The following is a 55,832-nucleotide window of genomic DNA, read 5'->3' on the forward strand; positions in this document are numbered from 1 at the left end:
TGCCCTGGCCGCCCGCTATGCCCGCACCGCCCTGGCCGCCGCCTGCACCGCCCTGGCCGCCGCCCGCACCGGGCATGCTGCCCTGGCCGTGGTTGGCGCCGTTCGCGCCGGAAGTCCCACCCGGGCCACCGTTGGCAACGGTCGTGCCGGAATCGCTGCCGAGGCCGCCACCCGCACCGCCCAGGCCCACGTGCTGACCCGTGATGCCGCCCGAACCATCGGTTCCCGCGGCCGCACCGGCACCACCGATCTCGCTGGTCGTGGTGGCCGTGCCACCGGCCAATCCCGCCGAACCACCGAAGCCCCGGCCGCCGCCCGGCCCGTCGAGGTCGTCAACGGCCGGGCTGCTCTGCCCGACGCTCGGGTCCGTGAAGCCCCGCCCGGCGCTCATAGCGCCGCCGGGAAGTGCCGGCTCCGGCCACCCCTCGTCGTCCTCCGGGGGAGCCTCGACCACCTGCGTCGCCACGGCCGTGGCGAGCCCACCGGGACGGGCGGGTTCCGGCCACTCGTCGCCGGCGTCGCTCTCGACGACCGCCGACGAACGCGGCGCGGCCTCTCGCTGGCGTGCCGGGGCACCGCTGCTGCTCGGCGCGGTGCGGGACGCGTCCTGGCGGGGCGGACCCTCCTGCGGACGCTGCGGTGATCCACCCTGCGGGACGTCCTGGGCCTGCGGGGAACGTTGCGCGGGCCCCGACGGCCCACCACGCGGGCTCCGCGGTGCCGAACCGCCCGAGCCCGGCGACGGCCCGCTCTCCCCCGCTACGTCGCAGCGGATCTGCCAGCGTCCGCCGAGCGCCTCGTAGAGCGCGTCGGAGATCAGCGCCGGCTCGGCCGCGACCATTTTGGCGTGTGCCGGGAAGCGGAACGTGAGCACCACGGTCTGGCCCTCAAGGTCCCGCACGGTGGCGCCCTGGGCGAGCGCGGCGATCTTCTTGCTCTTGCGGCTGACCGCGGTCATGATCTCGGGCCAGACCTCCCGGATCGCCGCGGCGGACAGCTGACCGGGCGCCTCAGCCGCCGCGGCGAAGCCGGGCTCCTCAGGCGCGTCGGGCATGAGCCCGGCAGGCTCCGACCGGCCGACCGCCGACACGGGAGCCACCGAGCTGGCTGCAACCGGACCAGGCGCAACCGAGCCAGGACCGGCCGAGGCGGGACCGCCCGGGCGAGGAGCAGCCGAGCCGGCTCCGGCCGAGCCAGGAGCAGCCGAGGTGGGACCATCCGGGCGAGGAGCAGCCGAGCCGGGACCGGCCGCGCCAGGACCGGCCGCGCCAGGGGACGGTGAGTCGGGAACCCCCGAGACGGGAGACGGCGAGCCAGGAGCCGCTGAGACCGGAACCCGAGAAGCCGGCGCAGCGGAAACAGGACCGCCCGAAACCGGCACCGGCCCGCCGGCGTGTGGCGCCGAAGACGCGGCAGCCGGCACAGGTGAGGTGTCCCACGGCGGTCCCTCGTCACCAGCGGCAGGAGACCCCGGCGCCGCCGAGACCGGAGAGGCCGAGCCAGGCATCGCAGAAACCGGCGCGGCCGCACCGGAAGCCCCGTCAGCCGACACCGAACCCGCCCCGGAGACCGGCGACGCAACCGCGGGCGCACGCCGCCCCGCAGCCGCCGCAGCGGCGCGAGCAGCGGAGATCCCGCCGCCCCCGGGAGCCGCCTGACCAGCGGCTTCGGGCTGTGGGCGTACCTCATCGGCGGAGAGCGTGAGTCGCCGCTCCATCCGCTCCAGGCGCTGGAGCAGCGAGTTGGTCGCGTCGTCCGCGGCCGGCAGCAGCATGCGGGCCGTGATCAGCTCCAGGAGCAGCCGCGGCGCGGTCGTGCCGCGCATTTCCACCAGGCCGTTGTGCACGATGTCCGCGCAGCGGGACAGCGTGCCCGGGCCGAGCCGGGTCGCCTGCGCGCCCATCTGCTCGAGCTGGTCGGCCGGGCCGTCGATCAGGCCCTTCGCGACGGCGTCCGGGACCTGCTGCAGCACGATCAGGTCGCGGAAGCGTTCGAGCAGGTCGGAAGCGAAGCGCCGGGGGTCGTGGCCGGCCTCGGCCACGCGGTCGATGGTCTGGTACGCCGCCGCGCCGTCACCCGCCGCGACCGCGTCACACATCTCGTCGATGAGCGCCGCATCCGTGACACCGAGCAGCGACACCGCCCGCGGGTAGCTGACCCCCTCGGGCCCGGCGCCGGAGATGAGCTGGTCGAGCACCGACAGGCTGTCCCGGGCGCTGCCGCCGCCGGCCCGCACGACCAGCGGGAGCACCGCCGGGTCGACGTGCACCCCCTCGGCCTCGGTGAGCTGCTGCAGGTACGGCCGGAGCACCGCCGGCGGGATCAGCCGGAACGGGTAGTGATGGGTGCGCGACCGGATCGTGCCGAGGACCTTCTCCGGCTCGGTCGTGGCAAAGATGAACTTGACGTAATCCGGCGGCTCCTCGACGAGCTTGAGCAGCGCGTTGAAGCCGGCCGACGAGACCATGTGCGCCTCATCGATGACGTAGATCTTGTAGCGGCTGCTGGCGGGCGCGAAGAACGCTTTTTCCCGCAGGTCACGGGCGTCGTCGACACCACCGTGGCTGGCCGCGTCGATCTCGATGACGTCGATGGACCCGGCGCCGTCGTTGGCCAGCGACTTGCACGACGCGCAGACCCCGCACGGCTCCGGGGTGGGGCCCTGCTCACAGTTGAGCGAGCGGGCCAGGATGCGCGCGCTGGAGGTCTTGCCGCAGCCACGCGGCCCGGAGAACAGATAGGCATGGTGCAACCGGCCGCTGCGCAGTGCCTGCGACAACGGCTCGGTGACGTGCTCCTGCCCGATGACCTCGGCGAAGGTCCGGGGCCGGTACTTGCGGTAGAGGGCGAGAGCCACTCCTGCCACCTCCTCCGACGACCGCGCCATTCTCCGTCGGGGGTGTGACAACAACAAACCCCGGGCACGAAAGGACCCCCCGTGCACCCGTCAGAGCTCGCTTATCCTTGCTGCCTTCCGGCCCTGGGGAGGTTCACAAGATGACGCCGCACGAGGGGCTGCGGATAGAGTACCTGGCGCGGACGAGGAGCCGTGCAGCCCTCCCGCTCCAGGACGCCCCGGTGGGTCTTGTAAGCTGGCGCACGGAGGATTCGCCTAGTGGCCTAGGGCGCACGCTTGGAAAGCGTGTTGGGGGAAACCCCTCACGAGTTCGAATCTCGTATCCTCCGCACCGCTCATCAGGGCAAACGTGGAAGGGCCGGACCTGTTGGTCCGGCCCTTCGTCTACCTCCGCCTCAGTTCACGTCTGACTACCGACCGGCTAGTACGGCAGCCGCCGTTCGTGAGGTGACCTCGGATCCCGCGGGAACGAGGACGGCCACCGCATGATCGTCTGTGCGTTGTGGACACAACATCAGACCTTGCGGTGGCCGAGAGCCACAGCGTAGAGCCTGCCCGATGGCGACGAACCATCGACCTGGTGATCGATTCGTTCGCGGGCCGGTTCGCCCGGGTCGAGCCCCGCCGGGCGGCGGCCGGGTTCGTCACGGGCCTGCTTGCCGACCTGCAGATCAAGACGTGCTGGCAGCTGGCGGAACAGGCGGGACATGCTCGGCCGGACGCGATGCAACGGTTGCTGCACCGGGCGAAGTGGGACGCCGACGCGGTCCGCGACGACGTGCGGCAGGTTGTCGTGGACCGGCTCGGCGACCCGGACGGGGTCCTGGTGGTCGACGAGACGGGCGATCTGAAGAAGGGCGTGCACACCGTCGGTGTCCAGCGCCAATACACCGGAACCGCGGGACGGATCGAGAACGCCCAGGTCGGGGTGTTCCTGGCCTATGCGAGCAGGCACGGCCACACCCTGATCGACCGGCGGGTCTACCTGCCGAAGTCCTGGACTGACGACCGCCGGCGGTGTGAACAGGCCGGCATCCCGGACGACGTCGCGTTCGCCACCCGATCCGAACTGGCCGACCATATGATCACCGCCGCGGTGAAGGCCCTGGTCCCGGCCCGGTGGGTCGCCGCGGACGAGGCCTACGGCAACAACACCCGGCTCCGGGGTGAGCTGCGCAAACTCCGCCTCGGCTATGTCCTGGCGGTCTCCTGCGATCACCTCGTGCCGATCGACGGCGCCAAGATCCGCTGCCGCGCCGACCGGTTGGCCGCCGATCTACCGGCCACGGCGTGGACCCGCCGCAGCGCCGGCGACGGATCGAAAGGGCCACGGTTCTACGACTGGGCCTGGCTCGCCGACGTCGGCGCTGACGGCGACCCCGACGACGACGGCCGGCACAGTCTGCTGATCCGCCGCAACCATGCGACCGGTGAGCTGGCCTTCTACCGCTGTTGGACACCGGGCCCGGTCACTCTCGCCCAACTCGTGCGGGTAGCGGGAGTTCGCTGGATCGTGGAGGAGAGTTTCCAGGCCGGAAAGGGGCAGGTCGGTCTGGACCAGCACCAGGTCCGTCGGTGGACGTCCTGGCACCGGTTCACCACCCTCGCCCTGGCAGCCCTCGCCGTCCTCGCGATCTGCGCCGCTGATGCGCGCACCCCAGATCGCCGCAGTCAGCCGGACATGATCGACCTGACCGTCAACGAGATCCGCCGCCTGATCAACGTCCTACTGATCCGGCCGACACGCAGCATCGCCTACCGTTACGCTGGTCACAATGGCGACGCCGGCACCAGGCACGAGCCAGACGAGCCCACTACACCCGCCGTCTCAACCTCGAACTCCAGCCATGATCACGAATGGCGGCTGCCGTACTAGGCCCTCCCACCGGCGGCTCCGCCTCGGTCGTTGGTGCCTCAGCAGCGGTCCAGATCAGGCCGCCTACGCGCTTGGCGATGTCGGCCCGTAGAGGGTCGGTCACGTGCTGGTAGCGCGCGGCCATGCCGGTCGTCGCCCAGCCCATGACGTCCATCGCGGCCCGCTCCTGCACCGAGCAGCATGAGCACGGTGGCCGCTGTGTGCCGCGCATCGTGCAGCCGGGCGTCACGAACGCCCGCATCTTTGAGCAGCTTTTCCACTCGTGATAGTCGGCGTTCGGATTGAGTGGCACTCCGGTCGGCGAGGTAAATACCCAACCGCCTTCCTGCCAGAGTTGCGCGGCGTTTCGCCGTTCCCGGCTCTGTACATGGTCACCGGAGCTGAGAATCGGAGTCCGGCGTGACGCTTCGGCTCGACAGCGCGCAACGGAAGCCTTTCGTCTGCACAAACTGAGGAGTCCGGGGACTTTACCGTCCATGCAGACTATCGCTTTTGAACCGCATCCACGAAACCGCAGGCAATTAGGCGGTCGATCGCTCGATCGATTTGCCTGGTCTTGAACAGGTCAGCTTTCCGGGGCGTCCAAGAGGCCACGAAGTTGTAGATCTCATGCCTCGATGGCTTGCCGACGCTATGTGTCAACGCCCAATGCGTCGTTGCGAGCAACTCCAGGCTGTAGGGCGATTCCCAATCTGCCACGAGCTGCGACACTCGCTCTAGGCGCGCCAGCGTCTCAGGATGTCCAACGAGGAAGCTTTGAGCCTCCGCAGGAGCGTCACGGAGCAGCCTTATACGCGGTTCCTCACTTCGATCGCCGAAGCCGCTGGTGAAGTGACCATCCAACGTGCGCAAGACGTGATTAAGGTTCTCGGCATATGGCCCATACTTCGCCTTGACGTAATTTAGACGAAGTGGCTGCCCCGCAACCTGGAGGAAGTAGGCGAGTTTCTGCACTTCCAACGCCGTCAGTCTAAATTCGTCAGCATCCCGATATTGCTTTAAGAGCATCAACAGCGTCGCTCTGCCCAGAGTCATCGATGGCCTTCGGGTGCGAATGGGCATCTCATCAGGTGCCGGTGCACCAGTAGGTGCGAACAACACCACGTCGACCGACGTAAGAGGCTCCATGTACTGCAGTATGAGTGGACGGACATCCTCCCAGATCAGTCCACCGTTGCCACAACCCAAGGGAGGTACAGCGATCGAGGAAATCCCGTACTCGCCGATCACACGGACTAGGTCCTGCAGGCCGGCCTCGATGTCCTCAATCCGGCTTGCACCACGCCAGTGCCGCTTCGTTGGGAAGTTGACGATGTAGTGCGGAGGCTGTATCTGGCCGGTGGAGGTTACGAACATCCTTCCAGGCTCGACCTCGCCCCGCTTCGATGCGCGTTCGTACAGCTTGTAATTATTCGGGAATGCCTGCCGGAACTGGAGGGCGATGCCCTTGCCAGCAACCCCAACAGTATTGACCGTATTGACCAATGCATCAACTTGCGCCAGAAGGAGATTTCCTGAACCGGGCTTAATTGCCATAACTCTCGCCTCCCGCTCTAACTAATAGTACCAGCCTGGACGACTTCTGCAGGGCAGATCGACATCATTGCTCTCTAGAATGCCGAGAACCTTGCGACACTTTTCCTCATTCATGGTGACGATGCCTCGCATGTACTCAAGAGGCATTTTTTCCCAAACCAAGAACTCGGCCTGTCGGCGACGCTTGCGGTCCGGATAATCATCATAATCAAACCAATCCCTCTCCTTCATCAATGGAAGGTCAACCTCCCTGAGGTCGACTAGGTCGTTGAAGAAAAGGCGCGGCTCGACGATCGGATGCCCATCCGTGAACGCGAACGGCAGTCCAGCGGCAGCGATGTCCTGCGCTGCCGTCACAAAATACAGCAGCTCACTCAGATCTTCCCTTTTACCTGTGACGTTGCCACTCTTGTACGTCAACATCATCGGCGACTTGGGACCGAAATAGAAGGGAACATATTGGTCCAAGGTCCCGCCAGGGGGCACCTCGACTACCGTCCGGGCCCTTTGCGCTTTGATGCTTGTATAGGCGATGTTGCGGCGGTTCAGCCCCGATTTCTGGCACGCTCGATCGCACAGGAGACCACCTTGATCCAAGATCCGTTCAAGGTTGTCCTCATGCGTGAAGTGCATCACAAGCGTCGTCGGGCTCGGCATCGAGGCTCCTAGGGGGTGAACTCGCGTCGACGCTGACGGTATCGGCAGGGTACGACATTCTTGACCTTGCGACAGTCCATCAGTAGCGAGACCCCCGACCCACGAGTCTGCCGTCTCACTTACCGTCTCGTTCAGCACCGATCGGGGCTGCCCGTGAGCGTCCCTCGATCGAGGTCTCTAGCAGGTCACGGCCCTAGGCGATCGGTACCGGACGAGGCGCCGCAAACTTGGAAAGCGTGTTGGGGGAAACCCCTCACGAGTTCGAATCTCGTATCCTCCGCCAGCACGACGCCAGGGCCGACCCCCACGGGGATCGGCCCTTCTGCGTGTCCGGCAGCCGATAGCGGGACGGCCCCCGGGAGTGATCAAGAGGCCGCCTCCCGGCGCTGCTCAAGATCGTGATTGCCGCCGGGTGGGCCTTCTCCCGCCGCGCTGAGCGCCCTCGGCCGCCTCTAGGCTGGGCGCCGTGACCGACACCGACATGCACGCCGTGACCGACACCGACATCAAGACCGAGGAAGAGCCGGCGCCCGAGCTGATCGCCACGCACTACCTCACCAGCGTTGACGAGTTGGTCGAGCATCTGCGCGCCGCCGCCCAGCTTGATCTCGGCGTCCGGGTCAGTTCCTATCTGGTGGCCGATGAGGACGGTGGGTTCACCGCGCGCTGGGAGTTGGACCTGCTCACGTCCTCCCCCATCCACCAGGAGGACGACGCCGAGTAGGTCGGCCGGGTCAGGCGTCCAGGCTGGGCGGTCAGCCAACCGGCCCGGGCGCTACACCTGCGCCGCCTCGATCGCCTCCTCGACGTCCGGGAAGATCGCGAAGTAGCGGCTCAGCCCCACGGTCTCCAGCAGCGAGACCAGGAACCGGTTCGCGCCGGCGAAGCTCAGCCAGCCGCCGCGCGCGACGATCACCTGTTTTGCCGTAATGAAGGCGCTGAGCCCCACCGAGTCGCAGAACTTGAGGTCCGAGAGGTCCACGACGATCCGGGGTACCGGCCGCTCCAGCAGCTCCGCGAGCAGTTCATGCAGCCTGGTGGTGGTGTCGGCGTCGAGTTCGCCACTCAGGCGCAACACGGCGACGTCAGAACGGGTGTCAGTCACAGTGACCTGCATGGCATCACTTTCGTCCGGGTTGAGCGGGTTCTCAGCCTAGATCCACCCGAACGGTCGATGGCGGACAATACGTCCGCGTTTCACTTTTCCGCAGCCGGATGCCGCTGAACGCCAGCGTGCTCGCGGCGATCTGGCCCATCAGCGGCCACAGGCCGGACGCACGGTGTTGTCAGCAGAATCGGGCCGGACCCCGCAGGGGGTCCGACCCGATCGACATGTCTTGGCTGGCCGAGAGACTCAAGCGTGCGGCACAGCCCGGCTCCTGGCGCTCAGAGCTTGCGCCACTGCCAGCGTGGTCCGCGCCACGCGTCGGCCAGGATCAGCGCGGAGGCCTTTCCTGGACACTGCTGCACCTTGGATTTGCCCTGGGGGCCACCCATCTGGGCTTCGACCTCCCAGACCTCGCCGTCGGTGCGGACGTAGACATCCCGGCGCGCGAGCCGGTTGTCACCATTCCACCAGTGCTGCTCAACTCTCACCTGACCAACCTTAGGGCAGACATAGACACCTTTGCGCGAGGCCGTCCTGTGAAACTTTTTCGCCGCCAGGTTAGGACGGGTTGTCCGATCCGGTGGATTTCGGCACTACGCCTTGCAAAGACGCGACATATTAGGGCGGCATGTTAACTGTCACTATGGGTAATCTTCGCAGGTAACAACGCCGGTCCGCCAGGGACGAAACGGTACCGACACGCACCTGTCACCTGATCAGCGAATTTGATCATGGTGAGGCGGCGGCGGGAGGGTGCCGAGACCCGGTGTCGTCTCCGGCCAGACCAGCAAAATCTGGCACGGTGCGTGATCGACCACGAAGCGGGTGTGGTGCCCCAGACTGCGCGGACCGAGCCGGCTGCGGTCGCCGTCGCGGGCCAGCACAAGAAGATCCACATTGGCGCACGCGGCCACCACCTCGCGCTCCGGACGGCCCTGCCGCACCTCGGTTCCGGCCTCGCGGCCGAGCCGCGCCGCCGCCGCCTCCAGCAGCTCCCGCTCGGCCCGGGCCAGCAGAAACTCGGCCTCGTCGGCACTGCCGGAGCGGCCCAGCAGCCCCACCGGAGCGCTCAATGCGGCAGCGGTCGCATCGTCCACCACGTGCAACAGGGTGACCTCCCCCGCGAGGGGTCGCACCGCATCGACACAGGCGGGCCAGGTGCCCTCCGTGACCCACACCAGGATCCTCACAACCCCGACACTCGCAGACTCACCCACAGTGACGCCACCCCGACGATCAGACAGGCCGGCACGGTGAGTGCACCCAGCCGGAGAAATTCACCCGTCACGGGCGGGTGACCACTCTTGTGCAGGATCTGGCGCCACAAAAGGGTGGCGAGGGAACCGACATACGTCAGATTCGGCCCGATGTTCGCGCCCAGCAGCACCGCCAGCACCAGCCCGGGCGAGTGCGCCGCGAACGGCAACAGCATCAGCGTCGCCGGCAGGTTGTTGAGCACGTTCGCCAGCACCGCGGCGAGGAACGCCATGATCAGCAGGCCGAGCAGGTCCGCGCGGTGCGGCGCGACCCGGTCGACCAGCGCGCCGAAACCGCCCCGGCTCACCCCGAGCACGACCACGCCGAGGGCGAAGACAAAAAGACAGAACCCCGGATTCGCCTTCCGCAGCAGGGTGGGCACGCCCACCTTCAGCCGTACGGCGAGAGCGAGGGCGCCCGCCAGCGCGACCCAGGCGGGGTGGACGCCCAGCGGGGACGCCAGGGCGAAGCCGACCAGGGTCACGCCCAGCACGGTCAGCGCGAACCGTGGTGGCCGTACCGGCTCGACCGGGGGGCGGTGCGCCGGCGTGGCCAGATCGTCGGCGAAGAAGCGGCGCAGGATCACGTACTCGACGCCGATCACGGCAAGCCAGGGCAGCGCCATCAGTCCGGCGAAGCTCAGGAACGACAGGCCGGCCGCGGACATCGCGAGCAGGTTCGTGAGATTCGACACCGGCAGCAGCAACGAGGCGGAATTGGCGAGGTGGTTGCAGGCGTACACGTGGGGTTTGGGCCGGACGGCCAGCGCGGAGGCCGTGGCGAAGACCACGGGCGTGAGCAGCACGACGGTGGCGTCCAGGCTCAGCGCCGCGGTGACCGCGGCGGCGATGACAAAAACGAGCCCGAGCAGCCGCCGCGGCGAACCGCCGCTCCACCGGGCGGCGACCGCGCCGGCGAACCGGAAGACCCCGGCCCGGTCGGCCAGGTACGCCAGCAGCAGCACCGCGGCGAGGAAGCCCACCGTGGGCCCGAGCGAGGCCAGCTCATGCACCGCGTCGCGCCACGGCACCAGCCCGGCGACCACGGTGAGCGCGGCGGCCGGCACCGCACCGACCGCCTCGGGCAACCCGGCGGGCCGCACCACGGCGAAGCCCAGCACCGCGATGAGCAGCACCAACGAGATCGCGGTAGACACGATTGCGCACCCTACGGCCAGTCGCGGCACCCCGCATCGCTCGCGTACCGTCCGCATCATGCTTCGTCGATGGGGTCCGCCCGGCCTGCTCCTGATCCTCGGCGCCGTGGCGGTGATCGCCGGTCGCCCGGTGTGGTATCTCGTCCCCGGCGTCCTGCTGGCGTTGCTGGTGTCCCCGCTGGTGTTCCCCCGGTCGATGCCGGCGGCGGAGGCCCAGCGGCGCAGCGCGCAGGACGGCAGGGCCATCGTCTACTGGCGGCCGGGCTGCCCGTTCTGCCTGCGGCTGCGGGCGACGCTGGGCGGCACGGCCCGCCGGGCCTACTGGGTCGACATCTGGCAGGACCCGGAGGGTGCGGCGGCGGTCCGCGCGGTGGCGGACGGCAACGAGACGGTCCCCACGGTCATCCTGGCGGGAAGCCCGCATGTGAACCCTGATCCACGGTGGCTGCGGAGCCGGCTGCGCGCCGCATAGCGAAGTAGGCCAACCTTTTTGCTGCCGTCTGGCAACCGTTCCCACCTCATCGCGCCCGGAGTTAGTCCGACTCGAAAGGGGACCGAAGGCGACACCGCCTAGTTGCGAGCAGAGGACGACGACCGCGTGATGCGTAAAGCCTGGAAAGCCCATGTCACCGCCCTCACTGCCACCGCACTGACGGCCACCGGCCTGTTCTGCCCGGCGGTCACCTCACCCGCCGCGGCCGCCGTCCTGCCGGTGCCGAACCCCTCATTCGAGGGAGGCTGGACCAGCGGCAAGCTGACCTGCTGGAACATCGGCACCACGGGCGCGGCCAAACTGACGGTGACGCAAGGCGCACACAGCGGCGCCTGGGCGGCCTCTGCGACGGGCCTGACCGCGTCGACCGCCCCGGTGGAACTCACCACCGACCGCACCGACGCGTGCCAGCTGCCGGTGACCGCGGGACGGACGTACTCGCTCGGCTTCTGGGCCCGCTCGACGGGCGGCCTGAAGGCGGTCGTGTCGGCGTACTCGCCCACCACCGGGTGGACGCGCTGGTACACCGGCCCGACCGCCGCGGCCACCACCGACCTGCGCGGCTACACGCTGAACCTGCCGGTCACGCCGGCCGGGGTGACCCGGCTCAGCCTCGGCTGGTCGTTCCCCGGCAACAAGGCCCTGGTGGCCGACGACGTCAGCCTCACCGAGCTGGCCACCACCACCGAACCGGCCACCACTACCGAGCCGGCCACCACCACCGCCACCGGTCTGGGATTCCCGCAGCCGGGCCTCGTGACGAACGAGTACGCCTACTGGAACCCCACCGACGCCAAGCGGGTCGAGTCGCCGAGCTGGGAGATGACCAGCGGATCGCTCTTCGCCCGGGGCGGCAACGGCTACACGGGCACGGTCGACGCCACCCCGCCGGACAGCACCTCGAGCACCGGCACGGACTCGGCGGTGTTCCGGCTGAACACCCGCGACTTCTCGTTCCGGGACGTGCAGGTGTCGATGAACCTCAACATCGCCAAGCTCACCACCACGTCCCGTACGCCCGCCACGGACTGGGACGGGGTGCACATCTTCCTGCACTACCAGAGCCAGTACGAGCTCTACTACGCGAGCGTGGCGCGGCGGGACGGGCACATCGTGATCAAGAAGAAGTGCCTGGGCGGGGTCAGCAACGGCGGCGCCTACTACGCCCTCAGCACCAGCGAGCGCAGCGGCCACGCCTTCCCGCTCGCGACCTGGCGCCAGGTCGGCGCCTCGGTCCGCACCAACGCCGACGGCTCGGTGACGATCGTGCTCTTCCGCGACGGGAAGCCGGTCACCTCGGCCACCGACACCGGAACGGGCTGCGCCCCCATCGCCAAGGCCGGCGCCACCGGGATCCGCGGCGACAACGCCGAGTTCGACTTCAACAACTTCACGATCGCACCCCTGGCCTGATCGCCGGGACGACGGCGAACGGCGGAGGGCACCGGTGCCCTCCGCCGTTCGCCGTTTTGCCGTACCGGTCCCGCTACAGCCGGTGCACGTTGCCCGCGCGGGGGAACCGGTTCCGGGTGTCCAGGATCAGGCCCGCGTTGCGCGCGATGTCCTCGTACGGCAGGTTGTCGTGGTCCGTGACCAGGATCGTCAGATCCGCCCGGGCCGCGCCGGTGGCGACGTCACCCAGCTGCTCGATCTTCACGTCGGACCACTGGTCGCGGAGGCCGTCCGGCGCCGGGAACGCGTACGGGTCACAGATCGACACGGCGGCGCCGAGCTCCCGCAGCCGTTCGACGATCCGGTGCGCGGGTGTCTCCCGCATGTCGCCGGTGTTCGCCTTGTAGGAGATGCCGAGCACGAGCACCGACGCCCCGTTGACCGATTGCTTCCGGCCGTTGAGCAGGTGCATGGCCCGGTCGACGACGTAGTCCGGCTGTTCGTCGTTGACCCGCATGGCCAGGTCGACGAAGTCGAAGCGGCGGCCGACCTCGCTCTCGACCCGGTCGGCCAGATAGACCGGGTCGACCGGCAGGCAGTGCCCCCCGACCCCCGGACCGGGATAAAAGGCCTGGAAGCCGTACGGCTTGGTGGCCGCCGCCTCGACCACGTCCCAGATCGGGATGCCCAGCAGGTGCGCGTGCCGGCTCATCTCGTTCACCAGCGCGATGTTGACGTGCCGGTAGGTGTTCTCCAGGAGCTTCGCCATCTCGGCGACGTCCGGTGAACTGCACGGGACCACAACCTCGCAGACCGTCCGGTAGAAGGCGGCGACCGCCGCGCAGCCGGCCTCCGTGGTGCCCGACACGAGCTTGGGTGTGCTGCCGAAACGCCACCGCGTGTTCCCCGGGTCGATCCGTTCGGGTGAGAAGCCGAGGTGATAGTCCCCGGCCGCGGCGGAGAGCGAGCCGGCGCCCTGCGCGATCTCCCGGGCGAAAGCCCCGGCGGTGGTTCCCGGCGCGACGGTCGACTCGAGCACCACCGTGCACCCGGCGGTGACGTGCGGCGCGATCAGGCGGGCCGCGGACAGCACGGCGGAGAGGTCGGGCCGCCCGTCCGCCAGCGGCGTGGGAACGGTGACCAGCGCGATGTCGAAGCCGCGCAGGTCCGCGCCCTCGGTCACCGCGCGGTATCTGCCGGAGGCCAGCATGGCGGCCAGCCCGGCGTCGTCGACGTCCTCGATGGGCGAGCTGCCGGCATTGATGCGGGCAACCTTGTCGGTGTCGATGTCGTATCCGACGACCTGATGACCGGCGGCCACGGCCGCCTCGGCCACGGGCAGACCGACATAACCCTGACCGATCACGACGACCGTCAGGTGGGCATTCTTGATCACCAGGAAACCTTTCGGTTGCAGCGGTTGAATCGGCGCCACCAAAGGCATGCACTGGCACCGGACACCGGCGCTTCACCGATCGCCTCGGCCGCCGAAGACCCTTTGAGATAACCACAGACCCCCTTTTGTAGCCGGGTCGGCCCGCTGCCCGGAAACAGACACCCGAATACCCGTCACCGGCCACTGCACCGCAGGTGAAGGCATGTTCGCTCGGCACACTGACGATCTGAGGCCGACCACATTTCACGCGAACGGATTAGTCCGACAGCCCGCCGAAAAGTGGGCGCTCAGCCGGGTTCCGCAATCAGCGAATACCATTCCTGCTTAACGTTGCGGGCTGATTGTGTCGGCTACGTCTCGTCCGGATGAGGTTCACGTGAGACGAAATTTGTGGCCTGATAGGAATGGTCTGCACTGCCGCCGGGGTTCAGCATCCGCCGCAGTGGGACTTTCGCTCATCTGCATCGACACTCCGGAGAATCCCTGTGCTCTACAGCCCGTCAATCCGCTCGCGTGAACATCCGGACACGGTGGACACCGTGCCCGTCGTGTGGCCCTCCGGGAATTCCGGCGCTGTCCGCGACGACGGGCCGGCACGGCGGCCGGCGGAGACGATCGATGCGGCGGACGAAAGCAGCCGCGGACTGCTGAAGTTCCTGAGCCTGCTGGGCATCGCCGGGATCTGCGCCCTGATCGCCTGGCACGTGGGCGTGAAGATCCTCTTCCTGCGCGGCAACTTCGTGCTGGCCGGCTACACGATCCTGATCAGCACCTACGTGCTCAGCCGGTTCGGCCTGGCGGCGTTCTACCGGCCGCCGAAGGGCCGCGCCATCGAGCCGACAGTCGCGATCATCGTGCCCGCGTACAACGAGAGCGAGGCGGTGGGCCGGACCATCCATTCCTGCCTGGCGCTGGACTACCCGGGCGAGAAGCTCGAGATCGTGGTGATCAACGACGGGTCGACCGACGACACCTGGGAGCGCATGCAGGAGGCGGCAGCCCGCTACCCGGCCGGCGCCGTACGGTGCATCGACCTCGGCCGCAACATGGGCAAGCGGGCCGCGATGGCCGCCGGCATCCGGGCCACCCACTCCGAGATCCTCGTCTTCGTCGACTCCGACTCGATGCCCGCGCCGGACGCGATCCGCAAGCTGGTGCAGGGATTCACCGACGAGAAGGTGGGCGCGATCTCCGGGCTGACCTACGTCCGGAACGCCGGCACCAACACCCTCACCAGGATGCAGGCGACCCGCTACTACGTGTCGTTCCAGCTGCTGAAGAGCGCCGAGTCGGTGCTGGGCGCGGTCACCTGCTGCTCGGGCTGTTTCGCGGCGTACCGCCGGTCGGCGGTCGTCGACCTGCTCGACGACTGGGAGCACCAGCGGTTCCTCGGCGTCGACTGCACCTACGGCGACGACCGGGCGCTGACCAACCGGGTGATCAAGGCCGGCTGGACCACCCGCTACGACTCGCGGGCCGAGGCGTGGACCGACGCGCCGGACGAATACCTCAAGTTCTTCCGGCAACAGCTGCGCTGGAAGAAGTCCTGGAGCCGGGAAGGCCCGCTGCTGCTGGCGCACATCTGGCGCTCGCGGCTGCGCGCCCTGCCGTCCGTGGCCGTGCAGACCTGCGCCGGGCTGATGAGTCCGCTCGTGATCCTCTACAGCCTCGCCCAGCCGCTGACCCACGGCAGGTTCCCCACCGTCTACTTCGTCGGTCTCTTCCTGGTCTCGTCGGCGTACGCGCTGGTCTACCGGCTGCTCCGCAACGACGGGATGTGGTTCTACGCGTTCCTGGGCACGTTCTTCTACATCGCGTTCTCGCCCCAGCTGCTGTGGGCCCTGGCCCGGATCCGGGACGGCAAGTGGGGGACCCGGGACGACGCCGGCGGGCCCCCGCCGGCGCCGGTGCGCACGCCCGAGCGGACGTTGGTGTTCGGCAATGTCTAGCACCACCGACCTGCGACAGCCGAGACACCGCGCGTCGGCCGCCGGGGTGCTCGCCGCCCTGCTGCGCAAGGCGACGACGCTGCTGGCGGTCTGCGCGCTGGGCGTCGCGGTCCTGGCCTGGATCGACCTCAGCAGGCCGTTCGACCCGCCGCAGCTCGAGCCGGTGCAGGTGCCCGCCGCCGGGATCGCGGCCGGGGTGCCGTCCTATCCGGGTGCGGTCACGGTGCTGGCGTACCACACCGTTTCGGACAAGGACCCGTCGACGAAGACGGTCACCCGTCGCACCTTCGCCGAGCACATGGCCACGCTGTCAGCGCTCGGCTACCAGACCGTGTCGCTGGCGACCGTGCGCGACCTGGTCCGGCACAAGCCGGTCCAGTTGCCGGAACGGCCGCTGCTGCTGACCTTCGACGACGGGTCGCTGACCACGTGGACCACCATCGACCCGGTGCTCGCGCAGCACCGCTTCTCCGCCGTGGCGTTCCTGGCCACCGACCTGGTCGTCGAGCCCGGCACACCGTCGTACTTCCTCTCCACCCGCCAGGTCCGTCAGCTCCAGGAGACGGGCCGCTGGGAGTTCGGTTCGCACACCGCGGCGATGGACCGGCTGGTGCCGGTCCCCGGTGACGTCCGGGCGCCGCTGACCAACCGCATCCTCACCAGCCGCGGCGCTGAGGACATCGCCCAGTGGCGCTCCCGGGTGGCCGGCGACCTCACCCGCAGCCAGCAGAGCCTGCGGGAGATGACCGGCGGTTCGGCCATCGCGTTCAGCTATCCGTTCGGCGACGCCGGACACGGCAGCAACGTGCCCCCGGTCGCCACCGAACTTCCCACGCTGATCGCGAGGGCGGGCTTCGACATGGCGTTCGTGGGCGAGAACGTGCCGACCGGGCACGTCGACGCGGTGACGGAATCCTCGCCGCGGATGGTGCTCCCGCGGATCGGCATCCGCCGCACCACGTCCGTCACACAGCTGCTGAAGATGATCAGAGAGTCGATGCCGACGCGGATGCCGGCCCGGCTCGCCGACCTGCGCTGGACCGGCGACGCGGCCGCGTGCACCACCACCGCGGCGACCGTCACGGTGCGGGCCGGGTCCCGGCGTTACGGGACGTGCTCCGTGCACGACGTCAACACCAGCCGCTGGATCAACTATTCGCTGAGCACGAGCATCAAGGGCATCTCGCCCCGGTCCACCGCCGTGATCGGGCTCCGGGACGGCGCGGGCGCGGGCCACTACGGACGGGTCGAGGTGACGTTCGGGATGACCCGGATGGTGATCCGGCAGCGAGTCGGCTCCGCTCCCCTCGAGGAGCTCCGCACCGTCGCGCTCCCGAGCCGGGCCAAGACGGCCGTGACGATCGACGTCCGCGGGGACTCGGTCACGGTGCGCGTCACCGGCCGCCCGCCCGCCACCGCCACCTTCGACCGGCGGCTGCACGAGGGTGGCATCACCCTGGCGCAGATCGGCACCGGCACCGTGACCTTCCAGAACGCGACGCTGACCAACCACTCCAGTCCCTGACCCTTGAGCCCGATCCGGAGAACCGTCGTGCGCATACCGAAATCTCGCTCCCACCGCAGATCAGCAATCCTGGCCGGGCTGCTGGTGCCGGGTCTGTTCCTAGCCACGGCGGCGTCGGCCTACACCCGGAACGCCCAGGTGGCCGTCACGAGCGAGACCCTGGTCTCGCTCACCTTCGACGACGGCATCCAGGACCAGTACGACAACGCCCGGCCGCTGCTCAACGACCGCGGCATGAAGGGCACCTTCTACATCAACAGCAGTCGGATCGGCACCGGCAACTACATGAGCGGGCAGGCCATCACCCAGCTCGCGGCGGACGGCCACGAGATCGGCGGCCACACGATCGACCACGCCGACCTGCCGACCCTTGCCCCCGACGACCAGAAGCGCACCATCTGCAACGACCGGGTGGCGCTTCTGAACCTCGGATTCGCGGTACGCAACTTCGCCTATCCGTTCGGCAACACCGACGCCTCCGCCCGGCAGGCCGTCGCCGACTGCGGATACAACAGCGCCCGCACGGTCGGCGGCGTGGTGTCGCCGGGCTCCTGCTCGGGATGCCCGTACGCGGAGACCGTGCCGCCGGTCGACGCCTTCCGGACCGCCACCCCCGACTCGGTCAAGACCACCACCACGCTGAACACGCTCAAGGCGTCCGTGACCAATGCCGAGCAGAACGGCGGCGGCTGGGTGGCCCTCGTGCTGCATCACGTCTGCGACGGGTGCGGCGACGAGTACGCGGTCTCCCCCGCGCTCCTCGGGTCGTTCCTCGACTGGCTGGCCGATCGCCGCTCCGCCGGAACCCGGGTGGTGACGGTCGACGAGGTCATCGGCGGCACCACCCAGCCGGGCGTCGCCGGACCCGTGCAGCCCCCCGCGCCGGACGGCAACCTCGTGCGGAACTACTCGCTCGAGTCGGCGACGAGCAACAAGACGCCCGTCTGCTTCCAGCTCGGCGGTTTCGGCACCAACACGTTCAGCTGGGCGCGGGTCACCGACGCGCACACCGGAACGTACGCCCAGCAGGTGACGGTCACCGCCCACACCAGCGGCGACCGGAAGCTCGTCACCAAACAGGACACCGGAGACGTCTGTTCCGTGCCGGCCGCGGCCGGGCGCACCTACAAGATCTCTTCCTGGTACCGGGGCAGCTGGCCCGCCGCCAGCCAGGTCAGGATCACGCTCTACCACCGCAACGCGGCGGGCGCCTGGATCTACTGGACCAGCGCGCCGGTGCTGCCCGCGGCCGGCGGCTGGGCCAAGACGCCGGTCTACACCACGCCGGCGCTCCCGGCGGGCAGCACCGCCCTCAGCTTCGGTGTGGCCATCGCCGGCGTCGGCACCCTGGTCGTCGACGACTACAGCGTCCAGGACACGGCGGCGTGAGCATGCGCAGAGCTACCCACGCCGGCCGGCGCCGCTCGTCGCTGTCCCGTACCTCGCTGGAGTTCCTGGCGGCGATCGCCGCGCTCACGGCGATCCTGCTGGCCCTGCTGGCCATTCCGCACTTCGGCAGCCGGCCGGAACCGGTGGCCGCGAAGGTGGAGCTCGACCCGGCCCTGCTGCGCTCGGCGACCAAGACCAACCCCTGTACGGCGGGCAAGGTCGCCCTCACCTTCGACGACGGCCCCGACGTCCACACGGAACCGATGCTGGAGCTGCTGCGTGCGTACGGGGTCAAGGCCACCTTCTTCGTGCTCGGCGCCAAGGTGAGCCAGCGCCCGCAGACCGTCCGCACGGCGATCGGCGACGGACACCTGGTGGAGAACCACAGCTGGGACCATCCGCACCTCGCCGACCTGACGGCCCCGGAGATCAACGCGCAGATCACCCGTACCCAGCAGGCAGTGCGCACGGCCGGCGCCCCGGCGCCGACCATGCTCCGGGCACCGTTCAACAGCTTGGACGACCGGGTACGCCAGGCGGCCACGGCGCACGGGCTCAAGCTCACCCAGTGGGACATCGACACCAACGACTGGCGTGGCCGCCGGCCCGAGGACATCACGAACTCGGTCGTCTCCCAGCTCCGTCCCGGGGCGGTGGTGCTGCTGCACGACGGGATCCAGGACTCCGGCGCCACCCTGAACGCCCTGCCGGCAATCATCGAGGGGATCCGAAGCCGTGGCTACTGCACCGCGACCCTGACATGAGGTGGGGCAGACGTTCCTGGGTGTCAGCCATGCTGACGGTCGGGGTGCTCCTCGGCGTCCAGTCCGCACCCACGGCGGACAGCCTCGCCTACCGCCCCACCCTGGGCGGGCAGGACCGGCTGCTCACCAACGAATACGCGCACTCCAACCCGGCCGACCACCGGGCGGTCCGGTCGGACGACTGGGACGTCACCAGCGGGTCGCTCTTCCTCCGGGACGGAACGGGCTGGACGGGCTCACCCGACGCGGCGAGCCCGGACGCCGGCTCGGCGAACGGCACCGGTTCGAGTGTCTTCCGGGCGACGACGAAGCGCAGCGATTTCGGCGACGCGCTGGTCAGCTTCCGGGTGAAGAACGAGGGCCTGACGTCACGCGGGCGGATGCGCCCGGCCGCCACCGACGGCATCCACGTCTTCCTGCGCTGGCACAGCCCGGAGGACCTGTACGTCGTCTCGGTCAACCGCCGGGACAACCGGATCCTCGTCAAGCGGAAGAGCCCCGGAGGTGAGGTCAACGGCGGCACCTACGCGACGCTCGGCCAGGCGCCGTACACCGTGCCGTACGGCCGCTGGCAGACCTTCCGGATCCTGATCGAGAACACCGCCGGGCACACCGCGACGATCTCGGTGGACATCGGCGGGCGGACCCTGCTCAAAGTCGTCGATCAGGGAACGGCTGCCCCGGTCAACCTGACCGCGGGCTCGGTGGGCCTCCGCGGCGACAACTGCGCCTTTCACTTCGACAGCTTCCGCGTCCTCCCGCTCTCCGCCGGCTGATCCACCGGCAGGCGCCCGGCGGCTGCCGGGCGCCTGCCGTGTCGGTAGAGCAGATGCCCGAGGACGAGCGGCACCACACCGACCGGGTACCAGGCCACATCCACCCAGTCGAACTGCATCCCGAGCACGAGCCGGGCCAGCAGGCTGCCCGCGGACAGCGCCGCGGGAACGCCGGTGAGCTGGAAGAACTCCACTGCCCAGCAGAAGCCGACGGCAAGAAGCCCGGCCCGGACAGGCGAGGCCGCCGGCCACAGCACAAAAACCCCGGCGTAGCTCATCGAGGCGTAGAGCGCGGTGCCGGAGAACTGCTCGAGCGGGCCGTCGCTGCCGGCCCGGATCCCGAACGCGAGCCCCAGCACCAGCGCCACCACGACCACTGCCGCCAACCGTCCGCGCATCATGGCGGCGAGCTTAGGGAGTCTTGTCATACCGCGATGGCAGGCTGCCCGCATGCCAGCTGAGGTGCTCCTTGATCAAGCCGTGTCGGTCGCCTACGGGCAGATCTACCTGGAGAGCGCAACCGCGCACATGGAAGGGGAGATGGAGGAATCATTCCGAGGCCAGTCCAACGGCCTCTGCGGCGCCGCGATCCCCGGCCTGCTGTTCCTGATGACCGGCACCCACACCGGCGACGTCGCCTTCCGGGTCGAACGGCACGACGCCGAGCCACCCCGCGACGAGCAGTGGGCGGAGTCCGTCGAGGCGTCCCTGGTCGCGGTCACGGGTGACGTCGTCCTGGCCGAGTGGGGCGGCGGCGACGAGCACCCGCTCCCGATGCCGGCCGGCGACTACCGGGTCCGCTACTACGCCCAGGGCATGGACCAGGCCGACGAGGACGAGCCGGTCGACCGCTACCTGCTCCAGCTGTGGCCGGCGGCCCCGGCGCCCGACAGCATCCTGCAAGTGACGTCGGCCGCGGCCGCGTACTGGCACGAGTGGGCGCAGGCCCTCCCACCCCCACCGGTTCACCTTGGGGCCGGAAAGAGAGGCGCCCGGTGACTCGCGGGGAGTCACCGGGCGCCTGCCCTGCTTGCTGGCTGTGGTGGTGGGATTTGAACCCTTGGAGGACTTGCACCCTCACACGCTTTCGAGGTCTGTGATCAACAGTTCGCGCAGGGTCGGCACCATGCGTGAGCTGGGCGAGAGGGCTCCTCCGGCCGCTCGCGATCATGCGCGAACACTCACGAACGAGACCAGAACTGAGACCAAGGACCCTGCGTCCCGAATTAGGATCATGATCCGCCGGCATCCCGCGCTCTTCCCAAAAAGGCCAGGTCGCAGTGTTGGTGTGCGTCGGGATGATCAAGCCTGCGGGGTCTTGTATCTCAAGATTCACTCCCCGATCACTCCCAGGACGGCGCCGGCGGCTGGCCTCGGACGGCATCGACGGCACCTCCGGCACGAGTTATCCCCCGAGGCTGGTACGCCTCCTTCTGGCAAGCAGGTGGCGCGAAGGCAGGTAAGAGGTACCTTCGCGCCGTCGACCGGACGTGTTGCGACCGAGGTCGGCGGGTCGCCCCACGGATGAGCGGTGAAGGCGTGACGATGCGCGCTCGCGATGAGGCCCAGGAAGATAATGCCCTTGGCGAACCTTGGACGTCCAGGCCATCATTGCTGACGAACCTGATTAGATCCGGGAAGGATGCGGCCGACGTGGCGGAGCAGGCACTACTTCGACACTATCGCAATGCAGTCGGCCAGAGCGCCGCAAGCCTTGAGGACGACATCTCTGCATTCCAACACCCCACGCAAGAAAGCCCTTTTCTGAAGGACATGGAATTGACCAAGCGGCTGCCGGCTCATAAGCAGAGGCGCCCTCGGATAAAGCTGCTTACGCTGAACATGGGGCAGTCGTACCATAAAATTGAGAATGTTCGCGACCACCTGCGCGCAATGAAGGCAATGTATGCGGTGGACCCACCTCTTACGTTCGCACCTTCTTCCGCAACGAGGGTAATTGTGGAAGCGGTGGCCGGCGTTGGGGCACTGCTCGATCCGGGGGTTGGTACCGAGGAACGCATCCTCCGGGCATCGGGCGACTTGTTAGAGAGCTACCAGCAGAACGTCAATGCAACCCGTCAGCTTCCGGTGAGCACCTTTCCAGATGCGGCGATCGAAGCGGAGAGGCGGCTCGATGGGCTTGTGGTTCTGATAGAACGCGCGGGGTGCGAGGTCGTTCGCCAGAGCAACGGAAAGCCCAAGCAGATTCGATTGATGGGGGGCAGCCGCTATCGCGGCGTTCCAACCGAGAGGATATCTTCCCGCGTTGAGGCGACGTTCTCGGCCTATCCCGCGCTATATCAGATGGGATCTGGCATAGCACACAGTATGGAGTGGATGCTGGGAGATCATGCTCGTATCCCGATCGCCGGCGAGTCGCGTCTCATCTACAAGAGCGACCCTTACGTCAACGGCGCCGCTGCAACTACCGCGATCGCCGCAATTGAATTCCTGGTCACGCAGTACGGCCGATATATGGGGCACGATCCGGAGGACAAGGTCGTGCCGCATCGGCGTCGACGTGAGGCGGTGGACAGGTACATGAATGAGTACGCCGCCGCGAAGATGCAGGCGACTGGCCGCCTCTAATCGAAGATCCACCACCAGGCTCTCTATGGCGCCGATGTCACCCGTTATGATGATTTCCAGTCCACAAACGAAGGATAGTATCGGCGGAATGCAAGCACTCGATTCGACGGGAGAGTTTTGGCTTCCCGGACCGCACGGTGTCAAGCAGTATGGCCGCCTCGTTTTTGACCCGGTTGACGGTACGACTCTAACCCTCGCGGACCCCCTGGTGGAACGCACGCCCAACGGGGAGGAGCACGAGAAGTCAGGCGGCATGCGCCGCCGCATACTTGGCCACATCGACTACGGGAATTACCGCCAACAAGTCACGCTGGTCGACAGTGTTCGCACGAATCGTAAGTTGTATAGGCCCAACGCCATCCTCATCGGAGGGCACTTTGATAGCGACGAAGAGACTGCCTTTGAGTCTGTCATCGTTCGTCTGCGAGATGCGGCACCGTGGGTTAACAGAGAAGCGATAGCGATTGATGACGACTCTCCGGTGGACGGCGTTGATCGGCGTGTTCTTGTATGCCGGCTAGATGTCCCTGGAGGGAGTCAGGCCAGATTCTCGCGTGGCGAAATTGCCTTGGACTTCCGCTGGTCCCGAGAAGACGTTGAGCTCGAGAGCTTCGCTGTCAGGCATTGGCCGGAGTTTGCGATCGAGTACGACAAACAGACTTCCTTGAGCGAGATTATTGAAGACGCGGGAAGCCTGCAAAGTCTGTCGTCTCTGTGTGTAGACCGCTCAGACGCGTTTATAAGCCTGCGCGTCTACCGCTCGGATCACCCGGAGACAAACATCAACGGGGTGCCATTCGACAGCACTCGTCGCCCAATCGAGCTCAAAGCGCGCATGCATGAACCAGGGCAGCAGCTCAAGGCTAAGCGGCTAGAAGCCCATAGGGTTGTCATTCCCCTGGACGACTTCGGTGGGATTAAGGCGATTGCGACTTGGCTCGATCGCGTGCCTGGCATTGCGCCGATCGTTGGCTCAGTGCTGACCATGCGGGCGCAAAGTATTTACTCGGAAAATAGATTTCTCAATGTAGCTTCGGCGGCAGAAGGGCTGCACCGAGCCTTCGCTGGTCGAGGCAGATACATGCCGCAAGCCACCTTCGACAAACTCAGGCGGGCAATACGCGAGCAGATGGTGCCGCCGGAGCATCACGAGTGGTTCACGAACGTGATGGCGCATGCGAACGACCTTGACCTTGACCGTCGGCTGAACGACCTCGTGGCAGAACTTGGCGATCTTGCCCATCTTCTTGTCGGCGAGGATGTCATGCTGTGGATTAAGGCCGTCAAGAAGGCTAGGAATAATCTCACCCACCTTGACGAAGATCGTCAGCATTTCGACGGATCAGACTTGTACTGGCTGGCAGAAAGCCTGTTCCAAGTAACCAGGCTTTGCCTGCTCACGCGTGCCGGCCTGAGTGCGGACCGGCTTCCGAAGATCGTGAGGCACATATACGGCTGGAGCGATATCGGGCCGCTAGAACGGGCGGTCCAACGCATCACAGGGCAATCGGCCACGACCTGACGATCGGCGAGGTGGGCCAGGGCTCTACGGCTTGTCTTCCTCGTCGAGTTCTGGCCTGTTGGCCTTGATCCACGCCTCTACATCTTCGGCGAGCCACACCTTGCCCATCGCGAGTGCGGCCTGAGGGTCGGGGAACCCCTTGCGTCCGATGATCACGTAGGTCCGTTGCTTCGACAGGCGCAAGCGCCGGCCGATCTCGGCGGCGCCCATGAGTCCAATGTCGGCACGTGGCATAGACCGGACGTTAAGCGCTGTTGACCTTGACCGTAGTTAAACCTACAGGACAGTGCCCTCAGGGGGTTTACCAGCGGTAAAGTGCTGAGATGACGAAGAGCAAGTGGAAGTTGACCCCGGAAGGCGACGTTGACGAGTGGGGCGAAGAACCACTCCGGCTGGACAGGCGGAACGCGAGCCCTCTCGAACTCCTAGCCGAAGATCCACAGAATGGACTCGTTGAGCTTCGTCCTGGTATCTACCTCGGCCCCAAGGCGCCGTAGTGATCGACCACGCCCCCTACCGGCCATCGTGGGACTGCCGTGCGTGCGGGGAGCCCTGGCCCTGCACTCCCGCACGACGACATCTCAGAGACACCCTCAGCCCCGCCAGGCTTGCCATGTACATGTGGTCAAACTTGGAGGAAGCGGCGGGTCAAGATCGCTTCAGTTCGAAGGATTGCGCGGCTCTGTTTGATCGCTTCATTCGCTGGACGCGCGATCCCGGCCCGCCCGAATGAGGGTCGCCACGCCTGCTGTCTGAGCGCGGGCGGGCGGAGGTCAGGCGGCCGGCTCTTGCGGCCCTGTCCACATGGCCACGGAAGCGTCGTCGTGTCGCTTCGTGCGTGGGTATCGGACGCCCTCGGGGTCGTTGCGCTCGATGCTCCGGACCTGCGCGATGAGACCGGCCGGACCGACCTTGTCTAGCAGGTCGAGGTACTCGGGCCATCCATGAATCGCCATCTGGTCAACTGGGCGCGTGGCGCCGTCGGAAAAGGCGCTGGCCCGACGTGTGCTACTGCGTGGATAGCTCGCGGTACGCGCGTACTGCGCCGCGTTCGGATCGGCTGCGGCCACCCACCAGCCGTCGGCCCGGTTGCGGGTCGCTGTCTGGCGTTGCACGAGCGCGGTGAGAGCGGCGGCGTGTTCTGGAGTGCCGAACCGCATGCCGGCCACTGCGTCAGGCTCGGTGCCGCTGATCTCTTCGATGGACAGGTCGCACGTGACTTCTGGCCCGGTGTCCAAGTCGACGACGATCGACACGTCCGACAGGGCGAGTGCGTCGACGCTCGCGGGGCCGATGCGCAGGATGCCAACGGCTGCGCACGGGGTTCCAGGGCTGGTCAGGTCACACGTGTCGCGGTGGAGATCGGCGACGGCCGCGATACCGGCGGCAAGACCCTCGGTCAGTGGCCGTTCCGGGGTGCCGATGAGAGCGACTAGTGTTTGTACGCCGAGCTGCTGGGCGTACCAGGCGACGCCGTGGTGGCATCCGCCGAACGGGATGCCGGCGCCGTCGACGACGACGGCGAGGTCGGTGGAGGCGACGGCGAAGTCTTCGTTGGGACGGCCGGGTGCGGCATCAGTGGCGAGGGCGAACAACGGCGAGACCTCCGTCACGCGGTGGTGGCGAGCAGGGCATCGAAGTGTGCGACGGCGGGGCGACTCGCCCATGGGCGGAGTTGCCCCGAGAGATGCCGCAGGTCGTTGATGGTACGAGACGACCCGGTCGCTACCGCAATGGCAAGCGATTCCTCGGCATGTGAGCAGGCCACGTCGGGTTCCTTGGCGAGCACGTACGCCTGGGCGAGGCGGGAGAGGTACTGGCCGCGGTCCCGGTGGTAGTCCGGTGGGAGCGTCTTCAGCACAGTGGTGAACGCGGATACAGCCTCCTCGGCGCGGCCCAGCTCGAGGTGCACCTTGGCGCGGGAGATGTTCAGGTAAAGCCCCATGTCGCAGTAACGCCCGGTGGAGGGATCGCCATCCTCCGGGACGTCAGCGCCGCCCTCGGAGAGCAGCGACTCAGCGATGCCGAGTGCGCGGTCTGCCTCAGACGCTTCGCGGTGGACGGCATGTCCAACAGCTTCCGTCTGCGCAGCGATGGTGCGGACGCGCGCCGTCTCGGGTGAGTCACTGCGCAGCGAGACGCGTGCCAGTCGTGCGGCAAGGGCGCCGTTCCTCGATCCAATGGCCTGGACCGCACGCCGCGTCATCACGAACGCGGCCATGCGGTCATCCTGGCCGGCCTCGGCCCACTCCAGCGCTCGCCGGTACCAAGCTATGGCCCCCGCAGGATCGCCGGAATCTTGGCTCAGCCAGCCGGCGAACTCCGCGTAGCCGGCGCCGACGGTGAGCAGGTCGTCTAGCGTTTTGCCGCCTGCATGCTGGGCGAGTCGCTCGATCGAGTCTGCGTGCGCCGTGATGACCGGAAGAAGCGCTCGGGGTCCCAGCAGGTTGTCGGACGTGTAGTGGTGACGGAGCCCTGCGCGAAGCGAATCCAGCAGTTCTGGAGTGGCCTGTTGGGGGCCGTCGAACGTCGGTGGGTGCGTGCGCGGGACAACGGTCAGAGACGGTTGCCCGCTGGCTGCTTCCGGCTGGCCGGCCAACTCTTCCATCTTGAGTGCGAAGCGTGCGCGCACTTCGTCGTTCGCCCGGGTCAGGGCAACGTCGAGAAGGTCCTGTGTGCGCAGCGCCAGTTCGCCCGTGGGCTGGGCCTCCCACTTGGCGACACCGCGAGTGGAGACGCCCAGGTGTGCCGCGAAGTCATCGCAGGACATGCGGAGTGCGAGCCGAAGCGATGCCGCACAGCGCCCGTTCCAGGTCGAAACGACGAGCATCGCATCCCCTCCTGAGTAGTTGACTCTGTCCGGAGTGTAACGACAGCCCCCTATGTCCACGAAGACCGAGTGCAGGCGCGGTGCCGGTTGAGTTCCGGAGCAGTTCATGGCTCATCCGGCGCGCCTGGCGTTGACTGTGAACAGGAACAACACGGGTCAACGACCAGGGCGGGGGCGGTACAGGTGAGGCACCTTTCAGGACCGTTTCGGCCCGGGAGCAGCCGGCGGGATTCCATCCTCGCGGGCTATCCGGCGGATGTAGGCCCCAGTGAACGGCGAAAGTCGCTCCACCTCAACCGGGGTGACGCCGTCCCGAAGTGCTGCCAGCACTGCGGCGATGGTCTCGTCTCTCGCCTTCTCGTGATCACTGGCCGTCTTCCGGTACCGCCTGGTCGCAGCTTCTAGATCTTTCCGAGGGTCGCTCACCCGACGAGGGTAGCGCAACTCTGTTGCGCTCCTACCTGAGTTGCGATAGCTTGTTGCGCAACACGGTTTCACTTTTTGGTCCTGAGAGAGCGGCAAAGCGGCTGGTCAAGCTGCGATGCGCGCCCTCGATCGGCCGATGCACGTTCGTTGATGAATTCCACAGAGACATGAAGACGGCGCGGCGAAAGCCCTGCCCTCAGTCCGCATTGAGCCGCATGGCGGCCGACCCTCGCGATTGGGCCGAGGCGAGCGGATGGAGGGTCGAAAGGGCGAGTACCCGCGTTGTCGACGACCCCCGAGGGGTCGTTCTAGCTGACGTTCTGAGGGCTTGTCGCAGCTTGACCACGCGCTGCGTCTCGCCTCCCAACCCCGTTCCGTGTTGCCGATCTGGAGGTTTCCGTGAGGAAGCGTTTCGCCCCTAGCAACGAGCCGACCAACGCTGACCTGGACGCGATCGACGCCGAATGGCCGTTGATCGACGCCGAACTGTCCCTGCTCGACGCCGAGATTGCTCTGATCAACGCCACCGACCACGGCGGTCCGTCGCCCCTGGACTGGCGTCGACTCCGCCGGGCTGAGGCCCGGGTTACCCGTGTCGCCGCCGAACTGGCCGATCGCCGCGCCGCCTGCCGAATCACTTCGGAGGTCGCGGCATGACCGCCGTCCAGTACCGGCCGTCCGGCCGCCGGCCGCAGGTCACTCCGTACACCACCGAACGCCGGATCGTCGGCACCCCGGCGGAGGTCGCCAGCACGGTTGACCGGGTTCGCCGGTCCGGCCGCCTGGTCGCCATGACCTACCCCCGGCCGATGGCCGAGGGCGACGGCCGCGTCTTCGTCAAGGTGCGATTCCTGGCTACGCCGGTCCGCTCGACGCGGCAGGTCACCACTGACCGCCGCCGCGCGGTCTTGCGGGCCGCCGGACGCGCCGCCGCCGTGGTGGTCCCGGCGACCGGACTTGCGGTCGCCGTGGTCTACGCCGTGTCGCGGCTGGTCGCTGCACTGCTCCACCTGCTGCCGCTCCTCGGTGTCGCCCTGGTCGTCACCGTTATCGCCTGGTCGCTGCTCGGCCGCGCGGGTGTCTGTCCCGGTCTGCACTGCCCCGGCTGCTCGCACGGAGGTCACCGATGAACCTGCGCAAGCTCGCCGGTTTCGCCCTGGTCGCGTTCGCCGTGTTCTACGCGATCACCAACCCCAGCGATGCCGCTGACTTCGTCCACACCATCGCGTCGGGCATCGGCTCGTTCGCAACCGCTCTCGCAGGAGGTACCCAATGACCGCCGCAACGATGGCCCCCAGCGCCTACCCGGCCGCTGTGGAAGCCCTCATCCCGCAGGCCCGCGAGCTTGCCGACCAGCTCGGCGAGGTCCCCTCGCGAAACCGGCTGATGAAGGAATTCAAGGTGGGCGCACCCAAGGCCATCGCCCTGCGCGAAGCCCTCACCCAGACCGACCCCGTACCGCCCGTGCTGGTCCCGATCCTCACCGTGGCCGACGAGGGGGCGGCGCTGTTCGGCACCACCGAAACCGCCGATCCGACCCCGGACACGAGCGACGACACCGACCGGATCGAGCCCGTACCGGTCGCCGTGGTCGCGGAGGAAACGCCGCAGGGTGACCCGGTCGGACACCCGGACGCGGAGATCGCCACCCCGGCACCCGTTGAGATGCCCCCGCCGCCGGTCAAGGCGGCGCGTCGGCCGGTGGCGTGGCCGGTGCTGCTGCTGGCCCTGCCCGCGTTCGTAGCGATCTGGTCCGGGTGGGTCTCGCTCGGCGAGCTGTCCGGGTTCGGCATCGTGCACCCGCTGCCCGGCATCGCCGACAACCTGACCATCAACACCGCGATCACCCTGCCCATCGGGGTCGAGACCTACGCCGCGTACGCCCTGTGGGTCTGGCTGTCCGGCCGCGCCCCGCTGGTCGCCCGCAAGTTCGCCAAGTGGTCCGCGATCGGCTCACTCGTGTTCGGCGCGGCCGGACAGATCGCCTACCACCTGATGGCCGCCGCTGGGATGACCTCGGCCCCGTGGCTGATCACCGCCGCCGTCGCCTGTCTCCCCGTCGCCGTGCTCGGCATGGGCGCGGCCCTGGCACACCTGCTGCACAGCACCGATCAGTAGCTCCGCCCGGCGGCACGGCCCTACGGCCTGGAAACCAGTGCCGTGCCGCCGGTCCTCATCCCGCACAGCCGCTCACGACCCCGCAGGAGAGAACCCTCATGGTCCCGCAAAACCCCACCCCTGACGACTTCGACTGGCAGGCCCGCGAGGCGGAAGTCCTCGACCTCAACGACGCCCGTACCCGCCGCACCACCCCGCCTCCGGCCGCCGGGGGCGGGGGCACCTCGGAACCGACCTCAGACACCCACTTCGAGATCGCTCTCGACGACGCCCCGCAGGCCGGCGGTACCCCGGTCGATCCGCCGGTGGCGCGGCCGGACGGCCGGCGGGACATCGTCCCGTCGAACTGGTCGAACTGGGCCAACATCAAGACCAGCCTCAAAGACGCTGCCGCGCTCTACGGCTACCGCGCCGGGTTCCACGGCGTCCGCATCCCCTGGTACTGCCTACAGGGCCTGTTCTGGGCAGTCGTCGGAGTGTTCCGGCTGATCGGCAAACACATCACCTGGTGGTGGGTGTCGGAACAGTACGGGCTCCGACAAGCCGCCGCCGACAGCAACGACCCGCAGATGTGGCTCAAGCTGCACCGCGAGGTCAAAGCCACCCGGATGTGGCGCGGCCTGGTCCTGGCCGGCGAGCTGCTCGCTGCCGCGATCGGCGCACCGATCCTGTACGCGATGGCACCGACGTGGGCGCTCGCCGTCACCCTGGTTGCCGTGATCGGACTGCTCGCCCGGATCGGCCGCCCCGTCGACCGGCGAATCATCACGCCAGCCACGGTCGCCGGACGGTTCCGCAGGGTCAACCCGGACATCATCCTGCGGGCGTACTACGCCGCCGGCCTCGGCCGGCCGGACAAGGACACCCAACACGTGACGTTCGGCTCGACGATGGCCCGGGACACCTCCGGTACCGGCTCGCAGGTGTCGATCGACCTGCCCTACGGCAAGACGTTCGACGACGCAGTCAAAGCCCGCGGTGCCATCGCTTCCGGTTTGGACGTGGCCGTGTCGCAGGTGTTCATCACCCGCGACCCGTCCAGCCACCGCCGCCACACGCTGTGGGTCGCTGACCGTGACCCGCTCGCCCAGGGCGCCGGACGGACGCCGCTGCTGCGCTGCAAGCCGACCGACATTTGGCAGCCGGCCCCGTTCGGGCTCGACGAACGCGGCAACAAGGTCACCGTCGACATGATGTGGAGCTCCATGCTGATCGGCGCGCAACCGAGGCAGGGCAAGACGTTTGCCGCCCGCACCCTGGCGCTGTACGGGGCACTCGACCCGTACGTGAAGCTCACCGTGCTCGACGGTGGCGGTAAGCCCGACTGGCGCAAGTTCGCCCTGGTCGCTGACCGGTGCTCGTTCGGGCTGGCGATGACCCGCGATGGTGACCCCGCCGAGATCGTCTTGGAGACGTTGCGGGAGATCAAAGCCGACGTGCAGGACCGTTACGAGCGGCTGTCCGCCCTGCCGGTCGATGTCTGCCCGGAAGGCAAGCTGACCAGGGAAATTGCCCGGAACCCGAAGTACAACATGCCCGTGCGGCTGGTCATCCTGGACGAGTTTCAGGAGTACTTCGACCTCGGCGACGTCTCCAAGGAGATCGCGTCGCTGTTGGTCTACCTGGTCAAGGTCGCCCCGGCCGCCGGTGTCATCTTCGTCGACGCCACCCAGCGCCCGTCGGGTGTCGGTACCGGGCAGGTCGCGCAGCAGTTCATCTCCTACCGCGACAACCACCAGGTGCGGTTCGCGTTGCGTACCGGCTCGTGGCAGGTCAGTGACCTGGTCATGGGCTCCGGCGCCTACAGCGAGGGTCACGACTCCTCGACCCTGCTGCCCACCTACAAGGGTGTCGGCATCCTGCGCGGCGCGTCCGACCACACGCCGACCGTGCGGACGTACCTAGCCGACCAGGAAGACGCCGAGAAGATCCTCATCGCGGCCCGCAAGCTGCGCGAGGCAGCGGGCACCCTGACCGGTATGGCCGCCGGAGAGCAGGCCATCCGCGAGGTGCGGGACGTGCTCGCGGACGCCCGCGCGGTGATCCACGCCGGGGAGAACGGCATGACCTGGGCGCGGCTGGCCGCACGGCTGGCGGAGCAGATGCCGGAGCACTACGCCGACATGACCGCCGAGACGATCTCTGCTCAGCTCCGCGCGCTGAATGTACGCAGCGTGAACGTCAAGGACAACGGTCAGGTCCTCAAGGGTGCCAAGACCGCCGACATCGACGCCGCAATTCAGCGCCGCAAAGCGGCCTGACCGGTAGCCGACCAGCCGCTACAGGTAGCACCGCCGCCACGCCACCCGCCACCACCCCTACCAGGACACATAAACCCTGGTGGCGGGTGGCGCGGCGAGCCCTTCACACCCAAAAACCGCCCCTGGAGGCATTTCGTGGCCACCCTCGCCGCTACCGCCACCCACACCATCAACGCCGCTGGGTTCCTGTTCGTCGCCCTCACCCTGGTCACCGTCGGTTACGGACTGTCGTGCTGGTTGTGGCCGTTCGGGACCTGCCGACGCTGCAAAGGCTCCGGCAAACGCCGCAGCCCGTTCGGCCGCTCGTTCGCTCTGTGCCGCCGCTGCGACGGTGACGGCCGCTGCCTGCGGGTCGGCCGCCGGATCATCAACGCCCTGCGCGAGATCCACGACAAGAGCAGCTGATGACCGCCGCAGGGTTCCTTGACTGGCGCGGCCACCGCGTCGGCCCGCCGCTGCCCTGCCGGATCTGCGCGAATCCCGCGATGTGCCGCGACCACCTCGGCCGCCCCTGCCACAAGACCTGCGCCGAGCAGGCTCCAGCCGCCGCAACCGCCGACCCCGTCGCCCTGGTCGTCGACCTCGACGCCTACCGCACCACCCGTACCACCACCCGTCGCCGCACTGCCTGACCACCCCTGGAAAGGACACCCCCCCCGTGAGCCACGCCGACCAGCTCCGCGCCGACGCCTTGCGCTGGCTACTCGCCATCGCCGACAACCACCACCTGCCCGTACCCGCCAGCATCACGACCTACCGGGTCAGCACCGGATGGCACCTGCACCTGCACCTCGACGACGAGCAGGGCGAGGACGTACGCCGCTGGGCGGAAGCCCTCCACCTGCCGATGCAGGCCGACCTGCGTGTCAACGGCTCCTGCGAAAGCTGGACATCCGTCAGCGCTAGCGGGACCGCGCCCGAGATCGTGTTCGCGGGCTGGAACACGATGCGGATCGATTCGTACTGCGACCACGCCGCCGCCGTCGTCGTCCCGGTGGCGGTTGCGGCCTGATGGACACCCGCCTACGCGCCGCTCTGGCGCTGGCCGAGCAGGGACGTCACGTGTTCCTGCTCGGCCGCACCAAACGCCCCATGGCCAACTGCCCACCCTGCCGGACGGCCGGACCGCGGCACGACCGGGAATCCTGCGCATGCCTTACGTGCCACGGGTTCTACGCCGCGACCACCGACCCGCATCGGATCGCAGCGATGCTCACCGGCCACCCGGCAGGGCTGCTCGCCATCCGGACCGGGACCGTGTCCGGTCTGCTGGTCGTCGACATCGACCCGCGCAACGGCGGACGCCTCGACCTCGCCCTGATGGCCCCCACGGCGACCGTGGCGACCGGGGGCGACGGATGGCACCTGCACTATGCCCATCCCGGTGGACCCACCGCAGCGAAGCTCACCGGCTGTCCGGGGGTGGACCTCAAGGGCGACGGCGGGTACGTCGTCGCACCGCCGTCGATCCACCCCGGCACCCGGCGCCCGTACCGCTGGGTGGGGGACTGGCCAGTCAATGAGATGCCCCCGCCGCTGGTCGCCGCGTGCCGACCTGCACCCGCTACGGCCGTGCCGCCGTCGACCAGGGCGACACCGACGCTCACCGGGGGCGAGGGCATCTCATCACCGGCCGCCCTGCTGCAAGCGCACCTCGCAGCGGTTGCCCGCGCTCCCGAGGGTCGGCGCCGCACCACCCTCTACGGCGCAGCCCGAGGCATCGCCCGGATGGTCGCCGCCGGAGCCCTCACCACCACCGACGCCCACACCGCGCTGACCGACGCTGGCCGATCCGCCGGCCAAGCCGACCGCGACATCCGAGCCGCGATCCTCGGCGGATTCCGCGCCGAAAACGTTGCCACAGAGGGGATCGCCGCATGACCGCCACACCCGCCCAGCCCATCGACGGCGCCGTGCTGCTCGACCAGCTGCACGCCGTCCTCACCCGATACGTGATCTTCCCGTCGCCGGAAGCCGCATGCGCCGTCACCCTGTGGGTCGCGGCCACGCACGCCCAAGCCGCGTGGGCGCACGCGCCCCGCCTCGTGATCCGGGCGCCGGAGAAGCGGTGCGGGAAGTCGCGGCTGCTTGACACGGTGGAGGGCACCTGCCACAACCCGCTGATCACCGTCAACGCCTCACCGGCCGCCGTGTACCGGGCCATCGGTTCCGACCGGCCGCCGACCCTGCTGGTCGACGAGGCAGACACGATCTTCGGTGGGAAAAACGCCGATTCGAACGAAGACCTGCGCGGCCTGCTCAACGCTGGTCATCAGCGCAACCGGCCCGCGATCCGGTGGGACAACAACACCCACCAGTTGGAGAAGATCCCCACCTTCGCCATGGCCGCTCTGGCCGGTATCGGGGCGATGCCCGACACGATCGAAGACCGCGCCGTGGTCATCCGGATGCGTCGCCGCGCGCCCGGCGAGTCGGTCAAGCCGTTCCGGCATCGCCGCGACCGGCCCGCCCTCACCGAGGTCGCCGCCCAGCTCGCCGAGTGGGTCGGCGCGCACCTGCCCGACCTGGAACGCGCCGAACCGGTCATGCCCCTGGAGGACCGGGCCGCCGACACCTGGGAGCCGCTGATCGCCGTTGCCGACCTGGCCGGCGGGGACTGGCCGGAACGAGCGCGGCACGCCGCCGAAGTCCTCAACGCCGAACGCGACGGCAACACCGTCTCATCCGACCGCATCCGGCTGCTCTCCGACTGCCGGACCGCGTTCGGCAACAACGACGCCATCCCCACGGCCGTGCTGCTGGAACGGCTCAAGGCTGACCCCGAAGCACCGTGGGCCGAATACGGCACGACCGGGCTGACCCCGATGAAACTCGGGGTGCTGCTCCGCGAGTACGACATCCGGTCGGACACCATCCGGTTCCCGCCGCCGACCGGGCAGGCCAAGGGCTACCGCCGCGAAGGATTCATCGACGCGTGGGAGCGCTACTGCCCCGACGCGGAGCCGTTGCCCGACCCGGAGCCGTACCAGCCGTACCAGGCGTACCCACACAGCTCAGGGGCGGTACGGCACCTGCACCCGGTACGGCTTGAGCCGTACCAAGGCACCCTCGCCGGGACGCCCGAAGCGTCCGACAGCGACGCCGCTGGTACGGCTTAAGCCGTACCAGGAAACCAGCCGTACCGCCCCTGACCTGCACTGGTACGGCTGGTACGGCTGGTACGGCTCCCCCGGACACAACCGCCGCCCGCACCTCGCCACACCCGATCGAGCGGCCCGCTGAGAGTCACGCATACAAATCGGCGCATGGCTCTACCCACGCATGCCCGAAATCTCGGCCTTAAGGCGCTTTCAGCGGGCCGCTTGACGGCTTCTGTAGCAACCGAACTACCCACCTACGTCCCGAGGTTCACTCCGCGCGCCAGAGCCTCAGCGACGACGTAGAGGCAATGCACCCCCTCGCCACGCCGACCCACGGGGAGACACCGCCATGGCGACCGACGCCACTCCACTCGTCCTGACCGTCGAGCAGGCCGCCCAGCGACTCGGCATCGGCCGAACGCTGATGTACGCGCTCATTGCCAGCGGTGAGGTCGAGTCCGTTCCCATCGGCCGACTTCGCCGAATCCCGGTCGAATGCCTCACCGAGTACGTCAACCGACTCCGCGAACAGAACACCCAGCTGCCTGCCGCCGCTTGAAAGGAACAGGAAATGGCGAAACGCCGCGAGAACGGCGAGTCAACCATCTACCAGGGCGCCGACGGCCGTTGGCACGGTCGCGTCACCGTCGGCACCAAGGACGACGGCACCCCGGACCGCCGACACGTGAGCGGCAAGACCGAGTCCATCGTCAAAGCGAAGGTTCGGAAGCTCGAAAAGGAGCGTGACAACGGCACCCTGCGCAAGGCAGGTGAAAGCTGGACCGTGGCGAAGTGGCTCACGCATTGGCTTGAGAACATCGCCATCCCGAACGTCCGCGAGAACACAGCGTCCGGGTATCGCGTCGCCGTCAACGTCCATCTCATCCCAGGAATCGGCGCCCACCGCCTAGAGAAACTGACGCCAGAGCACGTCGAGAAACTGACTCGCAAGATGCAGGAAGAGGGCAGTAAGCCGGCCACCGCCCACCAGGCTTTGCGTACATTGCGAACCTCGCTCAACGAGGCGATGCGCCGGGGGCATCTGGCCAAGAATCCAGCAAGTCTCGCCAAGCCGCCCCGGCTCGACGACGAGGAGGTCGAGCCGTATTCCGTCGAAGAGGTTCAGCGGCTTCTGATTGCGGCGGCCGAGGCGCCCCGGAACGGCGCGCGGTGGGCGGTCGCGCTTGCCATCGGGCTCAGGCAGGGAGAAGCGCTTGGGCTGAAATGGGCCGACGTAGACCTGACGAACGGCGCGATCATCGTGCGCCGTTCGCGTTTGAGGCCGAGATGGCAGCACGGTTGCACGAAGCCGTGCGGCCGGAAGATCGGTGGGCATTGTCCCGACCGGAAGCCGCTACGCGCCGAAGCGGCAGAGACAAAATCCCGTGCCGGTCGCCGACGCATCGGACTGCCCGAGCAGCTCGTGTCTCTGCTGCGCCAGCACAAGCGCACCCAGGATGCCGACCGGCTCAAGGCGGCCCAGCTATGGACCGAGGGTGACTGGGTGTTCACGACGCCGACCGGCGGAGCACTGAACCCACGCACCGACTACACCGAGTGGAAGCGGCTACTCAAGAAAGCTGGCTTGCGGGACGGCCGGCTGCACGATGCGCGGCATACAGCCGCCACGGTCCTTCTGGTTCTGGAGGTGGCCGAGCGCGCTGTCATGGGCATCATGGGCTGGTCTGACTCCGGTATGACGAAGCGGTACCAGCATCTCACTGCCCAGGTGCGCCGTGACGTCGCTGCGAAGGTCGGTGGGCTGCTCTGGCAGCCGTCTGCCGCCGACTCCGGAGAGCCTGACGACGGAGCGGCCGGAGTGCTCGCACGGGTCAACTGAGATCAGAAGGAGACGCCCGGTGACTCACCAGACGTCACCGGGCGTTGCCCTGCTGTGTGCCGGAAGGCGAGCACCATGCGGGGTAAAACGGGCCGAATGCGCGTCGCCGGGGGTGACGCCAACGTGAGCCTGGTCCCCAAATAGGTTGATCTCACTCACCCGATTGTCATACCCTTTTACCTCTAGAAAGTTCGTGAGTCGAGGCGGGATCGTTAACATGATCGACGAGTGGCCATTACGAGGCAATCCAAATGAGCAGATCGGTGCCAGGCATCACATTGTTCCACGCTTTTTGCTTGAGATGTGGTCGGATTCCGCCGAGGAGATCGCAGTCGTAGAGAAGAGCTCCGGAAATCGTTTCTCAACGAACATCAAGAATGCTGGCGCCGAACGCGACTTCTATACCTACGTCGGCACTGACAGCGAACTTCATGGCCACGCTGAGCAAATGTTGTGCAAAGTAGAGGATGAAGCATCTTCTGTTATCAAGAACGCCTTAGGGCCGTTTCGCGCATTCCCTCCCCAAGGGGAGGACAAGGTTGCTCTCGCCACCCTCATCGCGTTTCAGATGGCCCGAGGGCGCCGGACGCGTAAAACGCTTGAACTCCAGGCGGACCTCCTGGCAAGACTTCAGTTTGCGACTTCAACGCCCGACAGCCTATTGGATAGGCTCGGTGCCAACGGTATGCAGGAGGATCTAGGAGATCGGGACAAGCTTCGAGATCTCATTGAGAACCTTGATTCCTACGAGTTCAGCATTGATCCGAATGAGCACATTGGCACGATGGGTCAGATTGCGCTTGCCGCACTCCCCCTCCTAATGGACATGCGATGGTACCTCTTCGACTACGGACAAACCTCGCTCCTGACGTGCGATGAACCTGTCGTGCTTTACATGCATGATCCACAATCAACTGATTCGTTAGGGCTAGCGACCGCAGATGAACTTTGGTTTCCACTCAGCCCACAGTATCTCTTAGTTCTCACGAGGCATGATGTCGGGCCAGAGCGCATCTTACCTGGCGATCAAGTAACCGCGGAGACAGTCAATTACAGGCTCGTCCAGAACGCGTACACGCATATATTCATGACACCCGGGCACGACTTTATGCCCACGAAGATGCCGGTGGAGATGCCTCTCTTCGAGGTTGCCGGCGGTCCTAGCCCGGAGATTCTTGCGCGATACAACAAACCGCCGACGAACCGAAGGACCGAGCGACGGCGAAAGCCCCGTTAACGGCCAGCTCGCACGTTTGGAAAGCAGATTTCGGTGCGCCAATGACGTACTGTCATCAAGAAGATCCGTGCACTCGTCGGTCCACCCCGTCGCGCTGAGCAGTGACGGACAGTCATCCGCCGCTGGTTGGTGCGTAACGTTCGGCGCGTTCGGCGTCTGGGATGTTCGGGCTTGCGGGGGACACGCTCGTACCCGCCGATCCAGGCCAACTGAGACCAAAACTGAGACCAGACAGAGAAACGCCCGGTGCCTCACTCAGAGGTACCGGGCGTTACGCCTGGTGCTGGCGGTGGTGAAGGGATTTGAACCCTTGGAGGGCTTGCACCCTCACACGCTTTCGAGGCGTGCTCCTTAGGCCGCTCGGACACACCACCGCGAAGTAGATTACCTGACGCCCCGATCACCTCGCCGCCGGGTTACCACCTGGGGCAAAGCGCGAGGTCGCGGCATGTGCCGTCAGCCCGCCTGGCAGGATCCAGGCCATGAGTGTGCACATCGGCGCGCAGCCGGGCGACATCGCTGAGCGGGTCCTCCTACCGGGTGATCCCATGCGGGCGAAGTGGATCGCCGAGACGTTCCTGACGGATCCCGTCTGTTACACGCAGGTGCGGGGCATGCTGGGGTTCACCGGCACCTGGCAGGGCGTGACCGTCTCCGTACAGGGGTCCGGCATGGGGATGCCGTCCGCTTCCATCTACACCCACGAGCTGATCAACGAGTACGGCGTCAAGTCGCTGATCCGGATCGGTTCCTGCGGAGCGCTGGCCGACGACCTCAACCTCGGTGACGTCATCGCCGCGATCGGGTCCGCCACCGATTCGAACATGAACCGGGCGCGGTTCGACGGTCTGATCGACTACGCGCCGGTTGCGGACTTCTCGTTGCTGCGTACCGCCGCCGATGTCGCCGATCGGCGCGGGGTCGCGCTGCGGGTCGGGCCGATCCTGGCCGCGGACGCCTTCTACACCGACCGGCCCGACCTCTACGACACGCTCGCCGACTACGGCGTGCTCGCCGTCGAGATGGAGTCGGCCGCCATCTACACGATCGCCGCCCGCTACCGCGCCAAGGCGCTGACCATCCTGACCGTCAGCGACCACCTCAAGCGCGGCGAGAAGATGGCGGCCGACCAGCGTGAGCAGGGCTTCTCCGACATGGTGCAGATCGGCCTGGACACGGTGATCGCCTAGCCGGGGCGGTCCGGCCGGAAGAAGTCCCGCAGCAGGGCGGCGCATTCGTCCTCCAGGATGCCCGCATAGACCTCCGGGCGGTGGTTCAGGCGGCGGTCCCGGACCACGTCCCAGAGCGAGCCCACCGCCCCCGTCTTCGGCTCCCAGGCGCCGAAGACCAGCCGGGACACCCGGGCCAGCACCAGCGCGCCGGCGCACATCGTGCACGGCTCCAGCGTCACGACCAGGGTGCAGCCGGCCAGCCGCCAGCTGCCCGCGAGGACGGCGGCCCGCCGCAGCGCGATGATCTCCGCGTGTGCGGTCGGGTCGCCGGTCAGCTCGCGTTCGTTGCCGGCGGCGGCCAGTTCGACGCCGTCCGGGCCGTAGACGACCGCGCCCACCGGGATGTCCTCGGCGGAGGCGGACGCCACGGACAGCGCCCGCCGCATCCAGGACTCGTGCTGGGGGCGGAGCATCAGACCTCGCGCAGCTCTTCCAGTTCGTCGCCGCAGCCGAGCTTCTGGCAGATCTCCGCGGTCACGTCCGCCGGGAGCATGCCTTCGAGCCCGCAGAGGGTCAGCAGCCGGTGCGAGCTGACGTCCAGGTCGGCGAGCAGCTCGACGTCGCCCACCGGATCGGCGTCCGGGTCGGCGGCCGGCCGTTCGTCCTCGTCGTCGTCTGCCGCGATGGTCGGCGCGGCCAGGTCGTCGATCTCGAGCGCCGGCGTCTCGATGTCGGCGAGCAGCAGCGCGCCGAGCCGTGACTCGTCGGCGTACGCCGAGTCGGAGCCGAAGACCCGCAGGTCCTCGCCCTCGTCCAGGCGCAGGATCACCAGATATTGATCGTCGGCCTCGACGAAGAGCAGCGACAGGTCGGCGTCCGGCTCGGCGTCGCGGAGCCGGTCCACCACCTCTTCGAGATCGGCGACGCCGGTGAGCGCAAGCTCGGACGCCGTCCAGCCGTTCTTGCCCCGAGCGACGGCGGCAGCGAAAGTCGACACGAATCCCCCCACGGAGCTGTGGTCCTCAGCGCCTGACGGTAGCCGCTGGCGCGGCCTGCGTGCAGCGCCACGCCCCGAAGGAGATTGCCCATATAACGAACTTGTGGGCTCAGTTGGCGTGACGGCGGCGGTTTGCGATCAGCTCGCGGAGCCGGGCGCCGCGCAGGCGCCGGGGCTGGCTGTGTTCGCGGGCGGACTTGGCATCGGCCAGGGCGGCCAGGAGCTCCAGTCGGCGACGGCGACGATCGGGGTCGAGCCGCTGCGGTACGTGGGCCATGAGGCCGAGCGTGCCCAGCGCGGCGACGTTCGTCAAGGGCGAGTGCGCTGCGCCACCATAGGTGCACGGTTGGTCGCTGACAGAGGGGTGCAGAGCTGGACATTCACCACAGCGGCCAGTCGTTGGTGGAGATCCACCTGGCCGCGACGAAACCGGCGGCGGTCGATAGCCCGACCCCGGCGGCCAGGGCCACGCCGGTGGCGGTGCCGCGATCGCCGAGCAGGGCCAGCACGACGGCCACGGCCCAGGCCGAGATCGCCGCGGTGATCGTCCACCAGGCGTAGCCGGCCAGGTCGCGGCCGAGGCTGCCGAACAGGGCGAACCAGACCAGGGTGGCGCCGACGCCGGAGAGCAGCGGGGCGACGGCGATCGGGTGCGGCTCGCGGTAGACCGGCCGGGGCGGCGGGCCCACGGGCGGGGCCGGCCGGGCGGGCAGCCAGCCGGGCGGCGGTGCCTGCGCCGCTGCGGGCCAGGACCCGTGCTGTTCGGCCATGTCGCCTCCTACCGGCGGTCAGAGCATCACGGCCAGCCTATCCAGCTCTGGTGAGTCAGCGGGGACAGCTGCCTTCTGCCAGGATGGCCCGGTGGTTTCCCTGCGTACCCTCTCGATTCTGACCGTCGCGGCGTTCTCCCTCGCCGCCTGCGGCTCGCCCGGCGGCCCGCCCGCGGCGACCGTGACGCCGCAGTTCGTGGAGCCCTCGCAGACGGCGGGTCCGACACCGACCCCGGGTGTGACCACGCCGGAGAAGGCCGCCGGCGGCACGGTTACCTCGTCGCCCACCCCCGAGAAGACCTCCAGCAAGGCGCCGGCCGGGCTGAAGTACACGTTCCCGGTCAAGGCCTCCGACGTGGCCTTCCACCCGACCCACGCGAAGTATCCGGCGACGGACATCTTCGCCGACTGCGGTGAGCCGGCGGTGGCGACCACCACCGGCGTCGTGCTCGAGGTGAGCCGCAGGGACCAGTACGTCAAGGGCGCACCGGACGGCCCGTTCAACGGCGGCCTGTCGGTGTCGATCCTGGGTGACGACGGGGTCCGCTACTACGGCTCGCACCTGAGCAAGATCCAGAGCGGGATCAAGGCCGGGGTCCGGGTCGAGACCGGCCAGCAGGTCGGCGAGGTGGGCCGCACCGGCAACGCCAACGGCGTCTGCCACCTGCACTACGGCATCTCGCCGCCGTGCGCCGGGACCGGCGACTGGAAGGTCCGCCGCGGCGTCGTGTGGCCGGCCACCTTCCTCAAGTCGTGGCGGGCCAAGGGCAACAAGAGCCCGGTCGCCACCGTCGCGAAGTGGAAGAAAGCGCACAACTGCAAGGCCTGACCCACCGCACAGGGCCGCATCCCTCGCCCAAGGAATGCGGCCCCGCCGTGCGGGTAAGGCTTGTGCGGGCTCAGCCGAACTGGGCGAAGCGCTTCTGCGCCCGGCCGCCGATCATGGTGAAGGCGCCCCCGACGGCCAGCGACGAGAGTCCGCGGTTCACGGCCATGGTGAGCACGCCCACCACCCCGTTGGCGTCGGCGGTCCAGTCGCGCAGGTGACCGTCGTTGACGGCCAGGGCCGCCATCTTCACCCGGTCGTCGGAACCGTCCAGGCAGGTGCCCTGCATCCCGGTGAGTGCCGTACGGCAGGCCCGGTCGAAGTGCCCGCCGACGTAGACGGTGTCGCCCAGCACGCCGACCGCCTGGGCGTCCCCGTCGAAGGTGGCCGTCCACCGCTTGGCGCCGGAGAGGCTGAACGAACTGGCCGTGCCGCCCTGGCCGCCGTGCGCGGTGTAGACGCCCGTCGAGGTGACCGCGAGGCCGAAGGTGGCCGCCGGTGAGACGGGCTTGAAGCCGGCCACGACCGCCGCCGAGGACGGGTCCAGCGCAGCCAGCCGCTCGTGCCCGGCGACGCTGTTGATCCGGCGGAACCGCCCGCCGACGTAGACCCGGCCGCCGCCGGTCGCCAGCGCTTCGACCTGGCTGTCCGCGGTCGGCTTCCAGCGGGTGTCGAGCGCGCCGCTGGTCAGTCTGAAGGCGGCCAGCCGGCCCCGGGTCTGCCCGTCCACCGCGCTGAACGCGCCGCCGGCGTAGAGCCGGCTGCTGGACACCGCCAGCGCGAGCGGCCGGCCCTCGACGGTGTGCTTGAAGGCGCTGGAGATCGCGCCGGTACGGCCGTCGAGCCGGGCCAGGCTGTCCCGCCGCTTCCCGCCGACAGTGGTGAAGTCACCGGCGACGTACACCGCGGTGCCGCTGGTGGCGATGGCCTTGACCCGGCCGTCGGCGGCCGGCGCCCAGGGCAGCAGTTCGCCGGTACGGGCGTTCACCGCCGCCAGCCGGGACCGCGCCACGGCCTTGCCCCGCACCACCGCGGCGGTGAAGTCGCCGCCGAGGTAGACGGTGGAGCCGGAGTACGCCACGGCCAGCACGGTCCCGTTGAAGCTCGGCGTCGGGCCCGGCAACTCCGAGGGAGCGGCCTGGGCCGGCGCGGCGAGCATGGCGAGCGTTGTGCCCACGGTGCCCAGAAAGGCTATTTTGTCCCTGTACGTCACATGATCACCGTACGGGGGGCATTCATCCCTAACCAGTGGCGAAACGGACGAAAAGCGACAGGTCCATACGGCTGACACCGTACGTGTGCGAGAGTCTGCCGCGTGAACGTCGCAGTCATCGGCATGGGCCTCATCGGCGGCTCGCTCCTGCGGTCCCTGGCCGCCCACGGGCACCGCGTGGCCGGCTACGACCTGGACCCCCGCACCCGGGAGGCGGCCCGCGCCCTTGCAAAGACCCGGAGCATCGCCGTCAAGGGTCACTGGCAGGTGGTCGAGAGCATCCCCGAGGCCGTCGCGGGCGCCGACCTGGTGGTGCTGGCCGTACCGCTGCCGGCGATCCCCGGCGTGCTGGCGCAGCTGGCCGGCCATCCCGGCCTGATCACCGACGTCACCTCGGTGCAGGGTCCGGTCCGGGAGCTGCTGGCCGGGCGCCGGTTCGTCGGTGGGCACCCGATGGCGGGCAAGGAGTCGTCCGGTTTCCTCGCCGCCGACCCGGACCTGTTCGACGGCTGCGCCTGGGTGCTCTGCCTGGAACCGGACGGCACCGACCTGTCCGACTGGTTGTCCCTGGCCCGCCTCTGCACCGAGCTGGGCGCCCGCGTCGTGCCGGTCACCGCCGCGGAGCACGACCGGGCCGTCGCCGAGATCAGTCACGTGCCGCACCTGCTGGCCGCGGCGCTCAGCGCCGTGCTGGCCGGCAACCCGCTGGCCGGCACGCTGGCGGCCGGCTCGTTCCGGGACGGCACCCGGGTGGCCGGCACCCGGCCCGAGCTGATCGCGGCGATGTGCGGCGGCAACGCCTCAGCGGTGCGCCAGGTGCTGGCCGGGGTCATCAGCGATCTTGAGCGGTACCGGCGGGAGCTGGCGGCGGACGACCCGATCGCGGCGCTCACCGAACGGCTGCGCGCACCCAGCGACCTGCGCCGGGCCTGGCCCCCGCAGCCCGGCGCGGCGGTCGAGGTGGCCGCCGAGCCGCAGGCCCTGCTGGCGCTGGGCCGAGCGGGCGGCTGGGTCACGGCGGTGCGCGACGACGGCAAACTGGCGGCAATGCGGCCAGGAACTGACCTCAATGACTCCTAGGCTGAGGCGGTAACCCCGGACAACAGGACAGGAGACAGACCATGCCTGGTCAGGTCGGTGCCATCGGGAACGAGCGGGAGGGCCTGCTCGCGTACCTCGCCCAGATGCGGTACGTGCTCAGGCTGACCGCGTACGGGCTGAGCCCGGAGCAGCTGCGGGCCGCGCCCACGGCCAGCCCGCTCACCGTCGGTGGCCTGATCAAGCACTGCGCGTCCACCGAGGAGGGCTGGATCGACACGGTCCGCCGCGAGCCGCGGGAGGTGGACTACCAGGCGTACGAGAACAACTTCGCGCTGAGCGACGGCGAGACGATCGAGGACGTGTTCGCGAACTATGAGCGGATCGCGGCCCGCACCGAGAAGACCGTCGCCGAGATCGCAGACCTGGGCCAGGACGTGCCGGTCGACCACTCCGTCCCGTGGAACCCCAAGGACCTGGACAACTGGTCGGTGCGCTGGGTGCTGCTGCACCTGATCCAGGAGACGGCCCGGCACGCCGGACACGCCGACATCATCCGTGAGGCCGTCGACGGCGGCACCGCGTACCCGATCATGGCCGCGGCCGAGGGCTGGCCGGAATCGCCCTGGATGAAGCCCTGGAAGCCGAGCTCCTAGACCTGCTCGCCGCGGTCGAGGCGGATCACCCGGCGGTCCGTCACGATCGCGGTCACCAGGTCGTACGGGGTGACGTCGAAGGCCGGGTTGACCGCCGCCGCGTAGTCGGTGACCTCGGCCGAGCCCCGGTCCTCGATCTCCACCGCGGCGCCGTCCGGCGTCTCCAGGTCCACTGTCGACTCCGGCGCGACCACGACGAACGGCAGCCCGGCCCGGCGGGCGCCGAGCGCGTGCGCGTAGCTGCCGACCTTGTTGATCACGTCGCCGTTGGCGCAGATCCGGTCCGCGCCCAGGATCACCGCGTCGGCTTCGCCGCGGGCCAGCAGGAACGGCCCGGCCGAGTCCACCGCGACCCGGAAGTCGATGCCGGCCTCGCGCAGCTCCCAGGCGGTCAGCCGGGCGCCCTGCAGCAACGGCCGGGTCTCGCTGGCGATCACGCCGGCCAGCGCGCCCCGGCGGTGCAGCTCGGTGACCACGCCGAGGGCGGTACCGCCGGTCACCGCGGCCAGCCCGCCGGTGTTGCAGTGGGTCAGCAGCCGCGGTCGCGCGCCGCACAGCTGCACCATCAGGTCCGCACCGAGCGTCGCCATCGCCGCCGAGGCCGCGATCTCCTCGTCCCGCACGGCGCACGCCTCGGCCAGCACGGCCTCCGGCCCGGCGGCCAGCCGCGCGGCGGCCCGCCGGGCCCCGCGAGCGAGATTCACGGCCGTGGGCCGGGCATGCTCCACCAGGCGTACGGCGTCAGCCCGCGCTCCGGGGTCCGCGGCGAACTGCCGGGCCGCCAGGGCCACCCCGAAGGCGCCCGCCACCCCGAGGGCCGGAGCACCGCGCACCGCCAGCGACCGGATCGCCGCGACCAGCTCGGCGACCGTGGTGAGCCGCAGCACCCGCACCTCACCCGGCAGCGCCGTCTGATCGATGATCTCGATGGCGCCGTCAGCCCAGTCGATCGTCCGCATGCGCCGGAGCCTAACCGGCGGCACGGCGGCCGGCTCACCGCGCAGCCGCTCGCCCCGGGCCCTTAGTCTGGCGCCATGGCATCTCGTGATCCGGTCGCTGACCTGCGGCGCATCGCCTTCCTGCTGGAACGGGCCAACGAGGCCACGTACCGGGTGAAGGCGTTCCGGTCCGCGGCCGCGACCGTCGGCGCGCTGCCGGCGGCGGAGCTCGCCGAGCGCGCGGCCGCCGGCACGCTGGCCGAACTGTCCGGCGTCGGCGACGTGACCGCCCGGTGCGTGGTCGAGTCGCTGCACGGCGAGGAACCCGCTTACCTGCGCCGGCTGGCGGCCACCGAGGGCACCGACCTGCAGGGCGCCGCGGCCGCGTTACGGGAGGCGCTGCGCGGGGACTGCCACGCGCACTCCGACTGGTCCGACGGCGGCTCGCCGATCGAGGAGATGGCGCTGGCCGCGGTCGAGCTGGGCCACGAGTACCTGGTGCTCACCGACCACTCGCCGCGGCTGACGGTGGCCCGCGGGCTGACCGCCGCCCGGCTGCGCAGGCAGCTCGACCACGTGGCCAAGCTGAACGCCGCGCTGCCCGAGGGCTTCCGGATGCTCACCGGCATCGAGGTCGACATCCTCGCCGACGGCGGGCTGGACCAGGAGGACGAGCTGCTCGCCGAGCTCGACGTGGTGGTCGGCTCGGTGCACAGCAACCTGCGCGACGACGCGGCGAAGATGACCCGCCGGATGCTGGCGGCGATCGAGAACCCGCACCTGGACATCCTGGGCCACCTGACCGGCCGCAAGGTGGCGGCGAGCGGCGCCGGCGACAAGGGCCACCGGGCCGGCCGGACCCGGCCGCCGAGCGACTTCGACGTCGCCAAGGTGCTCGCCGCGTGCGCCGAGCACGGCAAGGCGGTGGAGATCAACTCGCGGCCGGACCGGCTCGACCCGCCGAAGCGAATGCTCACGGTCGCGGTGGAGGCCGGCTGCCTGTTCAGCATCAACACCGACGCGCACGCGCCGGGACAGCTCGACTGGCAACGGTACGGCTGCGAGCGCGCGGCGATGTGCGGCGTACCGGTGGAGCGGGTGGTCAATTCCTGGCCGGCCGACCGCCTGCTGAAATGGACCGCCGGTCACCCGGACGGGAATTAAGGGACGGCAACCGGGCCCTCGCTCCCGTAGGGTCGGGCCGTGGGAGAGATTGATGACCTCGCGAACCGGTACGTCGACGAGTGGGCGCCGCTCAACCCGACCGGCGCCACCTTCATCGGGGTGTCCGGCCACGACTCCGAACTCGACGACCTGTCCCCGGACGGCTTCGCGGCCCAGGCCGAGCTGACCCGGCGCACGCTGGCCGAGCTCGACATGCTGGATCCGGAGACCGAGCCCGAGCACGTCGCCATGGACGCCATGCAGGAGCGGCTGGGTCTCGAGCTGGCCCGCCTCGACGCCGGTGACATCGCCAGCGGCCTGAACGTCATCGCCAGCCCGGTGCACGGCCTGCGGATGACCTTCGACCTGATGCCCACCCAGGGCGAGGAGGCGGTCGCCAACATCTCGGCCCGGCTCGGCGCCTTCCCACGGGCCCTGGAGCAGTACCGGCGCACCCTGCTCGAGGAGGCCGCGCGCGGCAACGTGAGCGCCCGCGTGCAGATGGTCGAGGTCGCCGAGCAGTGTGCCGCCTGGACCGATCCGGCCCGGGACAATTTCTTCCACCGGCTGGCCGACGGCCTCACCGCGGACGGCGCGCTGCTGGCGGAGTTGCGGCGCAACGCCGCGGCGGCCACCGCCGCCACGGCCGACTTCGGCACGTTCCTGCGCAGCGAGCTGGCCCCGCTGGGCAAGGAGAAGCAGGCAGCCGGCCCCGAGCTGTACGGCCGCGCGTCGCAGTACTTCCTCGGCGCCCGGGTGGACCAGGAGGAGACGTACGCCTGGGGCTTCGAGGAGCTGGCCCGGCTGGAGCAGGAGATGCGGACCGTCGCGGCCGAGATCGCCGGTCCGGGCGCGAGCGTCGACGAGGCGGTCGTGCGGCTGGACGCCGACCCGGCCCGGCGCATCACCGGCAAGGAGGCCTTCCGCGACTGGATGCAGCAGCTCGCCGACAAGGCCGTGGCGGAGCTCGACGGCACCCACTTCGACATCCCCGGCCCGGTCCGCGACATCGAGTGCTGCCTGGCGCCGACCAGCGACGGCGGCATCTACTACACCGCGCCGAGCGAGGACTTCAGCCGCCCGGGCCGGATGTGGTGGGCGGTGCCGGAGGGGCAGCGGCAGTTCTCCACCTGGCGTGAGGTGACCACCGTCTACCACGAGGGCGTGCCGGGTCATCACCTGCAGATCGGCCAGACGATCTACCGGGCCGAGCTGCTCAACCGCTGGCAGCGGCTGCTCTGCTTCTGCTCCGGGCACAGCGAGGGCTGGGCCCTGTACTCCGAGCGGCTGATGGACGAGCTCGGTTATCTCGCCGACCCCGGCGACCGGCTGGGCATGCTGGACGGCCAGTCGCTGCGGGCCAGCCGGGTGATCGTGGACATCGGCATGCACCTGGAGCTGGACATCCCCCGCGACAACCCGTTCGGCTTCCACCCCGGTGAGCGCTGGACGCCCGAGCTGGGTCTGGAGTTCCTGCGCGGGCACAGCCGGATGAACGACGAGGTGCTGCTCTTCGAGTGGAAGCGGTACCTGGGCTGGCCGGGGCAGGCGCCGTCGTACAAGATCGGCGAGCGGATCTGGCTCCAGGCGCGCGAGGACGCAAAAGCCCGCAAGGGCGCCGATTTTGACCTGAAGGCCTTCCACCGGCAGGCGCTGGACCTGGGCGCCCTGGGCCTCGACCCGCTCCGCAAGGCCCTCGATCGGCTCTAGCCGCCGGATCCTGCCTGCCAGAACGGCCCGCCCGGCGCTCCGCCGGGCGGGCTTTCTCATGGATTCGCCCGGATCTTGAGACGGACAGCGTGTCCGTCTCGCTACTCTCCGTGTTATTTTAGCGCTACGTAATGTGTTCGTTACCAAACGGAGATGGTTCGGGCGCGCGCCGCTCTCCTCCATTGTGGAACGCTCACGGTGTTGCCGGACAGGCGCCGAGCGGCCCCACGAAGTCCGTTCTCCGCACGCTCGGCAGCCCTCACCGAGCATCGCTTTCTATCCGTCCCGGTGCTGGCTGAGGCCGGTTTCCCCCGCGCGGTACAACCATCGCGGCCCGCTGGCGTATCCCCCGATCAGCCGAGACAACTCTGACCCTTGGAAAGGGGTCGCATGATTATTTCTCGGATAGATTGACCCGGATCGGTGCGCCCGCTTGGCTACGGAGGGTAGCCGCCAAAACGGTCTATCGCGGATGCATGGCGGAGGAATTGGCAATGTCAGTCTCGGTGGACAACCGGCGCAGCCGCACGCGCTCAGCGCTCGCGGCTGTTTTGACGGTTTTGATTCTCGTTCCGGCGGCGATCCTGTTCGCCAGCGTGTGGGGCACCATCTCCGACAAGCGGGACAGCACGAAGCTCGAGCAGCAGGGCGTTGAGTACATCTCCGCCCTGGCGCCTCTGGTCAGTGCGCTGGCGGAGGCACAGTCCTCGGCGCTGGCCGGCGTCTCGGACGCACCGGGCTCGCTCACCGCCGCGGTCAACGGCGTCGCCGCCGCGGACCAGCGGCTCGGTGACGACCTCGGCACGCGCGAGCGCTGGACCGGGCTGCGGCAGAAGATCGAGGGGCTGTCCAAGGTGACCGGCAACCCGGTGCTGGTCTTCCAGGCGCACGTGGAGGTCTCCGACCTCTCGCTCGCGCTCTACAACGCCGTGCGGAACAACTCCGAACTGATCCGCGACCCGGAGAACGACATCTCGCACCTGCAGCAGGCCGTCGCCATCGACCTGCCCACCACGGTGGTCCAGGTCAGCCGGATGGGCGACCTCAGCCAGCTGGTGGCCGGCGGCAACGCGCAGATCCAGGCGCAGCTCGGGCCGCAGTTCGGCGCCGCCGTGCAGTCGGTGAACACCGCGGTCAACAACCTCACCGACGACCTCCAGGCCGCGGTCGACGACACCGAGAGCACCACATTGAGCGGCAACCTGGTCAGCGGGCTCGACTCGTTCCGCCGGGGGGTGGAGTCGCTGACCCGCGGCGCCAACCCGGGCGGCACCCCGAACGCGGCCACCATGGCCACCGCGCAGAGTCAGCTGCAGACCTCGCTGGCGAACCTCTCCAACATCACCGCCCGGGAGATGACCACGCTGCTCGAGGAGCGGCTGGACAGCCTGGACAACGAAGCGATCGTGGCGCTGGCCGCGGCTGTCGCCGCCGTCCTGCTCGTCGCCGCCGCCATGGTGCTGCCGCTGACCGGCAGCGGCCGGCGGATCTTCACGCCGGCGCCCGGCGAGAGCACCCGCGACATGTCCGTGGGCCCGACCGGCCCCGACTCCGGCCGCACCGACCAAGGCACCCGCGTGCCGGGGTACGGCGAGGCCAACCCGACACGGCGGGAGCGATCCGGTGCTCTTCGGTAAGTTCCGCATCCTCGGCAAGCTCACGCTGCTGGTCCTGGTGCCGCTGCTCGGGGTCGTCGCGCTCGCGCTGCCCATCGTCGCCAACCGCATCGACGTCGCCCGCCAGGCGCAGGACACCTCCGACGCCATCCAGCTCGCCACCCAGGTCGGTTCGGCGGTCCAGGAGCTGCAGGAGGAACGTCTGCTCTCGGTCGGCTTCCTGTTCGGCCTGGTCCAGCAGCCGGAGCTGGTGGTGCAGAGCGCCAAGGCCAGCGACCGCATCCTCGGGCTCAAGCGGCTCGACCAGCGGCTGCCGGCCCAGCTGACCCAGGCCGTCAACGACGTCAAGAAGCTCGAGACCACCCGCGCCAACGTGCTCAACCGGACCATCCGGCCGGACCTGATCGTCTCCGAGTTCACCGCGGTGATCACGCCGATCATCGACGGCCTGGGCCTGAAGACGGCCGCCGACCTGACCACCTCGGTGGGCCGCCAGGTCTTCGCGCTGGACCAGGCGCTGCGCAGTGACGACCTGATCAGCCAGGCCTCCAGCCAGCTGACCAGCGCGGTGGCCACCAAGAACGCCGGCCTGACCAACCTGTTCTCGTCGACGCTGCTGCAGCTGCAGTTCATCATCGGTGGCGCGCAGGCATACTTCACCGCCGACCAGTACCGGCTCTACCTCGGCGCGCAGCAGGCGTTCTCGGCCCGCGTGGGTGACCAGTTCTTCGCCCGGGCCGCGACCGACCCGGCGTCGGCGGTCAAGCTGCTCAAGATCGAGACGCTCTACCCGTCGCTGCGCTCGGTCATCGTGCTCGGCGGCTTCGTGGAGAAGCGGATCGCCGCCGACGTGGACAACGCGGTGACCGAGAACCGGCAGAACGCGCTGCGCACGGCCGGCCTGGTCGGTGGCGGCGCCCTGTTCCTGCTGCTCGTCGTGGTCGCGCTGTCGCTGCTGATGGCCCGGGCGGTCGCCCGGCCGCTGCGCCGGCTCACCGTCTCCGCCGACCGGATCGCCCGTGCCGCCGAGGCGGAACTCCAGCGGGTCGCCGACGACGACGCGGAATCGGCCCGGCCGATCCGCCTGGACGACGTCGACGTGCAGGCCCAGGACGAGATCGGCGACCTGGCCCGGGCCTTCGACCGGGTGCAGACCACCGCCGTCCGGCTGGTGGAACGGCAGGTGCTCGGCCGCCGCAACGTCGCCCAGATGTTCGGCCACGTCGGCCGCCGTACCCAGAACCTGGTCGGCCGCCAGCTCGCCCTGATCGACAACCTGGAACGCCGGGAGACCGACAGCGACCGGCTGCGCGAGCTGTACCGGCTCGACCACATGTCCAGCCGGCTCCGCCGGAACGCCAGCAGCCTGGTGGTGCTCTCCGGCGCGGTCGGCGCCAACGACCACATGGCCCCGCTGGCCCTCTCCGACGTCGTCCGGCTCGCCCTCGGTGAGATCGAGGACTACACCCGGGTCGACGTCGAGGTGCCCGAGGAGATCGTGGTCGTGCCGGCCGTGCTGGCCGACCTGACGCTGCTGCTCGCCGAGCTGATGGAGAACGCGACGTCGTTCTCGCCGCCGCACACCCGGGTCACGGTCACCGCCGCGGAGCTGCGCGGCGGCGCCCGGCTCGCGATCATCGACCACGGCCTTGGCCTGGCGCCCGACCGGCTGGCCGAGGAGAACGCGCGGCTGACCCGCCGCGAACGCCTCGACCTGGCCCCCAGTGAGGTGCTCGGCCTGTTCGTGGTCGGCCGGCTCGCCCGGCGGCACGGCATCGAGATCACCCTCACCGACACCCCCGAGGGCGGCGTCACCGCATGGGTCGACCTCGCACCGGAGCACCTGGTGGCCCGTCGCGAGGTCGTCCAGGCGCCGATGCAGCCGATCCACGCGACCGTGCCGAGCCACCACACCGAGTTCGCGCCGCTGATCGCCGGCACCTCGGGCCGCTCGGTGCCGGGCAGCGCCCAGCCGTTCGACGCGAACGTGCTGTACCGGGCCACCAAGACCCTGGAGGCGGGCCGCTCCTGGAACGCCTTCGCCCCGGTCCGGGCCGGCGCCCCCGCGCTGGAGGCGGCGCCGAGTGGCTACGCCGCGCAGCCCGCTCAGCAGCACCCGTACGAGGTGCCGGGCGGCTACGAGGCCGGCACGCCGGTGGCCGGGCGCTTCCCGGCGGCCGTTCCCGAGCTGCCCTCGGCCGGGCGGTACGCCGAGCCCGAGCAGCCGCTGGTGGTGGAGGGCCCGATCGTCATGTCGGCGCCGGCCGACGCCGTCCCGATGCCGCACCAGCGCACCGAGGCGGAGGCCTACCGCCGCTCCGAGCCGCCGCGGTACGAGCGGCCGGCCCAGCCCGCGCCGCCGGTGCCGCAGCAGCGCACGAGCCCGGAGGCGCGCAACGGCGCCCCCGCCTCGGCCCCGTTGCGCCGCCGGGTGCCGGGCAACCAGTTGCCGGTGGAAACCGGCCCGAAGCTGCCGGTTGCGCCGCCCACCTCGGACGACGCCCTCGCGGCCCGGGAGGCGTTCGACGCCTTCGAGGCCGGCGTGTCCCGCGCGCAGTGGGACGTCATCGAGCAGGACATGTCGTCCCCGCCGGCGGCCGGCCATCCGCCGCTGACCCGGCGGGTGCCGGGCGCGACGCTGCCGGTGGGTGAGCCGCCCATGAACCCGGTGCCGGCAGCCTCCCCGGCCCAGCCGCTCGACCCGGAGGCCGCGCGCGCATCGATGGAACAGTTCGAGTTTGGCGTCGCCCGAGCACTGAACGAAACCCAGCCACAACCAGAGGGACAACCGCGATGACTTCCCCCTACTCGACCGAAACCGGCAACGGCAGCGACTACGCGCACTCCCAGTTGAGCGCCGAGGCGAAGACGTTCAACTGGCTGCTTGACTCGTTCACGTCCGGCACGGCGGGAGTCGTCGAGGCCATCGCCGTTTCCTCCGACGGCCTGCTGATGGCCATGTCCGCGATCAAGGACCGGCCCAACGCCGAGCGCCTGGCGGCCGTCGTCTCCGGGCTGACCAGCCTGGCCGGCGGCGCCGCGAGCTGGTACGCGCTGGGCAGCCTGAACCGCGTCATCATCGACATGGCCGACGGCTACCTGCTGGTCACCGCGATCAGCGCCGGCTCGGTGCTCGGCGTCATCGCGGACCGCTCCGCCAACCTGGGCACGCTGGCGTACGAGATGACGCTGTTCGCCACCCGGGCCGGCGGCGCCCTCAGCCCGCGCCTCATCGCTGAATTGAAAAACGCCGTTCAGCAATGAGACACCCGGCCGACCCCGACGACCCGGAACACCCGGCGGCGCCCGGTGTCCGGCCGTTCCTGCGCAACACCGGCCCCGGCGCGCGCTACCGGCCGGCGCCGCCGCAGGCACCCTCCACCGGGCCACCACCCGGCGAGCAGACCACGTCGCTGCGCCCGTTCGTCATCACGTCCGGGCGCGTCGCCGGGCTCGACCCGAACATCGGGCTGGAGACCCAGGTCAGCTCCCATCCGGGCGCGTTGTCCGCGCGCCTGTCGCCCGAGCAGCGGGCGATCGTGCACCTCTGCGGCGACCCGCTGTCGGTAGCGGAGATCTCCGCCCGGCTCCGGATGCACCTCGGCGTCACCCGGATTCTCGTCGGCGACCTGAGGGCCGCCGGACATCTTGACGTTCACGTGTTGGAGAACGACTTCCCCGACCCCGAGACCATCATGCGAGTGATCCGTGGACTTCGATCCATATCCTGACCGCCGCGTCGTCGGCACGGCGCGCGTGCCGAACGGGCCGCAGCGGACGGCACCCCCGGTGCCGGTCAAAATCATCGTGGCCGGCGGCTTCGGCGTGGGCAAGACGACCACCGTGGGCGCCATCTCCGAGATCTCGCCGCTGACCACCGAGGCGGAGATGACGATGGAGGGCATCGGCGTGGACGACCCGGGCCAGGCGTCCGGCAAGACCACCACGACCATCGCCATGGACTTCGGCTGCGTCACCATCGACCAGACGCTGAAGCTGTACCTGTTCGGCACGCCCGGGCAGACCCGCTTCGCGTTCATGTGGGACGACCTCGTCCGCGGCGCGCTCGGTGCCCTGGTTGTGGTGGATACCACCCGGATTGATGACTGTTATCCTGCGGTGGACTATTTCGAGCGTGCCGGGCTTCCGTTCGTGGTCGGCGTCAACACCTTCAACGGACAGCTCGGCTACAACCTGGACGAGGTCCGCTGGGCCCTGGCCGTCCGCGATGACGTGCCGATCGTCCAGTTCGACGCCCGCTTCCGGGGCTCGGTCCGGGATGCCCTGCTGGTGGTCCTGGATCAGGCACTCGATAAGGCGATGAAGATGCGGTCGTCGTAAGGTGTGCGCCGGGTCGCTTGCTTGCCGGTTCCCAAACCGCACCCGGAACGGGCACAGTAATACGGGCGACTGCGTGTGACGGGAGGACGGTGACGTGCGAGGCGGACTGGACGACGCGCTCGACAAGCTGGCGCGCCGGGACGAGCTGCGCCGCCGTGCCGCGGGGGAGGCCAACGGCACCCCGCCGGCGGTGACCGAGCTGGTCGAGGCGATCGCCGCGGTGGTCGGCCGCAACCCCGAACTCGGCGTGACCGTCGGCGTGGAGGGCGCGGGCGACCCGGTGCTGCTGCACTTCGCGGTCGAGGACGGCATCGTGCAGGTCAGCGCGGACAACTCGGTGGCCGACCGGGTGGCCGAGGCAGCGCCGACCGCGCCCCGGCACGCGGACTTCGACATCGACCTGGACGAGGCGGAGGCCTACGTCCAGCCGCACGGCTACCCGTTCGAGCGGCCGGCCGAGAACGGCCAGGAGACCCGCCGCCTGCACTATCCGGAGCCGGGCGAGCCCGACCGCTTCACCGGGCCGGCCACCCAGCCGGCGGAGCAGTTCCAGCCGCACCCGTTCGCGGCCACCCCGCCGCCGGAGGTGCCGCCGCAGACCACCCGGCGCATCCACGCCGAGCAGCACCGCGCCCCGGAGGAGCCGAGCGCCGCCCAGCGCGCCGCCGGCCAGCAGGAGCAGCGCGGCATGCCGACGCCGCTCCCGGAGCCGATCCCGCTGCGGGTCGACACGGAAGAGACGGAGATCGCGGCGAAACGCCTGGCCGCCCTGCTCCGCGACAACCCGACCCTGCTCCGCTCCCAGGACTGACCCGGCGCTCAGCTGCCGTAGTGGTGGCGGCAGGCCAGCACCTGCACGCTGTCGTCGACCAAGCGGTAGACCAGACGATGCTCGTGATCGCTGCGGCGGGACCAGAACCCCGACAGGTCCCCCGCAGCGGCTCCGGCTTGCCGATGCCCTCGTGCCCATTGCGCATGATGTCGTCGATGAGCGTGTTGGTGCGTTTGACCATTTGCCGTGGTTGGTCTGCCACCAGGCGTACTGGTCCCACGCCTCGGCCCAGAAGGTGACCTTCAGGGCCAGCGGGATGATCACGACGGGCGCGTGCCCGGAGCCCCTCCCGTGATCACACGTACAGAAATTGTGCGCCGAGCTACGCCGGACCGGCGAGGCGGCCGATGGCTTTCTCCACGTCGCCGACCCGGTCGGCCAGCAGGCCCACCGCGCCCACCGCCCGGGTCATCGGGTCGTCCGCCGCGCCGCCCAGCGCCTGCTCCCGCAGGAACGCCGCCTTCACCTCGGCCCACCGCTGCGCCTGCTCCGGGGTCAACCGGC

56 protein-coding genes, 2 tRNA genes, 1 other RNA gene and 2 pseudogenes (2 of these 61 cut by a window edge) are annotated in these 55,832 nt (G+C 69.1%); 39 read left to right on the forward strand and 22 right to left on the reverse strand.

What is annotated here, in order from left to right:
- Window positions 1-2,857: the 5' portion of a DNA polymerase III subunit gamma and tau gene (locus tag ACIBQZ_RS17665; protein ID WP_396089703.1), read on the reverse strand. It extends 674 nt beyond the left edge of the window; the window shows 2,857 of its 3,531 coding nt (coding positions 1-2,857); its start codon is at window positions 2,855-2,857; its stop codon lies off the left edge, out of view.
- Between the two features lie 67 nt (window positions 2,858-2,924).
- An RNA gene (gene ffs, locus ACIBQZ_RS17670) (signal recognition particle sRNA small type) lies at window positions 2,925-3,020 on the reverse strand.
- 81 nt (window positions 3,021-3,101) lie between these two features.
- Here ffs and ACIBQZ_RS17675 point away from each other — a divergent pair.
- The 3 genes and pseudogenes from ACIBQZ_RS17675 (at window position 3,102) to ACIBQZ_RS17685 (ending at window position 4,999) form a co-directional block, all read left to right on the forward strand.
- Window positions 3,102-3,186, forward strand: a tRNA-Ser gene (locus ACIBQZ_RS17675).
- 254 nt (window positions 3,187-3,440) lie between these two features.
- Window positions 3,441-4,708 (forward strand): annotated as a pseudogene (locus ACIBQZ_RS17680) (IS701 family transposase).
- Window positions 4,709-4,855: 147 nt separating this feature from the next.
- Window positions 4,856-4,999: a hypothetical protein gene (locus ACIBQZ_RS17685; protein ID WP_396089705.1), complete on the forward strand. Its 144-nt coding sequence runs from the start codon at window positions 4,856-4,858 to the stop codon at window positions 4,997-4,999.
- 217 nt (window positions 5,000-5,216) lie between these two features.
- Here ACIBQZ_RS17685 and ACIBQZ_RS17690 read toward each other — a convergent pair whose 3' ends face one another.
- Both ACIBQZ_RS17690 and ACIBQZ_RS17695 read right to left on the reverse strand, forming a co-directional pair.
- Entirely contained in the window at window positions 5,217-6,269 is a 1,053-nt protein-coding gene (locus ACIBQZ_RS17690; RefSeq protein ID WP_396089706.1) for a macro domain-containing protein, read from the reverse strand.
- Between the two features lie 21 nt (window positions 6,270-6,290).
- Window positions 6,291-6,926 (reverse strand): DUF4433 domain-containing protein, encoded by a 636-nt coding sequence (locus ACIBQZ_RS17695; RefSeq protein ID WP_396089707.1) that lies wholly within the window; start codon window positions 6,924-6,926, stop codon window positions 6,291-6,293.
- A 466-nt stretch (window positions 6,927-7,392) separates the two neighbouring features.
- Between ACIBQZ_RS17695 and ACIBQZ_RS17700 the strand changes: the two genes are divergently transcribed.
- Window positions 7,393-7,650 (forward strand): hypothetical protein, encoded by a 258-nt coding sequence (locus ACIBQZ_RS17700; RefSeq protein ID WP_396089709.1) that lies wholly within the window; start codon window positions 7,393-7,395, stop codon window positions 7,648-7,650.
- A 51-nt stretch (window positions 7,651-7,701) separates the two neighbouring features.
- On the opposite strand, the gene ACIBQZ_RS17705 is transcribed toward ACIBQZ_RS17700, so the two are convergent.
- The 4 genes from ACIBQZ_RS17705 to ACIBQZ_RS17720 all read right to left on the reverse strand — a co-directional run bounded on the left by ACIBQZ_RS17705 (window position 7,702) and on the right by ACIBQZ_RS17720 (window position 10,447).
- A complete protein-coding gene (locus tag ACIBQZ_RS17705) occupies window positions 7,702-8,043 on the reverse strand; it encodes an STAS domain-containing protein (protein ID WP_396089710.1) in 342 nt (113 codons plus the stop codon).
- A gap of 269 nt (window positions 8,044-8,312) precedes the next feature.
- Window positions 8,313-8,522: a hypothetical protein gene (locus ACIBQZ_RS17710; protein WP_203768881.1), complete on the reverse strand. Its 210-nt coding sequence runs from the start codon at window positions 8,520-8,522 to the stop codon at window positions 8,313-8,315.
- A 228-nt stretch (window positions 8,523-8,750) separates the two neighbouring features.
- Complete coding sequence (locus ACIBQZ_RS17715) at window positions 8,751-9,224, reverse strand: universal stress protein (RefSeq protein WP_396089712.1); 474 nt, start codon at window positions 9,222-9,224, stop codon at window positions 8,751-8,753.
- Entirely contained in the window at window positions 9,221-10,447 is a 1,227-nt protein-coding gene (locus ACIBQZ_RS17720) for an ArsB/NhaD family transporter (protein WP_396089713.1), read from the reverse strand. Before ACIBQZ_RS17720 ends, ACIBQZ_RS17715 begins: the two co-directional genes overlap by 4 nt.
- A gap of 58 nt (window positions 10,448-10,505) precedes the next feature.
- Between ACIBQZ_RS17720 and ACIBQZ_RS17725 the strand changes: the two genes are divergently transcribed.
- The gene (locus ACIBQZ_RS17725; protein WP_396089715.1) at window positions 10,506-10,919 is read left to right on the forward strand and encodes a glutaredoxin domain-containing protein; all 414 of its coding nucleotides are present in this window, start codon (window positions 10,506-10,508) and stop codon (window positions 10,917-10,919) included.
- A gap of 129 nt (window positions 10,920-11,048) precedes the next feature.
- Window positions 11,049-12,353 carry a hypothetical protein gene (locus tag ACIBQZ_RS17730; protein ID WP_396089716.1) on the forward strand — a complete coding sequence of 435 codons (1,305 nt, stop codon included), beginning with the start codon at window positions 11,049-11,051 and terminating at the stop codon, window positions 12,351-12,353.
- A 73-nt stretch (window positions 12,354-12,426) separates the two neighbouring features.
- On the opposite strand, the gene ACIBQZ_RS17735 is transcribed toward ACIBQZ_RS17730, so the two are convergent.
- The gene (locus tag ACIBQZ_RS17735) at window positions 12,427-13,728 is read right to left on the reverse strand and encodes a nucleotide sugar dehydrogenase (RefSeq protein WP_396089717.1); all 1,302 of its coding nucleotides are present in this window, start codon (window positions 13,726-13,728) and stop codon (window positions 12,427-12,429) included.
- A 539-nt stretch (window positions 13,729-14,267) separates the two neighbouring features.
- On the opposite strand from ACIBQZ_RS17735, the gene ACIBQZ_RS17740 reads away from it, so the two are divergent.
- Genes ACIBQZ_RS17740 through ACIBQZ_RS17760 form a run of 5 tightly spaced genes read left to right on the forward strand, consistent with a single transcriptional unit; the run spans window position 14,268 to window position 20,131 of the window.
- Window positions 14,268-15,677 (forward strand): glycosyltransferase, encoded by a 1,410-nt coding sequence (locus ACIBQZ_RS17740; RefSeq protein WP_396089718.1) that lies wholly within the window; start codon window positions 14,268-14,270, stop codon window positions 15,675-15,677.
- Window positions 15,670-17,202 carry a polysaccharide deacetylase family protein gene (locus ACIBQZ_RS17745; protein WP_396089719.1) on the forward strand — a complete coding sequence of 511 codons (1,533 nt, stop codon included), beginning with the start codon at window positions 15,670-15,672 and terminating at the stop codon, window positions 17,200-17,202. The genes ACIBQZ_RS17740 and ACIBQZ_RS17745 overlap by 8 nt, the downstream gene beginning before the upstream one ends.
- A gap of 27 nt (window positions 17,203-17,229) precedes the next feature.
- Window positions 17,230-18,591, forward strand: a complete 1,362-nt coding sequence (locus ACIBQZ_RS17750) for a polysaccharide deacetylase family protein (protein WP_396089720.1) — start codon at window positions 17,230-17,232, stop codon at window positions 18,589-18,591.
- Between the two features lie 2 nt (window positions 18,592-18,593).
- Window positions 18,594-19,355 carry a polysaccharide deacetylase family protein gene (locus tag ACIBQZ_RS17755; protein ID WP_396089722.1) on the forward strand — a complete coding sequence of 254 codons (762 nt, stop codon included), beginning with the start codon at window positions 18,594-18,596 and terminating at the stop codon, window positions 19,353-19,355.
- 29 nt (window positions 19,356-19,384) lie between these two features.
- Complete coding sequence (locus ACIBQZ_RS17760; protein WP_396089723.1) at window positions 19,385-20,131, forward strand: hypothetical protein; 747 nt, start codon at window positions 19,385-19,387, stop codon at window positions 20,129-20,131.
- Here ACIBQZ_RS17760 and ACIBQZ_RS17765 read toward each other — a convergent pair.
- The gene (locus ACIBQZ_RS17765; protein ID WP_396089724.1) at window positions 20,089-20,559 is read right to left on the reverse strand and encodes a DUF2809 domain-containing protein; all 471 of its coding nucleotides are present in this window, start codon (window positions 20,557-20,559) and stop codon (window positions 20,089-20,091) included. The two genes, ACIBQZ_RS17760 and ACIBQZ_RS17765, sit on opposite strands and share 43 nt — an antisense overlap.
- A 22-nt stretch (window positions 20,560-20,581) precedes the next feature.
- Between ACIBQZ_RS17765 and ACIBQZ_RS17770 the strand changes: the two genes are divergently transcribed.
- The 3 genes from ACIBQZ_RS17770 to ACIBQZ_RS17780 all read left to right on the forward strand — a co-directional run bounded on the left by ACIBQZ_RS17770 (window position 20,582) and on the right by ACIBQZ_RS17780 (window position 24,242).
- Window positions 20,582-21,130, forward strand: a complete 549-nt coding sequence (locus ACIBQZ_RS17770; protein WP_396089725.1) for a hypothetical protein — start codon at window positions 20,582-20,584, stop codon at window positions 21,128-21,130.
- Between the two features lie 540 nt (window positions 21,131-21,670).
- Entirely contained in the window at window positions 21,671-22,720 is a 1,050-nt protein-coding gene (locus tag ACIBQZ_RS17775) for a hypothetical protein (protein WP_396089726.1), read from the forward strand.
- 88 nt (window positions 22,721-22,808) lie between these two features.
- Window positions 22,809-24,242 (forward strand): HEPN domain-containing protein, encoded by a 1,434-nt coding sequence (locus ACIBQZ_RS17780; RefSeq protein WP_396089822.1) that lies wholly within the window; start codon window positions 22,809-22,811, stop codon window positions 24,240-24,242.
- Window positions 24,243-24,266: 24 nt separating this feature from the next.
- Here ACIBQZ_RS17780 and ACIBQZ_RS17785 read toward each other — a convergent pair whose 3' ends face one another.
- From ACIBQZ_RS17785 to ACIBQZ_RS17795, 3 genes are all read right to left on the reverse strand, one after another.
- A complete protein-coding gene (locus tag ACIBQZ_RS17785) occupies window positions 24,267-24,452 on the reverse strand; it encodes a DNA-binding protein (protein ID WP_396089727.1) in 186 nt (61 codons plus the stop codon).
- 563 nt (window positions 24,453-25,015) lie between these two features.
- A complete protein-coding gene (locus tag ACIBQZ_RS17790) occupies window positions 25,016-25,837 on the reverse strand; it encodes a hypothetical protein (protein WP_396089728.1) in 822 nt (273 codons plus the stop codon).
- A gap of 14 nt (window positions 25,838-25,851) precedes the next feature.
- Entirely contained in the window at window positions 25,852-27,072 is a 1,221-nt protein-coding gene (locus ACIBQZ_RS17795; RefSeq protein WP_396089729.1) for a hypothetical protein, read from the reverse strand.
- A gap of 825 nt (window positions 27,073-27,897) precedes the next feature.
- Here ACIBQZ_RS17795 and ACIBQZ_RS17800 point away from each other — a divergent pair.
- The 13 genes from ACIBQZ_RS17800 to ACIBQZ_RS17860 all read left to right on the forward strand — a co-directional run bounded on the left by ACIBQZ_RS17800 (window position 27,898) and on the right by ACIBQZ_RS17860 (window position 38,055).
- On the forward strand, window positions 27,898-28,155 hold the full coding sequence (locus ACIBQZ_RS17800) for a DUF6284 family protein (protein ID WP_396089730.1): 258 nt from the start codon (window positions 27,898-27,900) through the stop codon (window positions 28,153-28,155).
- Window positions 28,152-28,628: a hypothetical protein gene (locus ACIBQZ_RS17805; protein WP_396089731.1), complete on the forward strand. Its 477-nt coding sequence runs from the start codon at window positions 28,152-28,154 to the stop codon at window positions 28,626-28,628. Before ACIBQZ_RS17800 ends, ACIBQZ_RS17805 begins: the two co-directional genes overlap by 4 nt.
- Entirely contained in the window at window positions 28,625-28,774 is a 150-nt protein-coding gene (locus ACIBQZ_RS17810; RefSeq protein WP_396089732.1) for a hypothetical protein, read from the forward strand. Before ACIBQZ_RS17805 ends, ACIBQZ_RS17810 begins: the two co-directional genes overlap by 4 nt.
- Window positions 28,771-29,616, forward strand: coding sequence for an ABC transporter permease (locus ACIBQZ_RS17815; protein ID WP_396089733.1), 846 nt, complete (start codon window positions 28,771-28,773; stop codon window positions 29,614-29,616). The genes ACIBQZ_RS17810 and ACIBQZ_RS17815 overlap by 4 nt, the downstream gene beginning before the upstream one ends.
- Window positions 29,617-29,714: 98 nt before the next feature.
- On the forward strand, window positions 29,715-31,877 hold the full coding sequence (locus ACIBQZ_RS17820; protein WP_396089734.1) for a cell division protein FtsK: 2,163 nt from the start codon (window positions 29,715-29,717) through the stop codon (window positions 31,875-31,877).
- A 135-nt stretch (window positions 31,878-32,012) separates the two neighbouring features.
- A complete protein-coding gene (locus ACIBQZ_RS17825) occupies window positions 32,013-32,282 on the forward strand; it encodes a hypothetical protein (protein WP_396089735.1) in 270 nt (89 codons plus the stop codon).
- A complete protein-coding gene (locus tag ACIBQZ_RS17830; RefSeq protein ID WP_396089736.1) occupies window positions 32,282-32,509 on the forward strand; it encodes a hypothetical protein in 228 nt (75 codons plus the stop codon). Before ACIBQZ_RS17825 ends, ACIBQZ_RS17830 begins: the two co-directional genes overlap by 1 nt.
- Before the next feature lie 26 nt (window positions 32,510-32,535).
- Complete coding sequence (locus ACIBQZ_RS17835; protein WP_396089737.1) at window positions 32,536-32,889, forward strand: hypothetical protein; 354 nt, start codon at window positions 32,536-32,538, stop codon at window positions 32,887-32,889.
- The gene (locus ACIBQZ_RS17840; protein WP_396089738.1) at window positions 32,889-33,758 is read left to right on the forward strand and encodes a bifunctional DNA primase/polymerase; all 870 of its coding nucleotides are present in this window, start codon (window positions 32,889-32,891) and stop codon (window positions 33,756-33,758) included. The genes ACIBQZ_RS17835 and ACIBQZ_RS17840 overlap by 1 nt, the downstream gene beginning before the upstream one ends.
- On the forward strand, window positions 33,755-34,996 hold the full coding sequence (locus ACIBQZ_RS17845; protein ID WP_396089740.1) for a DUF3631 domain-containing protein: 1,242 nt from the start codon (window positions 33,755-33,757) through the stop codon (window positions 34,994-34,996). Before ACIBQZ_RS17840 ends, ACIBQZ_RS17845 begins: the two co-directional genes overlap by 4 nt.
- 331 nt (window positions 34,997-35,327) lie before the next feature.
- On the forward strand, window positions 35,328-35,537 hold the full coding sequence (locus ACIBQZ_RS17850; RefSeq protein WP_396089741.1) for a helix-turn-helix domain-containing protein: 210 nt from the start codon (window positions 35,328-35,330) through the stop codon (window positions 35,535-35,537).
- Between the two features lie 12 nt (window positions 35,538-35,549).
- Window positions 35,550-36,818: a tyrosine-type recombinase/integrase gene (locus ACIBQZ_RS17855; RefSeq protein ID WP_396089742.1), complete on the forward strand. Its 1,269-nt coding sequence runs from the start codon at window positions 35,550-35,552 to the stop codon at window positions 36,816-36,818.
- A 217-nt stretch (window positions 36,819-37,035) separates the two neighbouring features.
- A complete protein-coding gene (locus tag ACIBQZ_RS17860) occupies window positions 37,036-38,055 on the forward strand; it encodes a DUF4238 domain-containing protein (protein ID WP_396089743.1) in 1,020 nt (339 codons plus the stop codon).
- 284 nt (window positions 38,056-38,339) lie between these two features.
- On the opposite strand, the gene ACIBQZ_RS17865 is transcribed toward ACIBQZ_RS17860, so the two are convergent.
- A tRNA-Ser gene (locus tag ACIBQZ_RS17865) sits at window positions 38,340-38,429 on the reverse strand.
- Between the two features lie 108 nt (window positions 38,430-38,537).
- Here ACIBQZ_RS17865 and deoD point away from each other — a divergent pair.
- The gene (gene deoD, locus ACIBQZ_RS17870; RefSeq protein ID WP_396089745.1) at window positions 38,538-39,245 is read left to right on the forward strand and encodes a purine-nucleoside phosphorylase; all 708 of its coding nucleotides are present in this window, start codon (window positions 38,538-38,540) and stop codon (window positions 39,243-39,245) included.
- On the opposite strand, the gene tadA is transcribed toward deoD, so the two are convergent.
- From tadA to ACIBQZ_RS17890, 4 genes are all read right to left on the reverse strand, one after another.
- The gene (gene tadA / locus ACIBQZ_RS17875) at window positions 39,242-39,700 is read right to left on the reverse strand and encodes a tRNA adenosine(34) deaminase TadA (protein ID WP_396089746.1); all 459 of its coding nucleotides are present in this window, start codon (window positions 39,698-39,700) and stop codon (window positions 39,242-39,244) included. The two genes, deoD and tadA, sit on opposite strands and share 4 nt — an antisense overlap.
- The gene (locus tag ACIBQZ_RS17880; protein ID WP_396089748.1) at window positions 39,700-40,224 is read right to left on the reverse strand and encodes a tRNA adenosine deaminase-associated protein; all 525 of its coding nucleotides are present in this window, start codon (window positions 40,222-40,224) and stop codon (window positions 39,700-39,702) included. The genes tadA and ACIBQZ_RS17880 overlap by 1 nt, the downstream gene beginning before the upstream one ends.
- 109 nt (window positions 40,225-40,333) lie before the next feature.
- Window positions 40,334-40,537, reverse strand: coding sequence for a hypothetical protein (locus ACIBQZ_RS17885; RefSeq protein ID WP_396089750.1), 204 nt, complete (start codon window positions 40,535-40,537; stop codon window positions 40,334-40,336).
- A 67-nt stretch (window positions 40,538-40,604) separates the two neighbouring features.
- Entirely contained in the window at window positions 40,605-40,994 is a 390-nt protein-coding gene (locus ACIBQZ_RS17890) for a hypothetical protein (RefSeq protein ID WP_396089751.1), read from the reverse strand.
- A 91-nt stretch (window positions 40,995-41,085) separates the two neighbouring features.
- On the opposite strand from ACIBQZ_RS17890, the gene ACIBQZ_RS17895 reads away from it, so the two are divergent.
- A complete protein-coding gene (locus ACIBQZ_RS17895) occupies window positions 41,086-41,823 on the forward strand; it encodes a M23 family metallopeptidase (RefSeq protein ID WP_396089752.1) in 738 nt (245 codons plus the stop codon).
- A 70-nt stretch (window positions 41,824-41,893) separates the two neighbouring features.
- Here ACIBQZ_RS17895 and ACIBQZ_RS17900 read toward each other — a convergent pair whose 3' ends face one another.
- Entirely contained in the window at window positions 41,894-42,997 is a 1,104-nt protein-coding gene (locus tag ACIBQZ_RS17900) for a hypothetical protein (RefSeq protein ID WP_396089753.1), read from the reverse strand.
- A 138-nt stretch (window positions 42,998-43,135) separates the two neighbouring features.
- On the opposite strand from ACIBQZ_RS17900, the gene ACIBQZ_RS17905 reads away from it, so the two are divergent.
- Together ACIBQZ_RS17905 and ACIBQZ_RS17910 are read left to right on the forward strand one after the other, a co-directional pair.
- Window positions 43,136-44,113: a prephenate dehydrogenase gene (locus ACIBQZ_RS17905; protein WP_396089754.1), complete on the forward strand. Its 978-nt coding sequence runs from the start codon at window positions 43,136-43,138 to the stop codon at window positions 44,111-44,113.
- A 41-nt stretch (window positions 44,114-44,154) separates the two neighbouring features.
- Window positions 44,155-44,727, forward strand: coding sequence for a DinB family protein (locus ACIBQZ_RS17910; protein WP_396089755.1), 573 nt, complete (start codon window positions 44,155-44,157; stop codon window positions 44,725-44,727).
- On the opposite strand, the gene mtnA is transcribed toward ACIBQZ_RS17910, so the two are convergent.
- Complete coding sequence (mtnA, locus tag ACIBQZ_RS17915) at window positions 44,724-45,686, reverse strand: S-methyl-5-thioribose-1-phosphate isomerase (protein ID WP_396089756.1); 963 nt, start codon at window positions 45,684-45,686, stop codon at window positions 44,724-44,726. The genes ACIBQZ_RS17910 and mtnA overlap by 4 nt on opposite strands.
- 75 nt (window positions 45,687-45,761) lie before the next feature.
- Here mtnA and ACIBQZ_RS17920 point away from each other — a divergent pair, with 75 nt between their 5' ends.
- The 8 genes from ACIBQZ_RS17920 (at window position 45,762) to ACIBQZ_RS17955 (ending at window position 55,307) form a co-directional block, all read left to right on the forward strand.
- Window positions 45,762-46,829: a PHP domain-containing protein gene (locus ACIBQZ_RS17920; protein WP_396089757.1), complete on the forward strand. Its 1,068-nt coding sequence runs from the start codon at window positions 45,762-45,764 to the stop codon at window positions 46,827-46,829.
- 39 nt (window positions 46,830-46,868) lie between these two features.
- Entirely contained in the window at window positions 46,869-48,539 is a 1,671-nt protein-coding gene (locus tag ACIBQZ_RS17925; RefSeq protein ID WP_396089758.1) for a DUF885 domain-containing protein, read from the forward strand.
- 560 nt (window positions 48,540-49,099) lie between these two features.
- On the forward strand, window positions 49,100-50,176 hold the full coding sequence (locus ACIBQZ_RS17930; RefSeq protein WP_396089759.1) for a hypothetical protein: 1,077 nt from the start codon (window positions 49,100-49,102) through the stop codon (window positions 50,174-50,176).
- Entirely contained in the window at window positions 50,163-52,952 is a 2,790-nt protein-coding gene (locus ACIBQZ_RS17935; protein WP_396089760.1) for a nitrate- and nitrite sensing domain-containing protein, read from the forward strand. Before ACIBQZ_RS17930 ends, ACIBQZ_RS17935 begins: the two co-directional genes overlap by 14 nt.
- Window positions 52,949-53,419, forward strand: a complete 471-nt coding sequence (locus ACIBQZ_RS17940; RefSeq protein ID WP_396089761.1) for a roadblock/LC7 domain-containing protein — start codon at window positions 52,949-52,951, stop codon at window positions 53,417-53,419. The genes ACIBQZ_RS17935 and ACIBQZ_RS17940 overlap by 4 nt, the downstream gene beginning before the upstream one ends.
- Window positions 53,416-53,886, forward strand: a complete 471-nt coding sequence (locus ACIBQZ_RS17945; protein WP_396089762.1) for a DUF742 domain-containing protein — start codon at window positions 53,416-53,418, stop codon at window positions 53,884-53,886. Before ACIBQZ_RS17940 ends, ACIBQZ_RS17945 begins: the two co-directional genes overlap by 4 nt.
- Window positions 53,864-54,496, forward strand: a complete 633-nt coding sequence (locus ACIBQZ_RS17950) for a GTP-binding protein (RefSeq protein WP_396089763.1) — start codon at window positions 53,864-53,866, stop codon at window positions 54,494-54,496. The genes ACIBQZ_RS17945 and ACIBQZ_RS17950 overlap by 23 nt, the downstream gene beginning before the upstream one ends.
- A 94-nt stretch (window positions 54,497-54,590) precedes the next feature.
- The gene (locus tag ACIBQZ_RS17955; protein WP_396089764.1) at window positions 54,591-55,307 is read left to right on the forward strand and encodes a hypothetical protein; all 717 of its coding nucleotides are present in this window, start codon (window positions 54,591-54,593) and stop codon (window positions 55,305-55,307) included.
- 8 nt (window positions 55,308-55,315) lie between these two features.
- On the opposite strand, the pseudogene ACIBQZ_RS17960 reads toward ACIBQZ_RS17955, so the two are convergent.
- A pseudogene (locus ACIBQZ_RS17960) lies at window positions 55,316-55,574 on the reverse strand (Txe/YoeB family addiction module toxin).
- A gap of 76 nt (window positions 55,575-55,650) precedes the next feature.
- On the reverse strand, window positions 55,651-55,832 hold the 3' portion of the coding sequence (locus ACIBQZ_RS17965; RefSeq protein WP_396089765.1) for a DNA repair ATPase. It continues 4,693 nt past the right edge of the window; the window shows 182 of its 4,875 coding nt (coding positions 4,694-4,875); its start codon lies beyond the right edge, outside the window; its stop codon occupies window positions 55,651-55,653.

It is taken from the genome of Actinoplanes sp. NPDC049599 (genome assembly GCF_044465625.1).
Lineage (GTDB): Bacteria > Actinomycetota > Actinomycetes > Mycobacteriales > Micromonosporaceae > Actinoplanes.

Excerpts from the sequence above, each read along its gene's own strand:
- ACIBQZ_RS17685 (WP_396089705.1), top strand. The coding sequence starts at position 4,856 with ATGCCGGTCGTCGCCCAGCCCATGACGTCCATCGCGGCCCGCTCCTGC.
- ACIBQZ_RS17690 (WP_396089706.1), bottom strand. The coding sequence starts at position 6,269 with ATGGCAATTAAGCCCGGTTCAGGAAATCTCCTTCTGGCGCAAGTTGAT.
- ACIBQZ_RS17695 (WP_396089707.1), bottom strand. The coding sequence starts at position 6,926 with ATGCCGAGCCCGACGACGCTTGTGATGCACTTCACGCATGAGGACAAC.
- ACIBQZ_RS17705 (WP_396089710.1), bottom strand. The coding sequence starts at position 8,043 with ATGCAGGTCACTGTGACTGACACCCGTTCTGACGTCGCCGTGTTGCGC.
- ACIBQZ_RS17725 (WP_396089715.1), top strand. The coding sequence starts at position 10,506 with ATGCTTCGTCGATGGGGTCCGCCCGGCCTGCTCCTGATCCTCGGCGCC.
- ACIBQZ_RS17730 (WP_396089716.1), top strand. The coding sequence starts at position 11,049 with ATGCGTAAAGCCTGGAAAGCCCATGTCACCGCCCTCACTGCCACCGCA.
- ACIBQZ_RS17745 (WP_396089719.1), top strand. The coding sequence starts at position 15,670 with ATGTCTAGCACCACCGACCTGCGACAGCCGAGACACCGCGCGTCGGCC.
- ACIBQZ_RS17755 (WP_396089722.1), top strand. The coding sequence starts at position 18,594 with ATGCGCAGAGCTACCCACGCCGGCCGGCGCCGCTCGTCGCTGTCCCGT.
- ACIBQZ_RS17760 (WP_396089723.1), top strand. The coding sequence starts at position 19,385 with ATGCTGACGGTCGGGGTGCTCCTCGGCGTCCAGTCCGCACCCACGGCG.
- ACIBQZ_RS17765 (WP_396089724.1), bottom strand. The coding sequence starts at position 20,559 with ATGACAAGACTCCCTAAGCTCGCCGCCATGATGCGCGGACGGTTGGCG.
- ACIBQZ_RS17770 (WP_396089725.1), top strand. The coding sequence starts at position 20,582 with ATGCCAGCTGAGGTGCTCCTTGATCAAGCCGTGTCGGTCGCCTACGGG.
- ACIBQZ_RS17780 (WP_396089822.1), top strand. The coding sequence starts at position 22,809 with ATGCAAGCACTCGATTCGACGGGAGAGTTTTGGCTTCCCGGACCGCAC.
- ACIBQZ_RS17785 (WP_396089727.1), bottom strand. The coding sequence starts at position 24,452 with ATGGGCGCCGCCGAGATCGGCCGGCGCTTGCGCCTGTCGAAGCAACGG.
- ACIBQZ_RS17795 (WP_396089729.1), bottom strand. The coding sequence starts at position 27,072 with ATGCTCGTCGTTTCGACCTGGAACGGGCGCTGTGCGGCATCGCTTCGG.
- ACIBQZ_RS17805 (WP_396089731.1), top strand. The coding sequence starts at position 28,152 with ATGACCGCCGTCCAGTACCGGCCGTCCGGCCGCCGGCCGCAGGTCACT.
- ACIBQZ_RS17810 (WP_396089732.1), top strand. The coding sequence starts at position 28,625 with ATGAACCTGCGCAAGCTCGCCGGTTTCGCCCTGGTCGCGTTCGCCGTG.
- ACIBQZ_RS17815 (WP_396089733.1), top strand. The coding sequence starts at position 28,771 with ATGACCGCCGCAACGATGGCCCCCAGCGCCTACCCGGCCGCTGTGGAA.
- ACIBQZ_RS17820 (WP_396089734.1), top strand. The coding sequence starts at position 29,715 with ATGGTCCCGCAAAACCCCACCCCTGACGACTTCGACTGGCAGGCCCGC.
- ACIBQZ_RS17830 (WP_396089736.1), top strand. The coding sequence starts at position 32,282 with ATGACCGCCGCAGGGTTCCTTGACTGGCGCGGCCACCGCGTCGGCCCG.
- ACIBQZ_RS17840 (WP_396089738.1), top strand. The coding sequence starts at position 32,889 with ATGGACACCCGCCTACGCGCCGCTCTGGCGCTGGCCGAGCAGGGACGT.
- ACIBQZ_RS17845 (WP_396089740.1), top strand. The coding sequence starts at position 33,755 with ATGACCGCCACACCCGCCCAGCCCATCGACGGCGCCGTGCTGCTCGAC.
- ACIBQZ_RS17850 (WP_396089741.1), top strand. The coding sequence starts at position 35,328 with ATGGCGACCGACGCCACTCCACTCGTCCTGACCGTCGAGCAGGCCGCC.
- ACIBQZ_RS17855 (WP_396089742.1), top strand. The coding sequence starts at position 35,550 with ATGGCGAAACGCCGCGAGAACGGCGAGTCAACCATCTACCAGGGCGCC.
- ACIBQZ_RS17860 (WP_396089743.1), top strand. The coding sequence starts at position 37,036 with ATGATCGACGAGTGGCCATTACGAGGCAATCCAAATGAGCAGATCGGT.
- deoD (WP_396089745.1), top strand. The coding sequence starts at position 38,538 with ATGAGTGTGCACATCGGCGCGCAGCCGGGCGACATCGCTGAGCGGGTC.
- tadA (WP_396089746.1), bottom strand. The coding sequence starts at position 39,700 with ATGCTCCGCCCCCAGCACGAGTCCTGGATGCGGCGGGCGCTGTCCGTG.
- ACIBQZ_RS17890 (WP_396089751.1), bottom strand. The coding sequence starts at position 40,994 with ATGGCCGAACAGCACGGGTCCTGGCCCGCAGCGGCGCAGGCACCGCCG.
- ACIBQZ_RS17910 (WP_396089755.1), top strand. The coding sequence starts at position 44,155 with ATGCCTGGTCAGGTCGGTGCCATCGGGAACGAGCGGGAGGGCCTGCTC.
- mtnA (WP_396089756.1), bottom strand. The coding sequence starts at position 45,686 with ATGCGGACGATCGACTGGGCTGACGGCGCCATCGAGATCATCGATCAG.
- ACIBQZ_RS17920 (WP_396089757.1), top strand. The coding sequence starts at position 45,762 with ATGGCATCTCGTGATCCGGTCGCTGACCTGCGGCGCATCGCCTTCCTG.
- ACIBQZ_RS17940 (WP_396089761.1), top strand. The coding sequence starts at position 52,949 with ATGACTTCCCCCTACTCGACCGAAACCGGCAACGGCAGCGACTACGCG.
- ACIBQZ_RS17945 (WP_396089762.1), top strand. The coding sequence starts at position 53,416 with ATGAGACACCCGGCCGACCCCGACGACCCGGAACACCCGGCGGCGCCC.